The organism is Allomuricauda sp. R78024, from assembly GCF_044596045.1.
In the GTDB taxonomy this organism is placed as follows: Bacteria; Bacteroidota; Bacteroidia; order Flavobacteriales; family Flavobacteriaceae; genus Flagellimonas.
Map to the genome: position 1 here is coordinate 2,673,601 of NZ_CP138995.1, position 57,671 is coordinate 2,731,271.

The 57,671-nt window shown below is 37.0% G+C and carries 56 protein-coding genes (2 of these 56 only partly in view); 23 read left to right on the forward strand and 33 right to left on the reverse strand.

Translation table 11 applies throughout. The features are described 5' to 3' along the window. The 6 genes from SJY44_RS12005 to SJY44_RS12030 form a co-directional block, all read right to left on the reverse strand. Positions 1-2,739: the 5' portion of a glycosyl hydrolase gene (locus tag SJY44_RS12005; RefSeq protein WP_396589900.1), read on the reverse strand. The gene continues 513 nt to the left of window position 1, outside the view; the window shows 2,739 of its 3,252 coding nt (coding positions 1-2,739); it begins with the start codon at positions 2,737-2,739; the stop codon falls past the left edge of the window. A 104-nt stretch (positions 2,740-2,843) separates the two neighbouring features. Then, positions 2,844-3,257, reverse strand: coding sequence for a DUF3052 domain-containing protein (locus SJY44_RS12010; protein WP_396589901.1), 414 nt, complete (start codon positions 3,255-3,257; stop codon positions 2,844-2,846). A gap of 7 nt (positions 3,258-3,264) precedes the next feature. Beyond that, the gene (locus SJY44_RS12015) at positions 3,265-3,798 is read right to left on the reverse strand and encodes a hypothetical protein (protein ID WP_396589902.1); all 534 of its coding nucleotides are present in this window, start codon (positions 3,796-3,798) and stop codon (positions 3,265-3,267) included. Between the two features lie 72 nt (positions 3,799-3,870). Then, positions 3,871-4,950, reverse strand: coding sequence for a DUF2652 domain-containing protein (locus SJY44_RS12020; protein ID WP_396589903.1), 1,080 nt, complete (start codon positions 4,948-4,950; stop codon positions 3,871-3,873). 72 nt (positions 4,951-5,022) lie between these two features. Next, positions 5,023-6,609 (reverse strand): alpha,alpha-trehalase TreF, encoded by a 1,587-nt coding sequence (treF, locus tag SJY44_RS12025; protein WP_396589904.1) that lies wholly within the window; start codon positions 6,607-6,609, stop codon positions 5,023-5,025. Positions 6,610-6,654: 45 nt separating this feature from the next. Next, a complete protein-coding gene (locus tag SJY44_RS12030; RefSeq protein WP_396589905.1) occupies positions 6,655-7,809 on the reverse strand; it encodes a serine hydrolase domain-containing protein in 1,155 nt (384 codons plus the stop codon). A 103-nt stretch (positions 7,810-7,912) separates the two neighbouring features. Between SJY44_RS12030 and SJY44_RS12035 the strand changes: the two genes are divergently transcribed. The 3 genes from SJY44_RS12035 to SJY44_RS12045 all read left to right on the forward strand — a co-directional run bounded on the left by SJY44_RS12035 (position 7,913) and on the right by SJY44_RS12045 (position 9,872). Beyond that, positions 7,913-8,524 carry a GntR family transcriptional regulator gene (locus SJY44_RS12035; protein ID WP_298926610.1) on the forward strand — a complete coding sequence of 204 codons (612 nt, stop codon included), beginning with the start codon at positions 7,913-7,915 and terminating at the stop codon, positions 8,522-8,524. 64 nt (positions 8,525-8,588) lie between these two features. Continuing rightward, positions 8,589-8,720, forward strand: a complete 132-nt coding sequence (locus tag SJY44_RS12040; protein WP_298926613.1) for a hypothetical protein — start codon at positions 8,589-8,591, stop codon at positions 8,718-8,720. 684 nt (positions 8,721-9,404) lie between these two features. Further along, positions 9,405-9,872, forward strand: coding sequence for a helix-turn-helix domain-containing protein (locus SJY44_RS12045; protein WP_396589906.1), 468 nt, complete (start codon positions 9,405-9,407; stop codon positions 9,870-9,872). Here SJY44_RS12045 and SJY44_RS12050 read toward each other — a convergent pair. From SJY44_RS12050 to SJY44_RS12105, 12 genes are all read right to left on the reverse strand, one after another. Beyond that, positions 9,867-10,379 (reverse strand): hypothetical protein, encoded by a 513-nt coding sequence (locus tag SJY44_RS12050; protein ID WP_396589907.1) that lies wholly within the window; start codon positions 10,377-10,379, stop codon positions 9,867-9,869. The two genes, SJY44_RS12045 and SJY44_RS12050, sit on opposite strands and share 6 nt — an antisense overlap. 76 nt (positions 10,380-10,455) lie before the next feature. Next, positions 10,456-11,535: an amidohydrolase family protein gene (locus SJY44_RS12055; RefSeq protein WP_396589908.1), complete on the reverse strand. Its 1,080-nt coding sequence runs from the start codon at positions 11,533-11,535 to the stop codon at positions 10,456-10,458. A 2-nt stretch (positions 11,536-11,537) separates the two neighbouring features. Beyond that, complete coding sequence (locus tag SJY44_RS12060; protein ID WP_396589909.1) at positions 11,538-12,137, reverse strand: NTP transferase domain-containing protein; 600 nt, start codon at positions 12,135-12,137, stop codon at positions 11,538-11,540. 3 nt (positions 12,138-12,140) lie between these two features. Continuing rightward, positions 12,141-13,151: an XdhC family protein gene (locus tag SJY44_RS12065; protein ID WP_396589910.1), complete on the reverse strand. Its 1,011-nt coding sequence runs from the start codon at positions 13,149-13,151 to the stop codon at positions 12,141-12,143. Between the two features lies 1 nt (position 13,152). After that, positions 13,153-14,352: a molybdopterin molybdotransferase MoeA gene (locus SJY44_RS12070; protein ID WP_396589911.1), complete on the reverse strand. Its 1,200-nt coding sequence runs from the start codon at positions 14,350-14,352 to the stop codon at positions 13,153-13,155. After that, a complete protein-coding gene (locus tag SJY44_RS12075) occupies positions 14,349-15,131 on the reverse strand; it encodes a sulfite exporter TauE/SafE family protein (protein ID WP_396589912.1) in 783 nt (260 codons plus the stop codon). Before SJY44_RS12075 ends, SJY44_RS12070 begins: the two co-directional genes overlap by 4 nt. Then, entirely contained in the window at positions 15,122-16,189 is a 1,068-nt protein-coding gene (locus SJY44_RS12080; protein ID WP_396589913.1) for a ThiF family adenylyltransferase, read from the reverse strand. Before SJY44_RS12080 ends, SJY44_RS12075 begins: the two co-directional genes overlap by 10 nt. Then, positions 16,179-16,781 carry an NTP transferase domain-containing protein gene (locus tag SJY44_RS12085; protein ID WP_299167547.1) on the reverse strand — a complete coding sequence of 201 codons (603 nt, stop codon included), beginning with the start codon at positions 16,779-16,781 and terminating at the stop codon, positions 16,179-16,181. The genes SJY44_RS12080 and SJY44_RS12085 overlap by 11 nt, the downstream gene beginning before the upstream one ends. Positions 16,782-16,805: 24 nt before the next feature. Next, positions 16,806-17,792 carry a GTP 3',8-cyclase MoaA gene (gene moaA, locus SJY44_RS12090; RefSeq protein WP_298926641.1) on the reverse strand — a complete coding sequence of 329 codons (987 nt, stop codon included), beginning with the start codon at positions 17,790-17,792 and terminating at the stop codon, positions 16,806-16,808. A 44-nt stretch (positions 17,793-17,836) separates the two neighbouring features. Continuing rightward, positions 17,837-18,091, reverse strand: coding sequence for a MoaD/ThiS family protein (locus tag SJY44_RS12095; protein WP_298926643.1), 255 nt, complete (start codon positions 18,089-18,091; stop codon positions 17,837-17,839). A 4-nt stretch (positions 18,092-18,095) separates the two neighbouring features. Beyond that, positions 18,096-20,324, reverse strand: a complete 2,229-nt coding sequence (locus SJY44_RS12100; RefSeq protein WP_396589914.1) for a molybdopterin cofactor-binding domain-containing protein — start codon at positions 20,322-20,324, stop codon at positions 18,096-18,098. Positions 20,325-20,359: 35 nt separating this feature from the next. Next, complete coding sequence (locus tag SJY44_RS12105) at positions 20,360-20,821, reverse strand: (2Fe-2S)-binding protein (RefSeq protein WP_298926648.1); 462 nt, start codon at positions 20,819-20,821, stop codon at positions 20,360-20,362. 182 nt (positions 20,822-21,003) lie between these two features. On the opposite strand from SJY44_RS12105, the gene SJY44_RS12110 reads away from it, so the two are divergent. Continuing rightward, positions 21,004-22,092 carry a VWA domain-containing protein gene (locus tag SJY44_RS12110; RefSeq protein WP_396589915.1) on the forward strand — a complete coding sequence of 363 codons (1,089 nt, stop codon included), beginning with the start codon at positions 21,004-21,006 and terminating at the stop codon, positions 22,090-22,092. Between the two features lie 97 nt (positions 22,093-22,189). After that, on the forward strand, positions 22,190-23,143 hold the full coding sequence (locus tag SJY44_RS12115) for a DUF1080 domain-containing protein (protein WP_396589916.1): 954 nt from the start codon (positions 22,190-22,192) through the stop codon (positions 23,141-23,143). Between the two features lie 14 nt (positions 23,144-23,157). Here SJY44_RS12115 and SJY44_RS12120 read toward each other — a convergent pair whose 3' ends face one another. After that, the gene (locus tag SJY44_RS12120) at positions 23,158-23,760 is read right to left on the reverse strand and encodes a DUF1080 domain-containing protein (protein WP_396589917.1); all 603 of its coding nucleotides are present in this window, start codon (positions 23,758-23,760) and stop codon (positions 23,158-23,160) included. Between the two features lie 148 nt (positions 23,761-23,908). On the opposite strand from SJY44_RS12120, the gene SJY44_RS12125 reads away from it, so the two are divergent. Then, positions 23,909-24,076, forward strand: a complete 168-nt coding sequence (locus SJY44_RS12125) for a hypothetical protein (RefSeq protein WP_298926661.1) — start codon at positions 23,909-23,911, stop codon at positions 24,074-24,076. Here SJY44_RS12125 and SJY44_RS12130 read toward each other — a convergent pair. The 4 genes from SJY44_RS12130 to SJY44_RS12145 are packed head-to-tail and all read right to left on the reverse strand — an operon-like array spanning position 24,073 to position 27,551. Then, positions 24,073-25,539 carry a M14 family zinc carboxypeptidase gene (locus SJY44_RS12130; RefSeq protein WP_396589918.1) on the reverse strand — a complete coding sequence of 489 codons (1,467 nt, stop codon included), beginning with the start codon at positions 25,537-25,539 and terminating at the stop codon, positions 24,073-24,075. The two genes, SJY44_RS12125 and SJY44_RS12130, sit on opposite strands and share 4 nt — an antisense overlap. 4 nt (positions 25,540-25,543) lie before the next feature. After that, positions 25,544-26,203, reverse strand: coding sequence for a peptidoglycan recognition family protein (locus SJY44_RS12135; protein ID WP_396589919.1), 660 nt, complete (start codon positions 26,201-26,203; stop codon positions 25,544-25,546). A gap of 6 nt (positions 26,204-26,209) precedes the next feature. Further along, positions 26,210-26,632: a hypothetical protein gene (locus SJY44_RS12140; RefSeq protein ID WP_298926669.1), complete on the reverse strand. Its 423-nt coding sequence runs from the start codon at positions 26,630-26,632 to the stop codon at positions 26,210-26,212. A 46-nt stretch (positions 26,633-26,678) separates the two neighbouring features. Further along, positions 26,679-27,551, reverse strand: coding sequence for a pirin family protein (locus tag SJY44_RS12145; RefSeq protein WP_396589920.1), 873 nt, complete (start codon positions 27,549-27,551; stop codon positions 26,679-26,681). Between the two features lie 50 nt (positions 27,552-27,601). On the opposite strand from SJY44_RS12145, the gene SJY44_RS12150 reads away from it, so the two are divergent. After that, the gene (locus SJY44_RS12150; protein WP_396589921.1) at positions 27,602-28,936 is read left to right on the forward strand and encodes a serine hydrolase domain-containing protein; all 1,335 of its coding nucleotides are present in this window, start codon (positions 27,602-27,604) and stop codon (positions 28,934-28,936) included. A gap of 290 nt (positions 28,937-29,226) precedes the next feature. Here the strand turns inward: SJY44_RS12150 and SJY44_RS12155 are convergent, their stop codons facing one another. Further along, positions 29,227-30,072 carry a 1,4-dihydroxy-2-naphthoyl-CoA synthase gene (locus tag SJY44_RS12155; RefSeq protein WP_396589922.1) on the reverse strand — a complete coding sequence of 282 codons (846 nt, stop codon included), beginning with the start codon at positions 30,070-30,072 and terminating at the stop codon, positions 29,227-29,229. A gap of 150 nt (positions 30,073-30,222) precedes the next feature. On the opposite strand from SJY44_RS12155, the gene SJY44_RS12160 reads away from it, so the two are divergent. The 8 genes from SJY44_RS12160 (at position 30,223) to SJY44_RS12195 (ending at position 39,734) form a co-directional block, all read left to right on the forward strand. Next, complete coding sequence (locus tag SJY44_RS12160) at positions 30,223-31,680, forward strand: hypothetical protein (RefSeq protein WP_396589923.1); 1,458 nt, start codon at positions 30,223-30,225, stop codon at positions 31,678-31,680. 103 nt (positions 31,681-31,783) lie between these two features. Next, complete coding sequence (locus SJY44_RS12165) at positions 31,784-32,884, forward strand: hypothetical protein (protein ID WP_396589924.1); 1,101 nt, start codon at positions 31,784-31,786, stop codon at positions 32,882-32,884. A 248-nt stretch (positions 32,885-33,132) separates the two neighbouring features. Beyond that, the gene (locus SJY44_RS12170; RefSeq protein ID WP_396589925.1) at positions 33,133-33,837 is read left to right on the forward strand and encodes a hypothetical protein; all 705 of its coding nucleotides are present in this window, start codon (positions 33,133-33,135) and stop codon (positions 33,835-33,837) included. A gap of 341 nt (positions 33,838-34,178) precedes the next feature. Then, entirely contained in the window at positions 34,179-35,006 is an 828-nt protein-coding gene (locus SJY44_RS12175; RefSeq protein ID WP_396589926.1) for a LytR/AlgR family response regulator transcription factor, read from the forward strand. Positions 35,007-35,122: 116 nt separating this feature from the next. Next, positions 35,123-35,773, forward strand: a complete 651-nt coding sequence (locus SJY44_RS12180) for a CPBP family intramembrane glutamic endopeptidase (protein WP_396589927.1) — start codon at positions 35,123-35,125, stop codon at positions 35,771-35,773. Positions 35,774-36,586: 813 nt separating this feature from the next. Beyond that, positions 36,587-37,582, forward strand: a complete 996-nt coding sequence (gene lpxD / locus SJY44_RS12185) for a UDP-3-O-(3-hydroxymyristoyl)glucosamine N-acyltransferase (protein ID WP_396589928.1) — start codon at positions 36,587-36,589, stop codon at positions 37,580-37,582. Between the two features lie 96 nt (positions 37,583-37,678). Next, positions 37,679-38,233 (forward strand): RidA family protein, encoded by a 555-nt coding sequence (locus tag SJY44_RS12190; RefSeq protein WP_396589929.1) that lies wholly within the window; start codon positions 37,679-37,681, stop codon positions 38,231-38,233. A gap of 76 nt (positions 38,234-38,309) precedes the next feature. Beyond that, the gene (locus tag SJY44_RS12195; RefSeq protein WP_396589930.1) at positions 38,310-39,734 is read left to right on the forward strand and encodes an amidohydrolase; all 1,425 of its coding nucleotides are present in this window, start codon (positions 38,310-38,312) and stop codon (positions 39,732-39,734) included. Between the two features lie 16 nt (positions 39,735-39,750). Here SJY44_RS12195 and SJY44_RS12200 read toward each other — a convergent pair whose 3' ends face one another. Further along, on the reverse strand, positions 39,751-42,753 hold the full coding sequence (locus SJY44_RS12200) for a carboxypeptidase-like regulatory domain-containing protein (RefSeq protein WP_396589931.1): 3,003 nt from the start codon (positions 42,751-42,753) through the stop codon (positions 39,751-39,753). Between the two features lie 200 nt (positions 42,754-42,953). Between SJY44_RS12200 and SJY44_RS12205 the strand changes: the two genes are divergently transcribed. Both SJY44_RS12205 and SJY44_RS12210 read left to right on the forward strand, forming a co-directional pair. Then, positions 42,954-44,060, forward strand: a complete 1,107-nt coding sequence (locus SJY44_RS12205; RefSeq protein WP_396589932.1) for a serine hydrolase domain-containing protein — start codon at positions 42,954-42,956, stop codon at positions 44,058-44,060. Between the two features lie 176 nt (positions 44,061-44,236). Continuing rightward, positions 44,237-44,785, forward strand: a complete 549-nt coding sequence (locus tag SJY44_RS12210) for an NIF family HAD-type phosphatase (RefSeq protein ID WP_396589933.1) — start codon at positions 44,237-44,239, stop codon at positions 44,783-44,785. 199 nt (positions 44,786-44,984) lie between these two features. Here SJY44_RS12210 and SJY44_RS12215 read toward each other — a convergent pair whose 3' ends face one another. Beyond that, complete coding sequence (locus tag SJY44_RS12215) at positions 44,985-46,220, reverse strand: glycosyltransferase (protein ID WP_396589934.1); 1,236 nt, start codon at positions 46,218-46,220, stop codon at positions 44,985-44,987. 5 nt (positions 46,221-46,225) lie between these two features. After that, a complete protein-coding gene (locus SJY44_RS12220; protein WP_396589935.1) occupies positions 46,226-47,737 on the reverse strand; it encodes a DEAD/DEAH box helicase in 1,512 nt (503 codons plus the stop codon). A gap of 242 nt (positions 47,738-47,979) precedes the next feature. Between SJY44_RS12220 and SJY44_RS12225 the strand changes: the two genes are divergently transcribed. Beyond that, complete coding sequence (locus SJY44_RS12225; protein WP_298926713.1) at positions 47,980-48,843, forward strand: RNA polymerase sigma factor RpoD/SigA; 864 nt, start codon at positions 47,980-47,982, stop codon at positions 48,841-48,843. A 447-nt stretch (positions 48,844-49,290) separates the two neighbouring features. Here the strand turns inward: SJY44_RS12225 and SJY44_RS12230 are convergent, their stop codons facing one another. Further along, positions 49,291-49,662 (reverse strand): hypothetical protein, encoded by a 372-nt coding sequence (locus tag SJY44_RS12230; RefSeq protein ID WP_396589936.1) that lies wholly within the window; start codon positions 49,660-49,662, stop codon positions 49,291-49,293. Between the two features lie 17 nt (positions 49,663-49,679). Then, positions 49,680-50,495, reverse strand: a complete 816-nt coding sequence (locus SJY44_RS12235) for a hypothetical protein (protein WP_298926717.1) — start codon at positions 50,493-50,495, stop codon at positions 49,680-49,682. Between the two features lie 129 nt (positions 50,496-50,624). Between SJY44_RS12235 and SJY44_RS12240 the strand changes: the two genes are divergently transcribed. Then, positions 50,625-51,908 (forward strand): dipeptidase, encoded by a 1,284-nt coding sequence (locus SJY44_RS12240; protein ID WP_396589937.1) that lies wholly within the window; start codon positions 50,625-50,627, stop codon positions 51,906-51,908. Here the strand turns inward: SJY44_RS12240 and SJY44_RS12245 are convergent. After that, positions 51,905-52,312, reverse strand: a complete 408-nt coding sequence (locus tag SJY44_RS12245) for a hotdog domain-containing protein (RefSeq protein WP_298926723.1) — start codon at positions 52,310-52,312, stop codon at positions 51,905-51,907. The genes SJY44_RS12240 and SJY44_RS12245 overlap by 4 nt on opposite strands. Positions 52,313-52,508: 196 nt before the next feature. Here SJY44_RS12245 and SJY44_RS12250 point away from each other — a divergent pair, with 196 nt between their 5' ends. Next, positions 52,509-53,360 carry a phosphatidylserine decarboxylase gene (locus tag SJY44_RS12250; RefSeq protein WP_396589938.1) on the forward strand — a complete coding sequence of 284 codons (852 nt, stop codon included), beginning with the start codon at positions 52,509-52,511 and terminating at the stop codon, positions 53,358-53,360. On the opposite strand, the gene SJY44_RS12255 is transcribed toward SJY44_RS12250, so the two are convergent. Beyond that, positions 53,357-54,256 (reverse strand): DUF72 domain-containing protein, encoded by a 900-nt coding sequence (locus SJY44_RS12255; RefSeq protein ID WP_396589939.1) that lies wholly within the window; start codon positions 54,254-54,256, stop codon positions 53,357-53,359. The two genes, SJY44_RS12250 and SJY44_RS12255, sit on opposite strands and share 4 nt — an antisense overlap. A 129-nt stretch (positions 54,257-54,385) precedes the next feature. On the opposite strand from SJY44_RS12255, the gene SJY44_RS12260 reads away from it, so the two are divergent. After that, positions 54,386-54,793, forward strand: a complete 408-nt coding sequence (locus SJY44_RS12260) for a glyoxalase (protein ID WP_396589940.1) — start codon at positions 54,386-54,388, stop codon at positions 54,791-54,793. On the opposite strand, the gene SJY44_RS12265 is transcribed toward SJY44_RS12260, so the two are convergent. Continuing rightward, complete coding sequence (locus SJY44_RS12265; RefSeq protein WP_396589941.1) at positions 54,785-55,465, reverse strand: DUF2461 domain-containing protein; 681 nt, start codon at positions 55,463-55,465, stop codon at positions 54,785-54,787. The genes SJY44_RS12260 and SJY44_RS12265 overlap by 9 nt on opposite strands. A 94-nt stretch (positions 55,466-55,559) precedes the next feature. Between SJY44_RS12265 and epsC the strand changes: the two genes are divergently transcribed. Then, positions 55,560-56,351 carry a serine O-acetyltransferase EpsC gene (gene epsC, locus SJY44_RS12270; protein WP_298926737.1) on the forward strand — a complete coding sequence of 264 codons (792 nt, stop codon included), beginning with the start codon at positions 55,560-55,562 and terminating at the stop codon, positions 56,349-56,351. Continuing rightward, positions 56,344-57,228, forward strand: coding sequence for a cysteine synthase CysM (gene cysM / locus SJY44_RS12275; protein WP_396589942.1), 885 nt, complete (start codon positions 56,344-56,346; stop codon positions 57,226-57,228). The genes epsC and cysM overlap by 8 nt, the downstream gene beginning before the upstream one ends. A 2-nt stretch (positions 57,229-57,230) precedes the next feature. Here cysM and SJY44_RS12280 read toward each other — a convergent pair whose 3' ends face one another. Beyond that, positions 57,231-57,671, reverse strand: the 3' portion of a protein-coding gene (locus SJY44_RS12280; protein WP_396589943.1) for an alpha/beta hydrolase. 357 nt of this gene lie beyond the right edge of the window; only the last 441 of its 798 coding nucleotides appear in the window; the start codon falls outside the window, past its right edge; it ends in the stop codon at positions 57,231-57,233.

Sequence of the window (57,671 nt, forward strand, 5' to 3'; positions counted from 1 at the left end):
TTGAGCACTTGACAGTTGTTTTAGCTCTCCATCTACACGTTGATATAATTCAACCGAATAGGTTCCCGGAGTTGCTAAAAATGGTGAACCGAAAAAATCGTCGTCATCACTTTTTGGATTCTTTAGCTTTATTCCAGTTCTATCTGCATAGGTAAGGTCCCAGGAAACACGATTGAATCCTTTCTTATTTGTCCCACTTACGGTATTGACAACTTTTCCATTGCTATCTTTTACAAGAAGCAGTACTGCAGATTTCTCCTGATTTTTTTCATTCTCCAAAGCTTCCCAACCAGGAAATGAAACATTACTTTTTTGCTTGTTGAGCTCTTTTTCCTTTTCTGTTCTTGTATCCTTTAATGTTTTTAGTTTCTCAGGCAAGAAATAAGTAAATGTTGCTCCATAAGCAGGGTTCTTTGCGGTATATTCAGAATTCCCTTGACCATAAACTTCATCTTTTTCAATATACCAATAAGCAGGCTTTACTTTAAAAAGTGTTGTTTCGCCCATTTTAGAAGTATCAAAATCACGTAATGGCGAAATATCGTCTAAAACGTAAAAACCTCTACCAAAAGAAGCCCCTATTAAATCATCTTCCCTTCTTTGGATGGTAATGTCTCTAAAAGATATGGTAGGCAGGCCACCTTCAAGTCGCAACCAACTGCTTCCGCCATTACTGGTAAAATAGATGCCGTACTCTGTAGCGACAAACATAAGGCCTCTCTTTTTATGGTCTTGAACAACTCTCCATGTAATCAACTTTTTAGGTAGATTTCCATTTATAAATGTCCAGCTATTTCCTTTGTCAGTACTTTTTAAAAGATATGGTTTGTAATCTCCAGCTTTATGATTGTCCAGTACCAAATAAACAGTGTTGGCATCGTATAAATCAGCGCGAACATCATTTACAAAAGCTCTGTTTGGAACTCCTTTAATATTTCCTAACATTATTTTCTTCCAAGTCTCTCCCCCATTTTCAGTCACCTGAAGAATGCCATCATCGGTTCCTGCGTAGATAAGACCTTCTTGCAAAGGTGATTCAGCCAAAGACGTGATAGTGTTGTAATTGGACATTGCACCTACATCCCATGGATTGTCCCAACTTTGTTGTCTTCCTAAAATAGGCAAAGTCAATCGTTCTTCATTTCTGGTTAAATCTTGGGAAATTGAAGTCCAATCATCCCCTCTATTTTCAGATTTCCAAACACGATAAGACGCAAAATATAATCTTTGTGGGTTATGAGGGCTCACCAAAATTGGCGCATCCCAATTAAAACGTTCATGTGGTTCTCCTGCGGAAGGTTGTGGTTGAATAAAAACAGTCTCACCAGTCGTTTGGTCAATTCTCCATAACCAACCTTGTTGAAATTCACCATAAGTAATATCGGGATTACCTGGCTCTGTAGCGGATTGATGACCATCTGCTCCTAAAGTAATCCACCAATCTGAATTCAATATCCCTGCTTTGCTCCTTGTTCTAGAAGGGCCTCCATGAGAACCATTATCTTGTGTTCCTCCATAAATGTTATAAAAAGGTGCCGAATCATCTACAGCAACCTTATAATATTGTGTAAGGGGAAGGTTTCCAAAAAACCTCCATGTTTTTGTTAAATCATAAGATTCGTATAACCCACCATCAGTACCAAAAAGCACATAATCGGGGTTTGATTTTTTAAAGGCCATAGCATGACTATCCACATGCTTTTTTTCCTCATTCATAAACTCAAAATGCTTCCCGTGATCATTGGAGATTTGAACGGTATTACTCATTAAATATAACTTACCTTCTTGATGGGGCGAAGCATATAGCTCTTGATAGTAATGAGGTCCTGTTCCGCCAGAAACAGCATCCGATTGTTTTGTCCATGAAGCTCCTTGATTGTTTGTAATGAACAATCCTCCTTTTTTGCGATCTAATTCAATCGCAGCATATATGGTTTCATTATCAAATGGCGAAATTGCCAATCCAATTTTACCTAAGTTCGATTTTGGAATTCCATTGGTCAATGCTGTCCAAGTTTCTCCTCCATCAGTACTTTTATGTAAACCTGAACCAGGGCCACCGCCCATATAAGCGGCAACGGTTCTATGTCTATCCCATGTAGCAGCATACAAAACATCTGGATTGGTTTGATCCATTACAATGTCCGTAACTCCTGTCCATTCACTATTACCAAGTGTTCTTTTCCAGGTTTTTCCACCATCAATGGATTTGTAAAAACCACGCTCTCCGCCTTTACTCCAAAGAGGTCCTTGTGAGGCAACCCAAATGATATTGGAATTATCAGGATGAACTATAATTTTTGAAAGATGCTCAGAAGTTTTGAGTCCCATGTTTTTCCATGTCTTTCCTTCATCATGGCTAACATAAATACCATCGCCAAAGCCTACATGTCTTCCACCTACATTTTCTCCAGAACCCACCCAAATAGTACTTGGATTGTTTGGATCTATGGTAACGCATCCAATAGAATAAATGGATTGCTTATCAAAAATAGGCTTCCAAGTAGTTCCAGCATTAGTGGTTTTCCAAACCCCTCCAGAACCTACAGCAACATACCATACGCTTTCATTTGTTGGATGTATCGCTATGTCCGCTATACGACCAGATGTTAGAGCAGGTCCAATACTTCTAAATTCTAATCCATCAAAAGTGGTAGAATCTGGCGTTTGTGCTGATAATTGAAAAGTAAAAAAGATAAATAAGAGTAGTTTGAAGCAAATTTTTGAGCTGTGTTTCATGTATAGATTTTTTGGTTGAATTAGCACGGTAAGATAACCAAAAGCTACATGCTTATTTCTAAAAGAAATGTGAAAATAAATCCTTCTTTTCAAAAAGATATAGCCTACTTTCTATCTTTTAATCTATAAACAAATTTTAACCCGCTCCAATCCTCATCAATAGCAGCTACCTTCACGTCTACAAGCCCTATAGATAAAAGATGTTCACGTATGGGCTCGCGTTTTAAGTCTGTTTGGATGTTGGAGGTGCCTTTGGGCCAACTAACCCATAATGCCCCGTTTTTTTTGAGACTATGTTTACAACTGCTTGCAACGGCGGCGAGTTCATTAAAAGAAGTACAGAAAAGATGAACAAAATCTGCAGATTCTGCTTCTTGGTTTTTAAGCATAATTATGTTTTCAGGAAAATCTGCAAATAGCTTAAAATAATGCTTAGGTACATTTATCAAAAGAATTGAAAACCCTTCTTTAATGCCTAGTTTTTTTGAAAGTGGTGTTCCTGAATATCCGCCAGGCATAGAATTGTTAGTTTAGTTTCTCTGGAATTTCTTTTTTTGAAGTAATGCGCCATTTATCATCATAAATGGAACGATATCTTATTTCAAAATCAAAATCATTGGAATACAGTTCTTCCAAAACTTGAAAAAAAGCATCATAATCTTCTTTATTTCCTCCTATTTGTAAAATATTTCTAACGCCATCTGCAGGAATTGCCAAACCACGATTTATGCTAGCGTTGTTTAAAATAGGAATGCTGTCCATAGATTTAATATTGGCTCTAAGAAAATCCTTGAATTCTAGATTATAAGTTTTTCCTTTGTAGAACAGAATTGTGCTATCAATTATTGCTGGGCCCACTCCATGATTGACCAACTGAAAAGAATAGATGTTTTTTGAACCAATTTCTGAGGTTTCAATCATCAAATAAGGCATTGCGGATAGGCGACTTTGTTTTTCCATGATATTGGTCTGTTTCACAAATATGATCAAAGTAATCACACTAATGAACATTGCCACAAGCCCGAAAAGCTTATCAGAGGTCCAGAATTTTTTCTTCATTTAGTAATTTTATTACATACTCAAATATAAGAAAGCACTGGATTCTTTTTTGGAATCATAGCAAGATTAAACTCAAGCCTTGCTTTCCACAAAGGTTAACAAACCCATTAATGCTTTTTCAATGTTCTTCCTGAATATCTTTTTACCGAAAAGGGTCATTATTAGTTTTTTAATTGGAGACTTGGCCTTCCAAAACAGCTCAATTTCCAGTTCGCAACTATTTTCAGAAATAGGGGTGAAAATATAGAATTGATAAAACTCATCCACAGGCGGTGGACTTGTTGTAAACTCGCCATAAATTAGGCTTCCTGGTTTCACCTCTTTTGTGGCGGTAGTAAAGTTTAAATGCTTTCCATTTACCACGCAAATATGCTCAGAGCCGGTTCGTGTCACTTCGTTTTCATTATACTCTAAACGATCTATTCCCTCTGTCCAATTATGCCGATATGAATAGTTTGTAATGTATTCCATAAGTTCCTCTGCAGCCAGAGGAAATTCTTTCTTTATTTTTATTTGGGGCGGTTTATCAAAATAAACATTATTGGGTTTATCAAATGGGCGTAGTTTAAGCTCACTTGGGTCAATTATGGAATAGATGTAATCAATCTCCCTGCTGTCATATGAATCCGATCCTTGCCTGAATCTAAAAATTTTACTGGAATAGTAAGGGGATAGCATGATGTCCAGGGCCAGCGTTCTACTGATAAGGGCATAATTATCACTATCAACAGAGTTTTTCAATAACCTATGGGCCTCAATCACCTGCTCTCCAAAAGGCTTTCTGGTTCCTTGTACCTCGATATGCTGAAGATTACCACTATGGGCAACTATCTTTAACTGAAGATTTGGTGCTGTAGCACAAGCATTACAAGGACAAATCCTATTTTTCTCCAACATCTTAAGATGACTGTAGAAAGCGGTGAACATGGATTCAATCTGTGCTAAAAGATTCTCTTGGGACGGAATATCATTTTCTTTATAGAAGAAAAGGGCGTCCCCTTCAATCTCGGCTAATTTTAAATCTTGTGTATTCGCATTGAGAAGAACTTCCAAAAGCTCCGATATTACATGTTGACTATGCTCTACCTCGGTAGTCTGGATAAATTTGGTATACCCAGATATATCTGGGATAAACAGTAAAGATTTTGACATTTTTTTTGATGATGATTTGTGTTCAATTGGTCTGAACACTATTAAAAAACTTACGAAAACATGAAATAGAGGTTATGGTTTTTGTACCTCCATTTCGTCAAGAATCTTTTTGAAACCGAGCGCAACTCCATTGGTCCATCCAAAACCATCCTGAGTCTCATACTCCCCTCCTCCTGACAGTAAAGATAGATCCTCTACATTATACTTTTCCATCATTTTCCCTGTGTTTTTGTAGACTTTCTCATTTAATGCCAACCAGCGGGTCATAATCTCAACAGCTTCTTTTTTATACCCGTAATTTAAAAGTCCTTTTACAGCGATCCATTGTAAAGGTGCCCATCCGTTAGGAGCATCCCATTGTTGCCCTGAATGCTCTAGGGTGGTTACGAGGCCGCCATCTTTCAGGAATTTTGAAATGATGACATTCTTTACCTGTTCGGCCTGTTCCGCTTCGGCTACCTCAAAATAAAGAGGAAAAACCCCTGCTAGTGTAAGTTCTGAAGTAACAGCTCCTTTTTGGAAGTTATAATCATGGTACAGGCCACTCTCTGGATTCCAGAAGTATTTTTGAATGGCTTCCCTCCTTCTATTTGCCTTGTCTTTAAAACGCTTTCCATGGCTTTGATCTCCTTTAATTAAATACGCTTCTGAAATTGTGTTTTCCATAAAGTATAAGAGGCAGTTTAAATCCACAGGAAGTATTGAAATAGTTTCTGTTGTGCCAAAGACATCTTTTTCGCCAAACCATCTAGAGCTAAAATCCCACCCAGAAGCAGCTGCGGATCTTAAATTAGTATACAATTGCTTTTTAAGGGAATCCGTTTCTAATTCAGAAGCTAAATGAAGGTCTTCTTTATGTGCTTCTGGTCTTGGTGTAAATCCTTTATCCCAATAACGGTTTAAGAAAACATCCTTGCCAAGTTTGACCACATGATGATTGCTTTCACCTATTTCTGTATTTTCAACTCCATTCATCCAGAAATTATATTCTTTTAGCAATTGGGGCAAATAATTTTCAAGGGTTTTTTCGTCTTTTCTTGATATAGCGTCAACCATCAATGCAAAAAATGGAGGTTGAGACCTTGTTTTATAGTAATTACGGGTGCCGTTTGGTATAAAACCAATGGAGTCGATTAGAAAAGCGAAATTGTCCACCATGTTTTTGGCCAGATCATCCCTGTTATCGGCTAAAAGACCTTCTAATGTAAAATAACTGTCCCAATAATAAATTTCCTGGAACCTACCTCCCGGGACTACATATTTATAGGGAAGCGCTATTCTGGATGAGTGCGGTATAACGCTATCGGGCCCTCTGGTCAGGTTATCCCACATAAAGGTGATATGCTCATACATGGTTCTGGTTGTATCCGTCTCAAATACTAATGCCTTCATGGATTTATCCTCAAAATTCTTACCCACGAATTCTTTAAGACTAAAACCGTCCAAATCTTTTTCTGACAGATATTCAGTTTCAAGTATTGATGCTTCTTTTTTGGGGACTAAATCAACAAAAGCTTTTGAATCTTTGAAAATGGCAGCTAACTGAACGTCTTTAAATAATTGGGTTTCATAAAGACTTTCAATTTGTACTTTTTTATTTTTTTCACATGATACTACTAAAAGAAAAGCAAGAATGAAATAGGTGTAGTGAATTTTCATAAAACACGAGTGATCGGTTGATGTTTAATTTAGAAAAGTAAGGAATTAATTCAATTCGGTAAATACTTCTGCCAATAATTCCTCAACAAGTTCGAACCTGAGCAAAGGGCCATTTTCTGACCTACTTTGATTGTTTAGCATTGCAATACTGACACCGCTGGTAGGTTCATAAAGCATGTATGAACCATATCCGCGCATTCCTCCGGTGTGCCCCCATGTTTCCCTTCCTGCTAGATTGATCCGTCTAACACCAAGACCGTAGCCATCAAATATTGGTGTCCCGGTATCAATAAAAAGAAAGTCCAACATTTTGCTTTTAGATGTTTCTGTCAAAGCATTTCCTTCATATAATTGGTAAGCCCACATGGAAAGATCTCCTGATGTAGTAAAAACATCGGCAGCGGTAAAAAATACACTGTGATAAGCAGCCTTAAAATCTGCAGAAATATCTTCTATTTGACCATTACCATCACTATCTCTCCAGGGATTGGCCATTGGTCCTACAACGTCCTCATCTGTTCCAAAATAAGTGTTTGCTAGCCCTAATGGACCCCAAAACCTAGTCCTCATTGCTTCGCCTACGTTTTGTCCAGATACTGCCTTAATAATGAGACCCAAAATTAGATAGTTTGAATTTGAATATTCATAACGTTCTCCAGCACTAAATATAGGTTCCCCAACATATGTGACCAACTCTTCAGATGGTATTGCCGTAGCTAAGTCACCTTCAACCCTTGTCCAGATATCTGGATGCTGAAAATATCCTTTTAAACCTGTCAGATGATTGAGTAATTGAAAAATAGTAATGTCTTCGTCAATGTTTTCGGATTCCAAGGTTAGCCAATCCCCAATTGTATCATCTAGACTAAGTAATTCCTCTTCTTCCAATTTTAAAATAGTTGCCGCAACCACGGTTTTCGTAATACTTGCGATACCAAATTTCATATTGGTGGTAACTGTTTCTGTTTCGCTAGAAAATCCACCAACCAATCCCCATCGTTCTTGCCCGTTTACCCTAATAGAAACGGATACACCTTTAAGACCATCGGAAACTTTAGCGTCCACTATTGCTTGTAATCGTTCCTCCGTACTAATTTCCGCTTGTTCTTCTTCATTTTTCTCTGGTTGATTGTCATTTGAACTGCATGACAAAAAGAGAATTAGGAGTACGAAAAGGGAAAGGTTATCAAAAGGTTTCATAGACTAAAGGATAAAATTGATAGCTTAAAGTACTAAATTTTAGCTACTAAGGTCTTAAATCGTATACGATTTGTATCTTCATAGTATGTATCAAAATCAAGTTTTGCGAAATACCGTTAAGAACCATTTATTAGATCAAATACAAAAAGGCGAACTAAAAGTGGGCAAAACCATTAATCTCGCTGCCCTCTCTCGTAAAATTGGGGTTAGCGTCACACCTATTCGTGAGGCTCTAAGCCAATTAGAACAGGCCAGAATAATTAAGGCTATTCCTAATCGGGGTTTTGTAGTGTCTCAGCTTACCCGAAAAGAGGCTAAAAATCTCTATGAAACCATCGCTGAATTAGAGGTAATGGCACTTGAGAATTCTGTTTTTTCTGAAGAAGATGTTCAATCATTACGATTACACCAGTTGAAACTACAACAGTCCCACACTTTTATGACCAGATTGAAGGTCAGATTTCAATTTCACCAGCTTTTAGTACATAAATGTTCCAACACGGTTCTTTTGCAGATTTTAGACGATCTTAAAGCAAGACTTCTCTTTTATGAGCAAGGTTATGGGCAAGATGCTTCTTTTTACGAGAACGTGGACAACCAGAACGAATCCATTGTTAGGGCAATTGAAGATGATAACCTTCCAACAGCGGCGTTGATACTTAAAATGAATTGGATGGTTGTTTTAGAGTATATTGATAGACAAATGAGCGCATAAGGTTCTCAATTAAACTCAAAATAAAGAGTTAAGAATTCCGTTAACTATGTATTAAATACTTCCAATGCAGTTTTTAAACAAAGAAATTGAAGTCTTGGTAAGACGTAAGAAATCCAAATCATTGATTAAAAAACAGATTTCTTGTGGAATCTTTCAAGAATATGATACTCAAAACGAGCACTCCGAAAAGGAATGACTTTTTTCTTTTTAGTTGCATTGTTTACTTTTGAGTAAACCCTATTGACCATTGAACCAAGCTTATCCTGATTTAATCTATAATGGAGTGTTGCTCTGCATCAACATTCAACTCGTGCTTATTTCACTATTTTATTTTTATAAAAGGCAATTACGCTTAGTTATTCTTGGAGCCCTTTGTTTTTTCATAGGGGTTATATTCATCAATAATTTATATTGGAATATAATAAAGGAGAGTTTCTTTCTGAGTTTGCTAGTAGGTGCTGGTAAAAACCTCTTTTTTGGCCCACTCATCTACCTTTATGTTTCTACCACTCAAACATCAAAAAACAAATTAAAGAAGCATGTTCTGGCACATTTGGCCTTTCCTTTTTTAATCCATATTGTTTATTTGACTATTAAATTTGGATATAGGTCCTTTTATGCCCAGAACTATTATTGGGTAGTCATTTCCCTGGGGTACATTTTATTTATAATATCACTGTTTTATCTCATTCTAGGAATAATAGATTTCAAAAAAAATACCGGAAAACCATTGTCCCCAAAAGTGAAGAGAAGATATGGGTACTTTTTGTATATTTTGTTAAGCTATTATTGTGCCATCAATTTATATAATATCTTACCCTATCTCACAAACTCTCCTTTTTTTGCTGCAAATTTTTTGACTTTAAACAGGTATGTTTTTATGCCTATAGGATTACTGATCAATACCTATCTACTGCTATTTTCAATTACTGAATTCTTTAAATTCAAATCTTTTTTTGTGCCAAGTGGGTTATATCAAAAAACCATAGTTGACCCTGCAGGAATAGGTGAAATAACTATTAAATTGAGAGAGGGTTTAGTCGAAAAAAAATTATACGCTGAGCCTAACCTGACCATTTCTGATCTTGCAAATGAATTACAAATGGATAAAGCAAGGTTGAGACATTATTTTAAAGAACAGGAAACCAGTTTTAAAAAATATTTAAACACGATTAGAGTCTCTGAGTTTAAAACACTCTTGTTGAACAAAGAATTTCAAAATTACAACCTAACTGGACTATCTACAATGGTTGGGTTTCAGTCCGAAGCCACTTTTTTTAGGGTTTTTAAAGAGATAGAAGGAGTTACCCCAAGTGAATTTCAACAAAAGAATAATCTAAGCTTATAGTTCACTGACTTTTGTAACTGTGAATACGGCGGGGGTATTTGCAACGTTGCAATCATCAACGTTCATTTGGGCAACTATCCTGTTGGCATTCCCACTTGTATCCAAAGTGCCGGCACCTGTATATGTACCTGTGCATGGGTTTCCCGGATCAATATTAAAATCTACCCGTATTATAAAATTGGTCAATGACATTGTTTCAGGGTTGTAATCAAAATTGAACGTGCCATCTTGCGGATTACTGCTACAACAAGGGGAAAAACTATTAGTTTCAAAAAAATCTCCTTCAAACTTATTTGTAGAGGCCATATTCACTATCAATGACATAGGGACGGTAATGTCATTTCCATCAATAGTAATTTCAATAGAACCGGTGTAAAAACCTTCAACAGTAGCAATTGTATCCTCAGCTTCTTTCTCACCACTATCATCACTGTTAGAGCATGATATTAGTACTAGTGCAAAAGCAAGTAAGATGAGTATATTTTTAAAAAATTTTGAATTAGCCATTGATATTTTTTATCAATGTTATGCATTAATCAAATTCTAGTTCAAAAAAAACACTCTCAAAACGTTTTATTGATACCTATTTAAACAAAGAGGTGTCCAGACCAGGAAGTAAATTCATAGCATTTTTATAGTAGACCTTCTCTAGTACTTCATCTGGTAAATCCAACCCGTACATGGCCCAAAAAGCATGGTATTTTTTATAGTACGGAAAGTATTCGTCAGCACTCTCCAAAACCCTGAAGTAGGTAGGGAATTCTTCTGGTTTCCAACTATCCTTGCCAAACAAAATCCTGTCTTGATATTTAATGAAGAATTGCTTGGCTCTTCGGGGTTGTCGCCCTAATTCAGCAATTATGGCGCCAATGCCTACGGACATATTGGGTATTTCTTCCATTAGCTCCCCTAGCCTATCCAAATTATTGGCGTACCAGCCCATGTGAGCGTTAATGAATTTGGTTTTAGGATGTTTTTTAAACATTCTATGTTGCTCATCAATAATTTGTTGCCAAGGGGCAGGATCAGTGGCAGAGCGCTTTCTCCTTGGCCTGGTCTTTAGTTCTAGCCATCTTTCATTATCCTTGTTCATAGGGTCCCAAAATGATTTTGGGTCTGCAGCATGTATTAATACTGGAATTCCTAGTTCTCCACATTTTTTCCAAACAGGGTCTAACCTTGGGTCATCTATAGCAATTCTGTTTCCATCAATGTCTTTATTTCGTAATCCTAAGCTTTTATAAATTTTTAGCCCTTTGGCACCACTCTTTACATCCAATTCCAATTGGGCGGCAGCTTGCTCTCCCCAATTTGAATTCCCAACCCCATTGAAATCAACATTGGCAAAAACCACAAACCGATTGGGATAATTGTCGTTAACATTTTTGAGCATTGCACGTAATCCTTCCCCTGAGCCTCCACTTAGGTTCACCATTACTCCCATGTTCATTTTATCCATATCCCTGATTAAGCTGGATAAATCTTGGGTGGCCATTCTAAATTGATGGCTATGGATATCTATAAATGGAAATTTAGCTTTGCTCACAGGGTTTTCTGGAACAACCAAAGTAGATTTTGGATTGTATTCTTCAAAACCCATTTCTTGAGCATTTGAAAAATGAAAACAGAACAAAGTTATTAAAGTAATAGTGTAGATTTTCATATCTAAATATTCATTTTATCAATTAGTTGAATATAATTTTTTGGAGTATCGATATCCAATTCTTTTCCATTAGGAAACACTGCTTTTATATCTGTATGATATTTTTTAATGATATGTCTTGCACCATATTCCTCATTCAAATTCACTAGTTCTGGAATAATGGATTGATGAAAAACTGCCGGAACTCCTAATCTATTTTCGTAAGATGTCGCAACAATTTTAAAATTACCTTGATCAAATTCTTTTTTTAATTCATTCAAATAGGAAGTATCTATCAACGGTTGGTCAGCAAGCATAATCAAAAGTCCTTTTTGGTCCAGATTTAGTTTCAAAATATTTTGAACGCCTATGGAGATTGAACTCCCTATGCCTGATTGCCAGTTTGGATTATAAATCGTCTCTACATCCAGTACTATAGCTTTTTTTATCTCCTCTTTGTTTGCCCCCAAAACAACAAAGACTGAATCTGCCACCTGTTTTGCAGTATCTACAGCGTTTTCTATAAGTGTAGAAGTTCCCCAAGGCAATAACTGCTTAACCTTCTCTCCCATTCTTGTGGAAGCTCCTGCGGCCAATATTAGAATTGAAATTCCTTCTGACATCACTTAAACATGGATCTTTCCGACCTTATCCTTTAAAAGAGAGGGTTCTTTTTTATTGACAACAGCTAAAATCTCTGACAATACGGATATAGCAATTTCTTGTGGTGTTTCGGCACCAATATCAATTCCCGCTGGCCCATGAATTTGTTCTAAATACTCTTCGGAAAGATCGGGACACCTTTCCAAGAGGTCATCAAATAGTTTTTCGCGCCTTCTTAATGGACCTAAAAGCCCCATGTAGGCTCCTTTTTCTTCTTTAAGTGCTATTAAGAACTGTAAATCTTTTACAAAACTATGTGTCATAATGATTACCGCTGTCTGCTCATCCATTTTTAGTTGGAAAGTTTCGGGCTCTACCATAATGAGCTTGTTGATTCCGGGGAAATCATTTTCAGTCTTTTCTTCCTTTGGATTTGCCACAATAGTGACCTCCCAGCCCGTTAAAGCAGCATATTTACATAATTGAACGGCATCATGCTCAGCACCAATGATTACCAACTTGAAGCACGGATGCATTTCTTGTTTAAACCTTGGAAGTTCGTCTGATAGGTTTTCCGCTGTTGGGTTTACAAAAAACGATGTATCATCAAAATGGAAAACGGTGTGATAGTTTTTGCTTTCACCTTGCTCCTTTTTGTAAAATGAGTTTATAAAAAATGGCGATCTTTTATTTATAGTGTCCCAAAATTGAGTTAGGAAAGGTTTATTTGGTTTAAAAATTTCCAAAAGAATGTAAAGAATCCCTTCACAACCTAAACGATACCTGCCATCGTATACCATTACTTTTGACACTTTACTGGAGAAAACGGATTGTGCTTGTCGCAATACCTCTTTCTCAACGCAACCTCCACTCACAGCACCAACCATGTCTCCATTCTCGAAAATCAACATACGAACACCAGGCCTACGGTAAGAAGATCCATCCAAAGCAACAACAGTAGCTAATACTGATGCCTCACCCGATTGCTGTCTTTTCTCGTATTGTTGAATTATAGTCTTTAACTCGTGTGTCATGTTACATTATTCTTCTTGTAGCTATCAACGGAACTAACTTTTTGCCTTGGTCTAGTACCTGTTTTGGACTTAGCTGAATAAAACCATCAACTTTTGAAAGACCTATAAGGTCACCTGAACCTGTGGTTGTCAATGTTTTTGCAAACAGCTCACCATTATTAATACTGACATTGACTCCAATAAAAAGGGTTAAATCTGTTTTGTTTGTTATTGGCTCATTTAAAAATACAGCAAATTCTGGAGTGGTTAATCCCAAAGTTTTGTTAAGCCAAGGTTTAAAATAAACATGGTAGTTGACAAATGTGGAAACAGGATTTCCGGGGAATGAAAATATCGTAGTATTCTGAGACTTGAGTTTTCCAAACCAAAATGGTTTTCCGGGACGCTGCAGTACTTTATGAAATATTTTTTCTACTCCCAAAGCATCAAAGGTTTCGGGTAAAAAATCAAATTTCCCTTTAGAGACGCCACCACTCAAAAGTAAAACATCATAATTTTTTAGTAAGACTTCCAGCTTTTCTTTTAAAATATCAGGTTCGTCAACCATATGATATAGGTCTGCAGAAATACCTTCTTTGGCCAACAATCCTTGCAGGGTAAATGAATTCGATTTCCTAATTTGATATGGAAGAGGTTTTTTATCTATTTCTACCAACTCATTACCAGTAGCTATTACCGCAATTTTTGGAAGTTTTTTAACTAAAACCTCAGACTTTCCAACAGATGCTAAAACGCCTATTTCAGCCGCCGTTATTTGAAGGCCAGGCATAAGCAGTTCTTCACTTTTAGCAACATCACTCCCTTTGTAGTGAATATTTTGACCTTTGGTGACGGGTTTTAATAGCGAAAAAGCTCCATTCTCCAATAAGATATGCTCATACATGACAACGGTATCTGCATTTTCTGGAACCATAGCACCGGTCATTACCTCTATGCATTCAGCATTGTTTTGCAAAGTTTGTTGCGGACTACCTGCTTGAGCAATTCCTGAGATTTTAAAGGTTTGGTTTGGTGATAAAACGCCATTAAAATTGATGGCAATTCCATCTTTAGTAGCTCTATCAAACGGAGGGAAGTCCCTGTCCGCAAAAATGGTCTCAGCAAGAACCCGATCAGTAGATTGCATAAGGGAAACGTGTTCGTTCCCATAATCGAGGGTGTTGTTCAGAACCTTTTGTAATGCAGCTTTAAAAGAAATCATGAAAATATTGTTAGTTGCAATCCATTTTTTAATAATACCCGTATCCCAACAAATAAAACCAGAAACGCAGTAAGCAGTTTGATTCTATTTGAAGACAGCTTTCCAATACTTAGCCTAACGCCCAACTGACCGCCCAATATTACGGCAAACAATAGTCCAATAATTCCTGGCCAAAACACTTCAAATGAATTACTCACAAACAAACCGCCAATGCCAGAGATAGAATTGACAAGGATAAAGAAGCTTGCTAAAGCAGCTATGACAATGGGTTTGTCCCATTTCATATGATTAAGTATAGGTGCTAAGAAAATACCACCGCCAATACCAACAAGACCCGACAGCAACCCTATACAACCACCGAGTATATAAGAAACATAGTTTGGGTACTTTTTAATAGTAGTGTTTGGTTTGAGTTTTAATGTTTGATAGGTAAGCGCAATGGCTGAAATAATTAAGGAAATGCCTAAAAGAATAAAGAAAACATGTTCTTTTAACCGAAAAGATGCTCCAAGAAATGCGAAGGGAATACTTGTAACTATAAAAGGAAGAAACCTTTTAATGTGCAAGTTCCCGCTTTTATAAAACAAAAAACAACTTCCCACAACGACCGTTAAATTGCATAAAAGCGCTGTACTTCTTATGGCGAAGAAGCTGGTCAACACCAACGTCAAAATAGCCAAATAGCTTGATCCACCGCCAAAACCAACTGCAGAATACAAGGTTGCAACAATGAAAAAAGAAAGAAGCAATAAAATAAAATCGCCAGAGGCTAAGGACATACGGTCATCATTTTATTCATACCTCCTAAAATATGATAAAAAGTCAAGTCTGGATGGACCGTTCGGAGTTGTTTTAATGCCAATTCACTTCTTTTTCCTGATTGACAGATGATGTAAACCTCTTTGTTAGAGTCGATGTGTTTTTCAATTGCGTCTAGACTGTTTAGAGGAATGTTAATTGCTTCATCCAAATGATTCTCTTTGAACTCTTCGTTTGTTCTTACATCTATTAACGTGAATACTTTGTTTGATTCTCGAATTGACTGAAAAGTCTTTGCACTTACTGAAGGAACTATATCACAATCTACTGGTTCGTAAAAATCTTGAAGCTGGGTTATTTTCTTGTTCGTTGAATTTGTTTTAAAATTGATTTTGCTAAGCTGTTGGTTTAGTCCATCGTACAAAAGAAGTTTACCAGAAAGCACTTCCCCTATTCCAGTCAAAACCTTTACCGCCTCTAAAGCCTGTAAGGTTCCTATAATTCCTGGAATAACGCCCAGAACCCCATTTTCATTACAATTGGGTATTTCCTCTGCATTTGGCATTTCTGGGTATAAGCAGCGATATGTAGGCCCGCCTTGATGATTAAAAACACTTACATGCCCTTCAAAACTGTGTAAAGCACCATAAATAAAGGGTTTGTTTAGAATAACACATGAGTCGTTAATTAGATACCGCGTCGGAAAATTGTCTGTGGCATCAACAACAAGGTCATATTCTTTAATGACTCCAAGTGCATTTTCTTTGGTCAAAAAAGTATCATACACTTTGAAAACGGTTTGTGAGTTTTGCGCCTTTAACTTTTCATGAACCACATCCAATTTTAACCTGCCCAAGTCTTTTTCAGTATACAAGACCTGTCTTTGCAAGTTGTGCAGTTCAACAACATCTTGATCCATTAAGCCCAAAGTACCAACCCCCATAGCATTAAGATATTGAAGCACTGGCAGACCCAACCCGCCAAGACCTACTACCAAAACTTTGGCTTCAAAAAGCTTTGATTGCCCATCAGGGCCAAAATCCTTCAGACTGGTTTGCCTTATATATCTAGAACTCATTGGTCGTTTCAAGTTTAGATTTTATGAACTCATAGTCAGAGATGGAATTGGCGTTATACAACACTTCATCATGCTTCGGGTTAACCAATTCAACATCTGAATTGATTAAAAACTTTCTTGGACATGTGCTTTCCGAGGTTTGCAGGTATGCAATGGCCTTTCTTAGTCCTTCCGGTTCCCAAATGGTGATTAAAGGTTCTGGTAAATTGGTCTTCTTTGTAGCATATGACGTCGCTAATTTCTTTTGATTTCTACTGTCAGCCAAGTTTTTTAAAGCTTCCAAATCAATCAACGGTAAATCGCACGCCAACACTAACCACGCTACATCTGGATAGGATTTATGAGCACTTAAGATTCCATTAAAGGGTCCTCGATATTCGTTTTGATCTACAATAATGCTGAAGTGATTGTCCATAATTGATTGCTGTTCTTCACGTACACTTAGAAAAACATTGTCACAAGTATGCTCCAAGAGTTTATATAAGTGCTCTTGTTGTGGAACGGAATGATATTTAATCAACCCTTTATCCGAACCCATCCGAGTGCTCTTCCCTCCTGCCAATACCAAACCATATAACTTGGTTTTTTTCATCCTGTAATGTTACTAATGATAAAATCACCCCCCTATAGAGGTCATGGAGCTGTCAAAAATGGTAGTCGCGTGTTCATTTTGCGCTTCAAAACCTGTTTTTGCCCTGCTCCCAACAGCTTCTAAAATAGCATCCTTTATGTTTTCTTCTGGCGAATGCGTGCGGACAATATCTCTAAGGTTTGTTTTGGGTTTTCCATACAGACATGTAATTACATCACCTGTAGCCGTAACTCTCAGTCTATTGCAACTTCCGCAAAAAGTTCTACTGAATGACGGAATAATGCCAAATGTACCCTTATGCCCTTTTATTTTGTAATTAACAGAAGTGGATGTTGCAGGTGACACCAACTTTTCAAAATCTGAATATTGTTTGCTGATGTGATCCAGAATTGCTTTATGATTCCATTTAATAGTGGCAAAATTTTTAGAACCTCCATTAAATGGCATTTCTTCAAGAAACCGAATAGAAACATTGTAATGCTTCATCACTTCTAAAATTGGAAGAATGTCCTGCTCATTTTGACCATCCAAAACAATAAAATTAATACGGACGTTAAACCCTTCGGTAATCAACCTAATTAAATTGTTGTGAACAGTATCAAACTGTTTTCTCCGAGTGATTCTTTCAAAAGTTTCCCTGTTTATTGAATCTAGACTTACATTGATATTTTTAATGCCCAATTCTTTTAGTTCATCAATGTGCGGACCAATTAAAGTAGCGTTCGTGGTGACCGAAATATCATTGAGCCCTTTCATTTTACTCAATTCTCTTAGCAAAACCATCAAATCCTTTCGTACAAATGGTTCTCCGCCAGTTATCCTGATTTTATCTATTCCCTGATCAACTAAAACTTGGCTTATTTGCATGAGCTCCTTTATAGATAGAAGCTTATCATTTTTTACAAAATCGATACCTTCTGAAGGCATACAATAATTACATCGCAAATTGCACCTATCTGTAACTGCGAGCCTTAAATAATTTATTTGTCTATTGTGATTGTCTATCAGCATAATTTATCCTCCATAGCTATCGAAAGATACTGTTTATGCGCTTATTATCCTCCACTTACTGGAGGAATAAGCGCTATTTCGTCATAAGAATTAATGGTTTCATTGTCCTCGGCATATGTGTTATTAACTGCAACAGCCAAAGAGGATAACTTATTGAGTTCTGGATACGTTTCTCCCAGAAACTGCTTTAATTCTTTTACAGTTTTCGGAATTTTTCTACCTGTAACACTTGATGTAGGGACGGATAATGTGGGACTCCCCACAATATCTTTAGTAATCCCAAACAATAATATCGTCATAAAATCAACCTATAATTTCCTTACTCGGTACTTTTAAAAGTTCTGGTGTTTTGGTGAATGGCTGTTTATAGAGTCTATTGCCGGTAGCCGCCTTGAACGCATTTGCTACAGCACCGCCTGCCGGAGGTAAAGTTGGCTCGCCCAATCCAGTAGGAGAAAACTCATTTTTAATAAAGTGTGTTTCTACCAATGGTGCCTCCTTCATTCTAATCATTCGGTACTTATCAAAATTACTGGCAGTTGGTCTTCCATTTTCAAATTGCAATTCGCCATACATGGAATGTCCTACACCGTCAATGACCCCACCTTCAATTTGGTTTAGGGCTCCCATAGGGTTGACCACGATTCCACAGTCCACAACACAGGTTATTTTCTTTACTACTGGCTCTCCATTTTCAACTTCAACATCTGCAACTTCAGCTACATGGGTATTATGACAGTAATAACTAACAAATCCCTGATGTATATTCTTTGGTTTGGTTCCCCATCCAGATTTCTCAACGGCAACTTTAATCACCTCTTTCATGCGGTCCGGTGAATACTGAATTCGCTCATCCTCTTCTGGTTTGACTTTGTCAAGCAGGTCCAATCTCATTTGAATTTTATCCGCTTCCATGAGCTCAGCGAGTTCATCAAAGAAACTCTGCTCAGCATAGGCCAAGAAATTGGTATATGGCGCTCTCCAAGCACCAGTGGTAATGTTACTTTTATAATTAGCAGTATCCACTTGATAATTTTCTATGGCTCCTGCTGGAAAGAAATTAGGAATCAATCCATACATATTGTCATTTATGGCTGCTTCTTTTAAATGGTAAGCTGTTATTTTCCCATCCTTTACTCCTGCTTTGATCCTGTATTTGATGGCCATTCTATAAATACCATCTTCCATATCATCTTCTCGAGAATAAACCACTTTGACGGGCTTTTTGATGACGCTGGAAATTTCTGCAGCTTCAAGTACAAAATCCCCATACAATCTTCTACCAAAACCACCACCCATTCTGGTCATTTCCAAGTAAATGTCACTTTCTTCCCGTCCAAACATTTTGGCTACAAGGCCCGCTTTCCATGCTGGAGTTTGAATTGGACCTGCCAAGTGCACTCTCTCTTCAGTAACATTGGCAAAGAAATTCATAGGTTCCATACAATTATGAGGCAAAAAAGGAGACTCATAAGTACGTTCCAAAATCTCATCGGCTTCAGCAAAAGCCTTTTTTATGTTACCATCTGAACGTTCCATTTTAAAGGTACTTCCATCTAATAAATCTGTAAGTATTTTATCATGCTCTTCAGTACTTTCCATGGAAGTGTCCTCTTCCCATTCCGCCTTTATAGCTTCTTTTGCTTTCATCGCCTGCCATGTAGACTCAGCAACAACCACAACCTTATCACTTGAAGATATTTTACTTGAAAAACTAGGGTCTTCCGCAAGCAGTCCCCTAACTTTTTCACCAATTTTTATAACATTCAACACACCCGGCATTGCTTTTGCCGCTGTATCATCATAGGAAACCAATTTGTGACCAAACGCTGGTGGACGTACCACAGCAGCATAGACCATTCCGTCAACTTTATAGTCCAATCCAAATAAAGGTTTGCCCGTAGCAATCTTATGGATATCCACATTGGGAGCATCCTTGCCAATAATTTTATAATCTTTTGGTTCTTTTAATGCCACATCTTCCGGAACTTCCAACATGGATGCATCTTTTACCACATCTCCAAAGCCCAAGGTTTCACCTGCAGCATTGGTAATAATACCGTCGCTAACTGTGCATTCTGAAGCGTCTACTCCCCAACGAGCTGCCGCGGCATTGATCAACATTTGTTTTGCCGTAGCACCAGTTTGTCTAAGGGCATCCCATCCATGACGAATGGATTGACTGCCTCCTGCTACTTGTCTAGTATAGTTTTCAGTATCTAGGATACCTTGTTCTACATAGACATCTTTCCATGCCACATCAAGCTCTTCAGCAATAATCATTGGCATGGAGGTTTTTACCCCTTGACCTATTTCTGGATTAGGAGAAAAAATGGTCACTGCCCCATTGTCTGCAATTTTGATAAAAGCGTTGAAGTCATTGTAATTTAACTGGGAAAGATCTATTGGTGGTGCGGCCTTTGGCTTGCACGCCTGGAATAAGTTGAAACCAATCAGCATACCGCCTCCTGCGAGCGACGAAGTTCGCATAAAAGCTCTTCTACTGAATGTTAATGCTGTATTTGTTGACATTTTTGTTGTTTTTGATGTAAAAAGTTGGCGTTAAATTAATCCATGTTTTCAGCTGCAATCATTACAGCTTTTCGGATTCTGGAGTAGGATGCACATCTGCAAATGTTTCCATGCATTGCATTTTTAACGTCATCCTCTGAAGGATTGGGATTGCTTTCTAAAAAAGCTGAAGCCGTCATAATTTGTCCAGCCTGGCAATAACCGCATTGTGGAACATCTACTTCTTTCCACGCTTCTTGTATTGGGTGAGTTCCGTCTTCAGATAATCCTTCTATAGTGGTAATAGCTTTACCGTCTAGTTGGGCCAATGTCATGGAACAACTTCTCATAGCTGTACCATCTACATGAATGGTGCATGCACCACATTGTCCAATTCCACATCCATACTTGGTGCCGACCAAATCTAAATGATCTCTTAGCACCCATAAAACTGGAGTGTCCTCAGAAACATCTACTGTTTTGGATTCTCCATTGACTTTAATTTGATACGTTGGCATAGTTTCTTGAATTGATTGAATTTCAATTAGATTTCTTGTTGAAGTTACCAAAATTTGGTTTGATTGGTTTTTTTTTAACAAGACAAGACTTTTTTTAACTTTTCTTTAAATCTATTGTTGGTTTGTAAGGTAATTTTCAAACAAAATGAGCGTTTTGCAAACAGAACCTCAACTATTATAAAATGAAAAATGTATTGCAATACCTCCTTATTTCAATTTTTACCTTCGCTCTTTTCTCATGTGGAAATGCGGATGATGACGTGAATTTTGATATCAATCAAGGCGAATTAGGACAAGGGAAAGACCCGGACAATTGCCTCGGTTTTGAAGATAACGAATTACTGTTGTCCATTCAGGAGCAGTTTACGACATTGCCTGGTAAAGTTTCCATTCTGTTCAAAGTTTCTGATCTTCAAGGAAACCCCATTTCTGGTTTAACAGCAAACCAATTTACCATATATGAGCAAGGTAGAAATGATGATTGTTTTAACACCATTTCATCCTCAGAGTCTCAAGCCAGAATTTCTTCAAACTCCCAAGTTTTTAGCAATAACACTTTATTGATTCTGGATTTGAGCAATAGTGTGTTAGAAAGCAGTCTAGAAGAACTAAAGACAGCTTCAACGAGTTTTGTTACCAATGTGATTCCATCACCTGAAACAGACTCTTTTAAAATGGCGATTTATTGGTTCGATGGAGAAAATGAATTACACCTTCTTAACCCATTAACATCTTCTGCAACAGAACTTACTGCTGCCATTGATGGTATTACAGCTGACATTAGCAATGATCCTTCAACTGACTTGTATGGTGCAGTTATTAAATCAACGAACATTGCAGAAGATCTAATTCAAGAAAACAATCAGGCTTCGGTAATAGGTGCTGCTTCTATTGTTTTATTTACCGATGGTACAGACCAAGCATCCCGTTTTACAGAAGAAGCTGCTCTAAAAGCTGTCAATGATGCAAATCGTAATATTTCCTTTTTCACCATTGGTCTTGGTGCTGAAATTGATACCGATGTGTTAACCGAAATTGGAAAAACAGCTAGCGTTTTTGCTGGAAACAAAGAAGAGTTGGAAACCACATTTACACAGATTTCCCAGCGTGTTTCTGAACAGGCAAATAGTTTTTACCTGTTTGAATATTGTACTCCTAAACGGGATGGCAGTGGAAACAACAACTTGGTGATCCAATTAAGTAACGGAGGTCTTCAAGGAGCTGTACAAACAAAGTTCAGCGCTGATGGGTTTACAGGAGGATGCGAATAATCTTCTCATAAACAACCATTTGAAACACTATAACAAAATCGTTTGTATGTGTCTTTTATAAAGTATTATCTTGGCACAAAACGAAAATACCTTTGTTATGATTTCTACTAAAAAATTTCACTTCATCTTCATTTTCACCTTTGTTGTTCTTTGCTCTTTCAATGTAAACAGTCAAGAAGCAAATCCTTTGGAAGGTAGATGGGATATTGAGATGGAATTTGAAGGAAAGACAGTTCCTTCCTGGTTAGAAATTAGACATTCAGGGCATGCTACCCTGGTTGGTCGCTTTGTTTTTGCTTTTGGAAGCGCAAGGCCTGTTGCAGAAATAAAAACTCAAAATAATACATTCAGTTTTAGTATTCCACGCCAATGGGAACCCGAAGGAGAAGACATGAGGTTTGAAGGGACTTTGGAGGGTAATACTTTAAAGGGAACAATGCAATATACCAATAGAACCACATGGAATTGGAAAGGGGTTAAATCTCCAAAACTGGATCACAACGAAAACCCGGAATGGGATAAGCCCTTAGTTCTTTTTAATGGCAAGGATTTATCTGGTTGGAATACGGATGGTTATAGTCAGTGGGTGGTTAAGGATGGGATATTGACCAGTCCTAAATCTGGAGTAAATCTGATTAGTGATGAAAAATTCATGGATTTTAAATTACATACGGAGTTTCGATACCCAGAAGGCAGTAATAGCGGTATCTATCTTCGTGGGCGTTATGAAGTCCAAATAGCGGATAATATAGGTCTTGAGCCTTCTGACATTTATTTTGGAGGTATCTACGGATTTTTAGAACCCAATGAAAATGCAGCTAAAGCTGCAAATGAATGGCAAACTTATGATATTACCCTTATCGGAAGAAGAGTCACCATTGTAGCTAATGGTAAAACGATAATCAACGACCAAACTATACCAGGAATTACAGGAGGAGCTTTGGACAGCAGAGAATGGCAACCTGGTTCTTTCATGATTCAAGGAGATCATGGCCCGGTTGAATTTAAAAGCTTTGTGGTGACACCAATTAAATTGCCTTCTTACGAATAGATTTCTATTGAATTTTAGTTGATACGTTTAAGCTGGATATTACGCCACCTTACCTTGATTCCTCCCCCATCATGAATTTGCAGTGCAATGGCACCTTCTCCCTTGCCTATTTTTTCATCAGTAAGTTTAACCATTTCTACACCGTTTAACCACGTTGTAATATTTGGTCCAACCGCTAGAATTTTCATGGTATTCCACTCCCCCATTTTTAATGCCTTATCTTTTTCAAGTTCTGGTTTTATTAACCAACCACGACCATAAGACTCATAGATGCCCCCAGAACTATGTTCTGGGGGGGCAACTTCTACTTGCCATCCTGTTACCTTGGTTCCTTCAAAAGTTGATCTAATAAAAACACCACTATTGCCATTGTTTTCTTGTTTAAACTCAACAGTGAGTTCAAAGTTTTTATAAAAATCTTTGGTGCTTAAATACCCGTAATCGGCATCAGGGCCACTCTCGCAAACGAGTTCCCCATTTTCAACATACCATTTTTCAGTACCATGATTGACCCAACCTTCCAGGTCCTCCCCATTAAACAAATTGATTGTGGTTTCTTGTGCATTGCCTGCCTGAAATAGCAATACGATTAAAAGTGTAAAAAGACTGTTTTTCATGTTCAAAAAATGCTTGATTAGATATTCAAGGTACTGATTCTTTGAACTTATTAGTAGGGTTTTTAGACCAATAGTTGTTTTAAACATATAGACAACAACTAATTACATCCCAATAAACTATTCAAAAGTTTAACTCAAAAAAAATGCTATGGATGTAGTAAAAGAAATTATTAAAAACAGTGCTATAGGTCCTCTTTCCAATTGGTATAAAGGCTTGGTACTTTCCTTGTTCTCCTCAATTGTAGGTGTATTATTGATTATGCTGGTACTATTATTGAAATATGGTCCAGAGATTAATATTCAATATGGGTACTAACGGTAAATCAAACCATTCCCAAAGTTTTGTGTTTCTATGGGTTTTGATAAATCTATCAAGAAACCATTAATAACAGCATGGGTCAATTCTCCTCCTTTTTCTAAAAAGAAAGTCGGGTTTACACCGGGTTGAAGTTTGAAATCCTGTATTTTATAAGATTCCGATACAAAATGGCCGGGCAATTCTGTATAAGGAATGGGTGATAAAAAGTCAGATTTAAAATACCCATACCCAGATTTGAAAGGGCTATTTTCAGCATTCCATGTATTTCTGGTATTGGTATTTATCGCTCTGGGATAAAGTTTTGCGGGCACTATTTTGTATCCTGTTGCATCAAATGTTTCATAGCCATAAAACGTGGATAGATCGCCCTGATCAACAACAATACTTTTATAATAAAAAGATTCATGCTTTTCATCGTCTACTTCTTGGCGGTGTATGCCCAAGTCCAATATGTATTCCTTTCCTAAAAGCTCGTAAGTCACATGTTCCAGTTTTAAATCGAAGAGTTTACGATCATTATGGGGTATTTTTTCGTAATCCTCAATTGGAATATCTTGATAGCTATTTTTTGCTATGGTATATAGCGCAGAAAGGATGGAAACATAGTTTAGCTTTCGTATTTCCTGCTTTTCTGTATCATTGGCATATCCACCAGATTCAATTAAAATAAGGCTTGTCCCCCATTTAGCAATATTATCTCCAAAAGCCCGAGGTTCAAAATCATCATTGTATCTCCCTACCTGTCCTGGAGCATATTTCTGAATGATATTGTTCATATAGACAATGACCTTCATTGCATTTGAGCGCACATCATTAATATCCTTTTCATAATTAAAAGCGGTCGCCAAATAGGAAATGGTAGCAGGTTTATTGGTTAATTCAGCATTGTAATAGGTGCTTTGATCATGAAGATTAAAACCAAACTTTGCATCTAAACTATCACGAAGTCTTTTTAATGTTCTCCCTTCCGGTGACTGCAATCTTAAAGCATCTCTGTTGATATCAATTCCTAAAGCATTTCTTCTTTGATATACCTCTGCCCCATCCGGATTGAGCATCGGCAAAAAATGAAGTTTGAGTTTTGAAAGAATTTCATCTTTTTCCTCCTTAAAAACTGGTGCATCTAAAAAGTTGAGAATATCAAAAATGGCCTGAGTGGCGGTTGGTTCATCTCCATGCATTTGGGACCACAAAAAAATGTTGGTTTCCCCAGACCCAATGCTAATCAAGCTTAAATCTCGGCCTTCTATGGATTTCCCAACTTTTTGTACTTCAAATTTAGGATTTGCCTCAAACCTTTCAATTAATGGCTGTATCTGTTGATGTTTTATTCTCCTTTTATCCAAAGAGGGTTCTTTAAACTCCTCATAGGTCTCATATAATCTAGATGTTATGGTTTCTTGGGAATACGTTGTTAAACTAAAACACCCTATAAGGAATAATACTATTTTTTTCTGCATGCTCTTATTTTGATGGAACAGGTTTAAAATTAAATCTTTTTGTCGCTTTTCGCACTTTTTTCATGAAATCCATTCCTGGATCAGTCTTTTCGGTTCGGTATCCATCATCTACTTCCAGCCATAATGGATGTCCTTCAAACTGGGTATATTCTTGATGCCCAATTACATACTCAATATTATATTTCGTTGCCAAATGTTCTACCAAGAAAATATTGGCTTTTAATTGTTTTCTGGTCAGCGGTGTTTCCTTGGTTCCTCCAACGTTTTCAACGCCTATTGCACAATGATTTAACCCAATTACATGTCTGGCCATTGTGGTTTCTGGCATTAACCGATAAATGGTGCCGTCTTGGTCCACTAGAAAATGGGAAGAAACATTCAAACCACTCACACTTTCAATATCTGGCCTCCAATTTGGCAAGGTTGATTTTTCAAAAGCTTCAAAAGATTTTTTAAGGGTTGGAATGGCCGTCCAATGTAATACGACTATTTTGGGAACAATCTCCGCAGTTTCTTGTTCTAAGTTATATCGTTGTGATAGATATTCCTTTGTTAGTACAATACGTTCTTCATCAAACACAATGGGTCTGTCTACAATCGTCTTTTGAACATTACATGACCATATTACACTTATTATAAATACAATTAATCCAATTCTTCTCACGTATGTCTATTTAGATGATGTAATAGTATCAATAGGAATGGCATAGCAAATACTTAGTTTTCGTTTTCCCCATTCCCTTGCTTTTTTAATATCCTTCCCCATATAAATATCGATTCTGTTTTTCCACCTTCTATTCATTTTATCCTTCACATAAAAGGTGTCCGGAAAAGTATCGATCATTACCATAGTGTTGTGCCTTAACCCTTGATATAACAAATCTCTAGATACCGCAATACAGTTCATTCCAGGTCTTAGGGTATCTCCCCATGCTGCAATATCTGGATTGGTACTCGTGGTTTGCCATGCCACCGAATTGTAAGCAGAAGCAGTAACTTCAATAGTCTTCCAATCCCAATTACTTTTCTTAATGGGTTCAGATTTCTCTTTACAAGCAGTTAGCATCAACAAACAAAGGATTAACTTCTTCAATAAATTTTATTAGGGTTGGCATTTAAAGATATAAAATCTACCTGCATTATTTTGGAAGCGGCACATAAGAACCGTCATGGTCCATCATGGGGAAAGTTTTGTTCTCCCAGTTCTTTTTTGCCAAATCAATTTTCTCCTTACTTGACGAAACAAAATTCCAATAGATATGGCGTTCTTCTTCAAACGGCTCACCACCAAATAAAAGCAAATGAGAGTTGGGCTTCAGTGTAATTTTGCAAGTATCCTCAACTTTTGATACCAGTATATTTCCTTTTCCTATATCCTCTTCGCAAGCCAGTATCCCTCCTTCCACAATACAAATCCCTATTTCCCCTTTAAGATTTCCATGAACATTAAGTTCATAGGTTGATGAATTTTTTACTTCAACCATAAAAAGTGACGAATACGTTGGGACTGGAGACTTTTTTCCATAACCTCCGCCAGCTACCAAAGTGAACTCCGCATCACCATCATTCCATTTTGGCAAATCTGCTCCATCAATATGGTGAAATTCTGGTTCCATATCTTCCAACTCCTTTGGGAGTGCAATCCAGATTTGATAGCCATGGGCAGAAAACACTTTGCCGTTACGCATATCCTTTGGGGTTCTTTCTGAATGGGAAACTCCCTTACCGGCAGTCATCCAATTCACAGAACCTGGACTTATGCGCTGTTGGGTTCCAATGCTATCTTGATGCATTATTTCTCCTTCCAGCATGAAGGTCAAAGTTGATAACCCAATATGCGGATGTTGATCTACATCCATGTATTTTGATGGCCCAAGCGTTGTCGGCCCCATATGATCTATAAAAATAAAAGGGCCTATCATCCTTTTCTTTCTGAAAGGAATCAGTCTACCCACTAGAAAATCACCAATATCTCGGCTTCTTTCTTCTATAATCATTCCTAGATTGGACATGAAGTAAATGTTTATATTTAGTCCCTGAAAGTTACAACAAATCTTATGCTATGAAACTACTTAAACGTGTACTAATCCTCTTGCTTATTACTATTGGTGTTCTAGTATACTTAAACTACACCAAACTGAACATCATCTCTGGGTATGCCGCTAAAAATATGGCTTCTAGCGTTTTTGTCGCTGAAAGGTCTGCTGAATCCATTACCCAATACGACAACAATGTCCCGCTCATCAAATTGGCCGAAACTGAAGTTGATAATGCAAATAAATTGGCATCTTCGTCTGTTTATGGGTTCATGCAACGTCAATCCGTCTATAGAGAAGGGTTGGGAACTGTACTCATAAACGATGATTACGATTCAAGTGAGTTTACGTTAAAACCAAATCGAAATAGAGCTTCTGATACCATTCCTTACCCATACGGTCAACTTAATCCAAAAGACACGGTCTTTCCAAAAATTGATATGGCCCAGTTGAACAAAGCAGTGGCAACCGCCTTTTCTAATGCTGATGTACAAAAAACCAGAACGCTTCTAGTTTTATATAAAGGACATCTAGTAACTGAAAAATATATAGATGGATTTACCAAAGACACGCCTGTTTTAGGATGGTCCATGGCCAAAAGTGTGTTGGCAACCTGTTATGGAATCTTAGAACATCAAGGAAAATTGGGAATGGATTGGCCTGCCCCCATTGCGGAGTGGAAACAGGATGAACGAAAGGATATCACCTTAAATCATTTATTACGCATGCAGAGCGGCCTAGAATGGGAAGAAGATTACACCAAAATCTCCGATGTTACAAAAATGCTGTTTTTGGATAGTGATATGACCAAAGCCCAAAAAGAAAAAAAGGCAATCGCCAAGCCGACAGAAATTTGGAACTATTCTTCTGGTACCACAAATCTGCTTTCTGGAATCTTGAGACAGCAATTCAGGTCGCATCAAGAATATTTGGATTTTCCTTATTCAGCCTTAATTGACAAAATAGGAATGTATTCCATGGTTATGGAAGCGGATATAGCTGGAAACTATGTTGGATCTTCTTACGCCTGGGCAAGCACAAGGGACTGGGCACGTTTTGGACAATTATATTTGGATAAGGGTTTATGGAATGGAGAACAACTTTTTAATACCGCTTGGGTAGATTACATTACAGAACCGACACCTCATTCTGATGGTACATACGGCGCACATTTCTGGCTGAATGTAAATGGCAGGTATCCAGATGCTCCAAAAGATTTGTTTTCATGCAATGGTCATGAAGGGCAATATGTGTTTGTAATTCCGTCCAAAGATTTGGTCATTGTACGCACAGGATTGGCGCAAGATCCTCTTTTTGATGTAAATACATTCTTGTCAGAGGTCGTTAAATCTGTACAGTAAATCGATATTTTATATTAAAATTTAGCGTAAACCACAATAAAACGGCCCTTCACAACAATAATTTCATTTGCGGGAACACTGGTGCTACATTTACATCGTAATAATAACAAAAAATAAATTTTTTCATTTTCATATAGTGTTCTCGTAAAAGAGTCTTGTCCTTAACGGCAAGGCTCTTTTTAGTTTGACCCATAGGGTCTTTTGTTATTTACACTATTTATGAAATGATTGAACTGATTATACTGAGCCTGTCATACTGAGCCTGTCGAAGTATTGACAGTGAACGGGTATTAAGGCAACCATTTATCTTCTCCAAAATCAGGTTTGCGTTTTTCCAAGAATGCATTTCTACCTTCTTTGGCCTCATCGGTCATATAGGCCAGACGTGTAGCTTCGCCAGCAAATACCTGTTGCCCTACCATTCCATCATCCGTTAGGTTCATGGCAAACTTGAGCATTTTAATAGAGGTAGGCGATTTTTCCAATACCTCCTGCGCCCATTGATAGGCAGTAGCCTCCAATTCATCATGTGGAATTACAGCATTGACCATTCCCATTTCAAAGGCTTCTTGTGCCGAATAATTTCTTCCCAAAAAGAAAATTTCCCTTGCTTTCTTCTGCCCTACCATTTTTGCAAGGTAAGCGGAGCCATAACCCCCGTCAAAACTGGTAACATCAGCATCCGTCTGCTTAAAAATGGCATGTTCTTTACTGGCAAGGGTCATATCACACACTACATGTAGGCTGTGTCCGCCACCCACGGCCCAGCCAGGTACCACAGCAATGACCACTTTGGGCATAAAACGAATCATTCGCTGTACTTCTAAAATATTCAATCGGTGTTGACCGTCTTGGCCAACATAACCCTGGTGTCCCCTAGCCTTTTGATCACCACCACTACAAAATGACCAAATGCCATCTTTGGTAGATGGTCCTTCAGCAGAAAGTAGCACTACTCCAATAGAAGTATCTTCCTGCGCATCATAAAAAGCTTTAATTAATTCACTGGTGGTATGAGGTCTAAAAGCGTTACGCACATTGGGCCTATTAAAGGCAATACGGGCAACACCTTCGCATTTTTTATAGGTGATATCTTCAAATTCTATGGCGGTCTGCCATTTGGGTGTCTTTGTCATTCAAAAAGTATTTGCTCAAAGATAAATAGATTGCTTGATTCTAAAGTGTCTCCTAAATTTGCATTGGTTTTTTGTAAATAATAATGTTGGTAGCCTTTTGATTGTAACAAAATATTAAATCTATCAACATATTACTGTAGACCAATTGATATGGCAATACCAAGAAATTTTTTAAAAGAATCACCCAATCTAATCCAAAAATCAAATTTTACATTTTTTTCTGGGATTATAGTAGGTACTTGCTATGCGGTTACTTTTTATTTTCTGCTATACATGTCCAGGGAAATTCTTCGAGTCTTTCATATATCCGATTTTTTTGATATCTGGATATTATCTGAAGAAGAGGTGAATTTTTACAACCTTTTTTATGCATTTCTATCGACTATCTTGGGGCAATCTATTTGCTTTTCCATTTGGTTTGAAAGACCTAAAAGAATTTATGAGAAAAACTATAGACATAGAATGCAAATTGTCACAGACCACAAGGTTTTAAATTGGTTTTTTCTTGCTTGGTTCTCAAAACTGGCTGTAATGTATGCAGTTCTGTTCAGCACTTCATATACCAGTGCCGATTTTTATGTTTTTAGTTTTTACCCCAAGTACAATTACTTATTCGTATTGATTATTGTTGTGTTGTTTCTTCAAACCTGGGTTGGGTTTTTACGGAAATACAAATTCATTGGGTTCAAGTGGATGTTGGGTTCGGCACTTATTATTTCATTAATGTCTTTTGGACTATCTAGAATCAATATTGTAGACTATAAGTCACTCAATGAATATGTCTTGAGCAAAAATATTTATCATCAGCATAATTTGGAATTGCCTGAATCAGACTATTTTGAAATACAGAATAACCAAGAAAGAATAGAACGGATTTATATGATTGATATTCATGACAGTTTAAACTCTGAGCCCTTACTTATAATGGACAGCGAATATTTTTCTTTTGAAACATTACCTGACAAAATACTTGAAGAAAAAAATAGACGATGGTCAGGAATACGTAACAGTGTGCAATTTCAGTTAAATATCTCTCCATCAATAAAAATGGACTATTTACAGCTTTTAAAAAAAGAACTAGCTAACCTTAATATCTCATATTTAAGCTATGGGGTGGTTCCCAAGGATTTTGAGTTGGACCGGAAATATTATAAAAATTATATGTTTTCAATGGTCAATCAATACCATTCTAAAAATTTCCATGGAAGTGAAAAAGGTCACTTTGAGATTTTAGTGGAGCTTATTCATTCAAATGTATACTTGTTGAATAATAAACAAATTTCCGCCTCAGAATTTCGGGAGCATATAAAAGACTTGATTAAAAAGCATCCTGACTATGTAATCACTATTTCTTTCAACAAGGATACAATTTTTAAAGACTATTTCTTTGTAGTTCAAAACTCCTTTGCGGCGGTACTTGATTTACGCAATGCTCAAAGTATAGAAGTATTCGGAGAATCGTATGATGAATTATATTACGAAAAACAAAAAGAACTTATTCAAGAATACCCTTTACGAATAATAGAGGTCAAGAAAGGGGCTTTCCCCATTTTCGAAAGGCATGAAGGTTTAACACCACAACTTCTGGATATAGATGTTCTTAAATAATCTTAAATATGCTATGCAATACTCAGTTGCACTTTATCGAGATCCCTACTCCATTTAAAATATGTTTTGTTGCCATGCGTTCAACTTATTAAACAAGAACACTATGCATAGCCTCAAATCTTATATTCATCTATTTACATTTCTTTTTCTCTCCGTCTTAATTCTTTCTTGTAGCAAGGAAGAAGACGGTATTGATGAATCAGCACAAGACATGCCTGATTCCGATGAAGAGGTGGTTGATAATCCCGACAATACAGATACTCCCGATACCCTAACTCTTGAAACTGGTTTCACTATAGATGAGGAACAGATGTTCACTAATCTTATACTTTCTGAAAGTGAGTACAACAAATTCATTACGGACGAGGGGGATATGCAAATGGTCTCAAATAAAGTATATGAGTATTTTAATGATGATTATGATTTTATCATCATTCTCAATGTAGAAGACTCACAACCAGCTGGTCTGTACTTTGGGTTGTCCACCCCGGCAAAAAATGATATACAGGGTCTTGGAAGAAGTGTTTGGAACAATACTGCTGCGTTTGGTTCCGCCGGAAAACTTAAAACGGTCATCCATATGCCAAGGGTAGAGTATATAAGAAATGGCCCATTTTTGCATGAGATACTACATTACTGGAGTAATCATGGCCTTATCCCTACCACTGCTGGCGGTCATTGGGGTTACTCAAGTGTTGGCGGACAATTGGGTGGTTTTGACGAAATTGAAGATTTAGGAAGTAACACATACCGAGGCTTGGTAGATGGTGAAGTTGGGTTTGGCTTGGTAGCAAATGGCGGAAATTCAGTGCCTTATTCAAATTTGGAGCTTTACGCCATGGGACTCATCAATGCCAGTGAGCTTGAAGCAGTAACCGTAGCGGAGAACCCAAGTTCAACCTCGGAATTTGGTGTATTTACAGCTGATGCCATTACTATTTTAACTCCAGAAGATATTATTGCCGAAAACGGCGCTCGTGTCCCCTCTTCTGAAAACGCCCAGACGGAGTTTAATGCGCTGGTGGTTGTGGTTTCTACCGATAATCTCTCTCAAGATAAAATAGATACGCTAAATTCCAATCTTGAAAATTTTGCATTAAAAAGCGACCCCAATGACTCATGGGGAAGTCTCTTTAATTTTTGGAAAGCGACATTGGGTAAAGCTTCTTTTAACTTTGATATAGCAAATGAACACTTAAAATAGACTCTATTTGAGTTTGTTTAAGCCCTAATGTGTCTTCTTCTGATTATTTTCCCGAAAGCATAGTGATTGAGAAAATTAAATTCTTCTCTGGTATTGCATTGGGTCTTATATCACATGAGATAAGCTGTTGAAAAATATGGGATAACCTAGGGTATAACCGCTTGATTCTGTGAGAAAAATCAATGAACTTCGTTATCGGTTGATATAGCTCATTAAAACGAGACCATATCTTAAACGTTACCCAACATTTGAAGACAGCAACTTACAAATTAAATTCAAAGTCTATATTGAGATTAATAAGAACAAATCTTATTATTCTATTTCTGTTGTATGTTTTGAACTATTTCTTTTTTAAAGTTTATAATCCGACTGTAATTCTAATTACAATTGGACAATTTTTCATTCTGTTTAACGGACCAGCAATTTATCTTTTAATAAACTATTATAAGAACAATAAAAAAACGGAATTTTCTATTGACAAGAATTCCAATAAAATTTCAATTATTGAAAACGGAATAACTAAAGAATATTCACTGAATGAAGTTAAACATTCAATTTACAATCTTGGAAAATATTGGCAAAATGCAATTGACAAAAACTATCGAATTCCAACAATTTTCTCTGATTTTGGATATTGGGACTTGACCTTTGATAATGGAGACCGATATTATCTTACGACTTTACTTCAGGACTTTTTATTAGAAGAAGATAAAGTTAAAGACACAAAGTACAGATTTAGACTTATTCCATATATTGACAAATCAGAAACGGAACAAGGAATTGAATTAAAACCAATAGAATACAAGCCGAAAAGTAGAACCGAAAAACTGAAAGAAAGTTATAAGGTAAAAACTAAAGAGGAACTAAAATATATTGTTGAAAATAAAAGTAAATATCAAAAGGAAGCAATTAAAGTAGCAGAACAAATTCTGAAAGAAAAAAACGTTGGGTAACACCGTATATAATTTATTGCTAGTTCTAGCCTACTTACGAAAATCCTTTCGGATTTCCTATTCGGTTTTTATTTGCTAAATTACGTGCTTAACCACGCAACAAACCATATCGAAACCACCTTCCTGCCTCCTATTTTTCTTCTATTTATATGATTTTGACAACTAGAATAAAATAGTTGCTTAGCTGTTAAGAACGCTTGGGACTAGAACATTACATTTTTTGAGTTTATAGGGAAAATCAACGAACTTCGTTGTTGGTTGATATTGTTCCCTAAAACGAGAACATATCTTAAACCTTATGCATAAACTTAAAAGAACAAGACTATAGATTAAAATTTTTAATGAAAACCATAATAAATTCTTTTAAAAAGCATATTCGTTTTTCAAATTTTTGGGTGAGAAATGGCTTTATAATTATAATGCTATCTATTTTAGTCAATCATCTTACGGAGCCAGAAAATTTCCCGTTTCATAGAGATTATAAATTTCCTTTATTGCCTATTCTTGTTTCAATTATTGCAGGAAGTGTAGTATTTCTTATCGCTAGCTTTAATTTCAAATATTATAAAAACAAATACTTCGCTAAAAAAACGAACACGCAACTACTATTACGTTTCCTGTTTTCAACGTTAGGCTATATTACCATACTATATATCTCTTTGTATTTTGGTTTAAATGGTTTCATTAATGGAACTGAATCATACAATATTTATTATCTACTAACAGGGCTATTGGTTACCTTACTACTGAACACGCTCCTAATTGCCATTTTATTTGCACCTGATATTTATAAACTCCACAAGCTTATCTCCATAAAAGGCACACTTAAAGTTCAACAAGGTGGTAAACTAACCTTAGTTAAGTATCCTGAAATTGCCTTTATATACAGTGAAAACAAAATAGTATACGTAATAAAAACTGATGGAAGTTCCATTATTACTGATTTCACTTTAAATGAAGTTGAAAGTAAAATCAGCGAACAAAGTTTTTTTAGAGCAAATAGACAAATAATCCTTCACCCCCGCTCTGTTAAACAAGTACAGTCCATAGAAAATGGAAAACTATCTGTGCTACTCAAACCTACTATTGCCAGCAAAAAACCTTTTCAGATAAACATTAGTAGGTATAAAAAACAAGAATTTATGAACTGGTTAGAGGGTAAGCTATAAAATACAATGATTATTCAGCTATTGTTTTGCTACCATTCAGTAAAAATGGTCTGTATATCACTGTTTATCTTGCTTTATCGTTTTTACTTCGTTTAAAATTAAAAACGATAAAAAAAATGAATAAGACCTTTTTAACTACAAAACTAATACCTGTAATCGCCGTTATTCTTTGCTGTATTCTATACCTATCAAGATATGATCAAATAATCATAGCAGCATTAATATTATTATTGGCAAGTGCTATAGAGTATAAAAAAGATTGTTTTAAGTCTTTAGGCTTTCAACGTAAAAGAATAAATGCAAAAAGTCTATTAGTAACAGCGCCACTATTTGGTACAACTCTTTTTCTGTTTTATTACTACATAATGGTGCCAGGTGTGACGCATCTTACAGGACAACCCATGGACTTTTCTGCCTTTGAAACTTATACGGGGAACTTGCCTGCCACAATGATTTTACTTGTTTTTATTTGGATATCAGCAGCATTTGGTGAAGAAATTGTCTTTAGAGGATATTTAATGAGACAGTTTACCAAGTTCTTTGGTTCTAGCAAAATAAGTCTTGTAGTTAATATTCTAATCTTTGGGTTTATTTTTGGGTGGATTCACGCGTATCAAGGAATAAGTGGTCAAATACTAACAGGAATTCTGGGTATGCTATATGCCATCATTTTTCATATCCGTAAAGACGACTTGTGGTTCAATATTGCTGCTCATGGTTTTTTTGATACCACTGCTTTGGTATTTATATATTATGGTTGGAGTTAAGAATGCTTGGATCTAGGGCATTACATTTTTTGAGCTTATAGCGAAAATCAACGAACTTCGTTGTCGCATATTGCAACACATTAAACGAGACCATATCTTAATGGATGCCAAACATGTTAGCATAAGTAGAACACAAAAACTACTAACTTATTAATACGGACAATCGTTATAGCATTAAACACTGTCTTTGCCCAAGAAAATATTGAAAAAGCTTCTAGCTTTCCACCCTTAGAAAATTCTCTCCTTGGCCAAAAACCGCCAGGTATAATTCCTGAAGTTTTTCCTATGGATAGCTCACCCCTTCATTGCACCAGATGAAAGTTATTTAATTTGGGATAGTGAACGAGAAGGTAGGTACGGTGATTCGGATTTGTATATCAGTTTTCGCCAAGAAAATGATTCGTGGGGACCTGTTATTAATATGGGAGAAGACATAAACACCTAACTTGAGGATATATATGGTAGTGTAATGCCAGACGGGGAATACTTATTCTTTCACACGTAATTAGCTGAAGGAAAAGCCATTATTTTTTGGGTGGTCACCCAGGTTATTGAGAACCTTAGGGACAAATAATAAACCACATCGAAGCAAGCAAAAGGCCTCTTGAGAATTTCTTCAGTCAGGCATGTAATCGTGCATCTTACAGTTTCTTATTTTAGGTAAAATCGTTATTAAACGGGATAAATTCAAATGAAATTTGGGGTTTTTAAATGTGAATAAATGACCTGTTAAAATACTTGCATTGAAAAATAATCTTGATTTCACTTTTTTCCCGTTAGATTTACAAACAACTAACCAACACCAAAACTATAATGACATCGTACTCCGTAAGTGAAATCAACAACATTTTAAAGGGCGAGCTAATAGGCGATACCACCCAAAAAATTGAAGGCCCTGAGGAATTGCAAAAAGCAAGCTGTAATCAAATCACATTTATTGGAAGTAAAAAATATGAGCGGTTTTGGGCAGATTCAAAAGCCAGCGTTGCCCTTGTAAGCTGTAATGAAAACATTGAACCTGGCGAAAATCGTGCTTTCCTTAAAGTAAAAAATGTCGATTTGGCCATGGCAGAAATATTGGAGCTTTTTAATCCTTCAACACCTGTTTTTGATACAGATATACACCCAACTGCCGTGATACATGAAACCGCAAAAATTGGTGATGGCTGTAAGATTGGTGCAAATTGTTATGTAGGTAAAGATGTAGAATTGGGCAGCGGAGTAATTTTATACCCAAATGTTTGTGTGTTTGATGAAACCGCTATCGGTGATAATACTGTTGTTTGGTCCGGAACCGTCATTCGTGAGCGTTGTATTATTGGCAGTCATTGCATTTTTCATGCTAATGTGAGCATTGGGGCTGATGGATTTGGATATAGACCAAGCGAGGATGGCAGAGGACTGGTTAAGATACCGCAGATAGGGAATGTCATCATTGGGCATTATGTTGAAATTGGTGCCAATTCGTGTGTGGATAGAGCAAAATTCAGCTCCACTATTGTTGGTGACGGTTGTAAAATTGATAACCAGGTGCAAATAGCTCACAACAGCGTTATGGGACGTTCTTGTATTATGGCAGGACATAGTGGACTTGCAGGTTCTGTTACTTTAGGTGATGGTGTTATTATTGGTGGAAGCGCCTCTATTAAAGACCACACCATCATACATTCAGGTGCCACCGTTGGTGCTGGCTCTGGAGTTATGAATGATGTGGAAGCGGGAAAAACGGTTTTAGGTTACCCGGCACAAGATGCCAGAGATATGTTAAAACAATGGGTCGCTGTAAGACGCCTTACTAAAAACCAATAGCACAACTTCTTGATTATGAATTAAAATTCATCGAAATTCGTTTTAAACCGTTGATGCTTATCTCATCTATTCAGCAGCACTATTTAAAACAACACTATGAAATATTTATACTTCTCACTTCTTATTCTATTCACAAGTTGCATATCACAAGTAAAAGAAGAAAAAAAAGAAACTCCGCTATATGACTATGATGTAGAAGAAAAAATAGCTGAGTTAGGCATTGAACTGCATACTCCAAAAATTCCGCCAGGCCTAAAAATTAAATTGGCCAACAGAAGCAACAACCTAATCTATTTATCTGGAAATGGCCCAATATCCCATGACGGGGAACGTACCATAGGGAAAGTAGGAACAGATTTAACCGTTGAACAAGGGTATGAAGCAGCTCGGTTGACTGCAATCAACCATTTATCAGTATTGAAAGAAGAGATTGGGGATTTGAACAAGGTGGTGAGAATTGTAAAAGTATTGGGAATGGTAAATTGCGATGCTTCCTTTGAAAACCATCCGCAGGTGATCAATGGGTATTCTGATGTATTGATTGAGGTTTTCGGAGAAAGAGGTAGACATGCAAGATCCGCTGTTGGGATGGGTTCTTTGCCCTGGAACCTGGCATGTGAAGTAGAGACTATTGTTGAAGTAAGCGATTGAAGTTGTTTACCATAGAACTTATATCCTCTTGATTTTAAGGGAAAATTCATCGAACTTCGTTCAAAATCACCATAAAATGAAAAAACGTATTCTACTTACATCCCTAGTCGTTCTTGTTTCTTCTTTTGCCCTTGCACAAAAAGACAAGAAAAAGATAATCGATGCTATGGAGTCTAAATATGACCATTATGCTGGCATTGCAAACGAATTATGGGAAAATCCTGAGTTAGGGTATCTAGAGGAGAATAGTTCTGCCCTTTTGCAAGAGGAACTCAGTAAAGAAGGGTTCACCATAGAAAAGGGAGTTGCAGGCATCCCTACTGCGTTCACTGCCACATATGGCTCTGGAACACCGGTGATAGGAATTTTAGGTGAGTTTGATGCACTCCCGGGCATGTCTCAAGCGGCAGAACCAGTTTTTAAAGCAAGAGTTGATGGAGCGCCAGGACAAGCTTGTGGACATCATCTATTTGGCACAGGTTCAATGGCTGCAGCTATTGCAGCAAAAGATTGGCTCAAACAATCAGGAAAATCTGGAACAATTAGGTTTTATGGCACTCCAGCCGAAGAAGGAGGCTCTGGAAAAGTATATATGGTACGTGCAGGACTTTTTGATGATATAGATGCGATTGTTTCATGGCACCCGTGGGATGCCAATAATTCTAACCCAGGGACCAATCTTGCAACGATTTCAGGAAAATTTAGATTTCAGGGGAATTCCTCTCATGCCGCCGCAGCTCCGCAGTTAGGGCGTTCCGCACTTGATGGCGTTGAAGGAATGAACGATTTGGTAAATATGTTGAGAGAGCACACTACAGAGTCTACCCGTATCCATTACGTTATTACAAAAGGTGGTGATGCCCCTAATATTGTTCCAGCGGAAGCAGAGGTCTACTATGTAGTTCGCCATGCCAACAGAGAAGAAGTAAAAGCTGTTTGGGATAGAGTTGTTAAAGCTGCTGAAGGCGCCGCGATTGGAACAGAAACTACGATGACCTTTGAAATTATCGGCGGAACTTATGAAAGATTACCCAATGAAGCCTTAGCTACACTAATGCATACAAATTTATCCATCGTTGGGGGTGTTAATTATACCCAACAAGACATTGATTTTGCGAAGGAATTGCAAGAGAGCTTGGGAGCAGCGAAACCATTGTCCAATGCGAGTGCCATTGCACCAATGGTTTTTACTTATGGTAAAGCCTCTGCAGATACAGGCGATGTTAGCTGGAATGCACCTACTGCTGCAATTAGAACAGCAACCTGGGTACCCGGAACACCACCACATAGCTGGCAGGCGGTTGCTGCGGGAGGTACATCAATTGGTTTTAAGGGGATGATGGTAGCTGCAAAAACAATGGCGCTTACCGCAATTGATATTTATAAATCACCTAAATTATTGAACGAAGTGAAAGCTGAGTTCAATGAGAGAAGGGGTGCTGATTTTAAGTATGAAGCACTATTGGGAGATAGAAAACCCGCTCTGGACTACCGGAAATAAAACATGTGACAAATCTCTAATACGGAAGCATCCCGTTATTGGACAAGTTCATGACTTTATATTTTACATTTCGCTGTCGTAACGTAATCATTTTTACATCTTCCTCATTGGTTTGGTTGTTCCTAAGCGTAAACTTTAAGTAAGTAGGCAAATTAACTTGATTGCCTAAATAAGTCATATTAATCAACCATTGTCCTTGCTGCATATCATCAATGTCAAAACTTTCAGATAGCGCACCTTGCAACCGTTTTTCATTAGCAATTTCTGTCGCATTGTTCCAATTATAATACTGGCCTTGAGGATTTACAAATTGAAGCTCAAATTGGGTATTGGGGTCATTCCATTCAACCAATAAGCTAAAATTACTTTGTTCCCCAAACGTGAATTTGGATTTGTCTACCCCAATTTCCTCGCTATGGCTTTGCAACAGATTTAGCATCTCTTCTTTAACAATTTGGTCCAAGCCATTGTTTTCAAGTATGTTCTGTATAGCAATGTAACTCTTGTACATATTCCATGCCTTTTTATACTCCCCTACTTCAACAAGCATTTTTGCTAAATCCCGTTTTGCCTGTGGAGTCTCTTTAATGGCATGAATTTGTTTATAAATGGAAAGGGCTTCTTGCTTTTGCTGTTCTTCCTCATGGGCATAAGCAAGAATTTTGAGTGCATCTATTTGCTCGGGAAATTGCTCCAATAGATTTGACTTAATACTGTTTGCTTTTCTTGGATCGTTCCAATGATCATCAAAGATTTTGCTGGCTTCAAAATAAAAACTGGGGGTGTGCCCATAGTTTTTTCTATCACTAACATATTGTGTGTAGGCCTTATCCACTGTAGGCGAATTTGCTATTCTTTGTGTATAAAGTGGCTTGCTTGCTAAACCATTGGCCAGCTCAATAGCATCATTGGAGTATGTGTTTTGTGATTTGTTTTTAGAATCTTCAGTGACTTCTATATCATCAAATGTATTGCTTATGGTACGCACAATGATGATTCCACCAGGAGCCAAACTACCATACCTGGCAGCTGACCAAGCAGCTGGCATTAACGTAATGTCTTTTATATTTTGAAGGCTAATGTGTAATGGAGGATTATCAGCAGGATATACATGCCCGTCTACGTCCCAAGACATTGGCTTTCTCCTGTACATTACTATTTCATAATCTTCTGGATATTTTCTTACCACGTCAATACCTGCAAATTTGCCTTCTAGAGCATCCATTAGTGTCTGTGCTGCTATACTAATTTCCGAACCTTCCATTTGCTTAACACTAAAACCAACTTTATTCATGTCCAGAACACCATAACGTGTATTGATATTTTTGTTTATGGGTTTGTGAAGTTCCTTTAATCTCGCATTTTCCTCCAATACCACTTCATCCAAGGCCGTTACACCTACGGGCATAATGATCTTCAGCATTCGTGCCGATGTATTTACCACTGTTGAAGTAGCCTCTCTTCCTGGGTATGAAAAATCCAAAACCTCCCCATTAAGTGCTTCAATGGAAAAATTACCTCTAGAATTTGTCCTGGTTTGTCTATCACTATCTCGCACCTTAACCAGCACATTTTGTAAGGGGGTATCCAAATCACCTACACTACCCGTAACCTCAGAAAACTTCTGAGCCGTTCGGTTTGTGTATTCCAAATTGTCCACCATATAGCGCTCCGTAAATTGAACCGCCAGCGCCATATTATCCAGTTTTTCCAGATTGATGTAGTTGCCTCCATGGTCTTCTGCAATTTCTTTAAGTAGAGTGTGATTGGCAGTATTATCACCGCTTATGGTAAACAGCGTTCCGTACCAGTCTTTGGTAGCATCCACGGAAAAGTTTTTCCCATCGGTAAAGAACAAGGTTTGTTGAGAGGTTTTTATTTTTTGCCAAAGCCTGTGATCAATGGCCCCATCATAAGTAGTGGATTCAATGGCCTTTTTTAGCGTATCCCAATTACCGTTACTAATGTTATGAGACGTTCTTTCCCCAAGATGATAGCCCATCGGTTGAAAAGTTACCTGTACATCCCCCCAGTTTTTAAAGTAGTTGTCCAGAAAACGGAATTCTTTATCCAAATCTCTATCCTCCATGGATAGCGAAGTGTCCCAAAGTAGCATTATGTTGTTGGATTTATCTCTAAGCTTGGCTTTTGTTTCAACAATCTTTTCTTCTTTCTCTACAGCTGAGGTGTTTAGGTTGAAAGCAATGGTAAATCCTTTTCGCATGCGTTTCCACCGATCTTGACTCAATAACCTGGTATATGACCTAGACCCATCATCAAAGGCGGAAATTCCAATACCTACCCTACTCCCGTAAATTTTCAAAAGTTCTAAGCTTATAACAAAATGGGAATCCACTACTATATTATAGGGGGAAAGGTCTATTGCAATAGTACCTTGACGTTGTCTTATGGTGTGCAAAATATTCCCATTGGAGATATTTTTACCGGGAAGCCCATTTTCAAACTCATACACGTTTACACGTACCAACAAACTGTCCGAGATATTGGCGATGATATTAAAGGAAACATCTTCCAGTTTCAAAGGTCCACGTCGCAACAATATTTTAGAAGCATGCTCTCCGCCCAGGGCCAGACTATCATTCCAAAATCCGAAGAGCCGTTTGGAACTGCTTTGATACCCAACTCGTCTTTTGTCAGCATCACTACTTTTAACAGTAACCCCTTCAAGCTGATAAGGTACCGGTTCCAGTGCAATGGTTGGATTGATTTTTAGAATATCGAGAAACGCTTGGGTAGAAAATTTGAGTGTTTTATAGCCTATTCTAGATATTTGAAGGGTGTCTTTTTGATTGATTTCATTTTCATCCAACTCGAATTTAAAAGTGCCATCAAAATCTGAAACGGTTCCTTTGGCCCTATCTATAACTCCAATATTGGCAAAATCTACAGGTTTACCTGAATCAAATTCAATAATAGTGCCTTTAACAGAGATTTGACCATTTAATTGGTTGTAAAACACAAAAATAAATACCAGAAAAACTACCCTTAAACCACTCATAGAAGAATTTATTTCCCCTAAGCTAATAAAATGGTTAAATATTCCTTCGTCAATTAATCAATATTATTTTCATTTCGAAATGACAAGTTTCTAAAGGATTAAAAATAGTTGCCCCCCCATGTTTTAAAATTCATTAGAAAAAAACAATGAATAGTGTAACTATTTTCTTTTCCTTAAGTATATCTGTTATAAAAAAAACAATGAAACTCAAATTAGCATTAATATCCATTTTGACAATTTCTGGCATAATAAGTAGTCAAAATGAGCAGAACGATTATAAAATGATTCAGTCAGAATGTGATTCCTTATTACTTAACCAAGAAATACAAGCAATTTCGTTAGGAGTTATTACAAATGGAAAAGTGTATAAATTTCATGTAGGTAAATTATCTACAGGGGAAACACCAAATGATAATACTTTGTATGAAATAGCTTCTTTGACTAAAACGTTTACTGGAACCTTGCTGGCACAAGCCATTTTGGAAAAGAAAGCAACTATTGATGATGATATTAGAAAGCATTTATCCGAGAATTTCGCAAACTTAGAATTCAATCAAAAACCTATTACGTTTTGTCATTTGGTTACTCATACCAATGGCTTACCAAGAATTTTTCCTGATAGCCCTGGACTCTTTGAAAATCCGGATTGGGATAATCTTCCTTATGAAATCAATAAACTACAGGTTGGATTTAGTAAATTTCAATTTTTTGAGGAACTACATAAAGTAGCATTGGACACGGTTCCTGGATTCAAATTCAGTTATTCAAATGTCGGAGCCAATTTGCTAGGCTATTGCTTGGAAAACATGTATGATAAACCATTTGAGGAATTGTTATCCGAACATATCCTTAAACCGCTTCAAATGACGAAAACTCGTATTACCGTTCCTTCCGGGGAAGATAAAAAACTGTTGGCCTTGGGGCTCAACCCTAATGGTTTGGTGATGCCCTCAAGAGCTGAAAAAGAAATGAAGGCAGAAGGTGGGCTATTTTCTACACTGGATGATATGATAAAGTATATGGAATTTCAGCTAAACGAAGAAAATGAGGTAGTGAAAATTTCCCATCAAGAATTATTGAATGGAAAATATGGGGATTTCGAAAATGGTTTGTTCTGGCAAATCTTTAAGAATGGAGGAAATCCCACTAAAATCTTTCAAAATGGCGGAGCCTATGGGACTTCTAGTTGGCTAACCATAATTCCCGAATCTAAAGTTGGAGTTATTATTCTAACCAATGTCTCTGGTCCCACCATACATCAAAAGTTGAATGCTACAGCAAATAAAATTATTGAACTGTTAGAGTAAAGGTTTAATTCCTGTACTTCTGTCTAAAAAAACAATATGTTAGTTGTTGAAAAACAGATGACAATCTACCACAGCACCTCTTGATTCTGAGAGAAAATTCAACGAACTTCGTTATCGCTCGCTAAGCAGGAATTAAAACTCCTCTTAGCTAATACTTTCTAAGCCATTACCGAAATTTGGAAATTGAAAATAAAATATTATTAGTATTGGATTTAGATGAAACTCTAATTCACGCAACTGAGCGAAAACTCGAAATTGACTTTGACTTTCAATATGCCGATTATTTCATTTATAGAAGACCAAATCTTAAATGGTTTCTGGAATCTATGAGTGCTGATTTTAAATTAGCTGTTTGGTCTTCCGCTGACGATAAATACGTTGAGGAAATAGTTGAAAAAATTAAACCTGCAAATATTGAATTCGAGTTTGTTTGGGGAAGAACTCGTTGTACAACAAAAAGAGATTATGAACTTGATGAATATGTTCACGAAAAAAGACTTAAAAAAGTAAAAAAGAAAGGCTTCTCAATTGAACGGATATTAATGATTGATGATTCTCCTGAAAAAACAAAAGACAATTACGGAAATGCAGTTTATGTGAGTGCATTTGAAGGAGACCAAAATGACTCTGAATTGAAAACTCTTGCGGAATATCTGAAATCCATAAAAAGTAGCTCCAATGTGCGGAGTTTTGAAAAGAGAGGATGGAAAAACAAAACGGCTTAGAACACTATATATAGCAAATTGGGCGATTAGTGTTTAATCGAAAAGTTTGTGTCTATTTACAAAGTCGCCAAATCTTTTGATTTGTTATTAAAAGAGAAAAATTAAAACAAAATACAAAACATTTGGCTTGTGGCTAAACCGAAAATAATTGTCTGTTTTCTGCCCAACTTGCCATATATTTAACGATAACGAAACTCCCCTATCCCCTATTCTTTTCTTCAATCCATTTGGCCATATACTTGGTGCTTGCCAAGGTTTGGTGCTGTAGCAGTCGTCCCATAAAATTGTTATTTCGGTGCTCTTCCAAATGCTGTTGTAGCTGCTTCAATTGTTTTTGCAGCCTTTCTAGTAGTATTTCTTTGCTATATAGGGTATTAATCAGGGTAACACCTTGCACTTGCGCTACCTCCCACTTTTCTTTGTTTTGGTAATGTTCTACAGCGACTATTGCAAAAGCATCCCAATCATTGCATACGGCTCCATTCCAAGGTAAATCTCCATGCATACCTTCAGCCCCAATGGCTGTGGTAATGCTTGGGGTTCCGTTTTGCATGGCAGTAATCAATTTTCCCTTTATCCCAGCACCAAATTGTAGAGGAGCCAAACTTACTTTGGCATTTTGGAATACAGTTTCCAAATCCTCTGCCCAACCCATTACATGAAACCCTATTGCCGGGCTCTGCATTTCCAAAACCTGCTTGGGTAGATAAGCTCCATAAATATGTAACTCGGCGTTTGGCAATGCCTTTCTAATTAAAGGCCAAATAGTCTTTTTTAGGGTGATAATGGAATCTACATTAGGCGCATGCTTGCCGTTGCCCACGCAAACAAAATCCTTTCGTTCTTCAAACGTAGGCCATTCCCCTATCTCCTCTTTTGTGAGTTTTCTTAGCATAAAAGGGAGATAAATGAGCATGTCTTTGGGGATATCCAATTCATTTTGAAGCAATTCCATCTCATAAGAAGAAATCATCAAAGAAACATCTGAGCGGTAAATGCTCGCCACCTCTCGGAGTGTCATTTCATGTTGCTTCCATTTTTGGGGAGTAAAAGCTTCATTCTTTTTATGGCATTCTTCCCGTGCTTTTCGTAGCGAATGTAAATCCTCTGTATTTAAAACTCTAAGTGCTTGCGGAGCAAACTGGACAACACGCCATCCATACTGCTCTTCCGTCATAAATCGGTCAAAGACAACAATGTCTGGCTCAAGCTCCTTAACATAATCATCAAAACTGGAGTGATTTAATTGTAGGGTCACGGTTTCTACCTCCAATGCTTCTAAATCCAAGCTATATATTGTCTTAGAAGCCGCCGAACCAAAAGCGATATAATACCCCAAATCATTAAAAGCTTGTAGTAATTGCTGCATACGATGACCTGCCGCTGTAGTTGCTGGCTCTGGCCACACATAACCAATAAAGAATACTTTTTTCATCTTGGCTACATTAGTGCCGCGAACTTTTTAGAGATACTGGAGCGTAGCTTGCGTTCATAATCCTCCTCTAACCATTCCTTGTAATTCTTGGTGTTGTTCATGATGCAGTAGGAATATTGACGCACGCGGTATGCAATTTCTTCTTTTAGCTCCTTGGCCAAAATACGGGCATCAAAAACATCCTCGCTATTCTCCAAGCAGATTTGAGCGTGTTGTTCAATACTCATCTCCAACACCAGTTTGGATTTTCCTCCTTTGGCAAATACTTTTTTGTACTCTTGCTTAATATCAAAAGTGATGTTTTCAGATTTGCTGAACTTTGCTTTTAGCTCATCTGGCATTTCGTAAACGAACTCCCGTTCTATATCCTCATCATTTTTAATGTTTTCCAAGTAGAAATCAGGGAAATGGAAGATTTCTTGCCAGTCCAGAGGTGAGTCCCAAGGACCAAAACGGGCCAGATTGTTCCCCATGTCTATTACGGAAAACTCATTTTTGTTGGGCAGAATTCGTGATCCCCTACCAATCATTTGAAAGTACAAGGTGAGTGAACGCGTAGCTCTGTTTAGGATAATGGTTTGTACAGTAGGCTCATCAAAACCAGTGGTTAAAATACTTACGGATGTTAGAATTGCTCCCGGGGTATTGGCAAACCATTCCAATATTTCTTTTCGTTCAGATGCCGTATTCTTATTATCTAGGTGCCTAATGTTATATCCAGCCTTTTTAAAGGTTTCAAACACATAAAGCGAAGTGTTTATACCATTGTTGAAAATAAGTGTCTTGGTGCCCTTGGCAATTTCTTCATATGCAGAGACCAACTTACCAAGCATACTATGGTTACCATAAAACTCATCTGAAGACTTTACGGTATAATCACCGTGTATTCCCAGTTTTAAGGTTTTTAGGCTAACATCATAATTATAAAGGTTGGCCTTGGCCAAAAATTCCTTTTCTATTAAAGATTTAATGGATTCCCCTATGATCAAATGTTTGTAATGATCCTTCATGGGAAGTTTTATATTGGAACTTAAGGGTGTGGCGGTAACGCCCAATATGGTAGAACCTTCAAAATATTTGAACAGCTTTCTAAAAGAATTGTAATGTGCCTCATCTATAATTACAAGACCTATATTGTTGATGGTGACCTTTTCTTCTTGTAGCCTATTGTTCAAAGTTTCCACCATGGCCACAAAACACATATAATCGTCTTGGTCCTGCAGTTCTTTTACCTCGCTATTGATGATTTTATTCGCTACTCCAAAACCGTGAAGCATTTTAGAGGTTTGTCTGCTCAGCTCTATCCTGTGGGTGAGCACCATGACCTTTTTGCCCGTATCCTGAATGTATTTTCTGGTGATTTCAGAAAAAACTACCGTTTTCCCGCCACCTGTGGGCAGCTGGTACAAAATATTGGTGCCATCCGGCAACTCATCAATATGCTTGAAAATCTTTTTTAGATCTTCTTGCTGGTAATCGTATAATGTTTTTCTGCTTATTGCTCTTTCTATCTCCAAAGGAAAAATGGATTAAATGTTCCAAAATATCAAACCTTACAAAATTAGGAGTTTTTTGAACCACTGCTAAGCTTTATTTCAGCATTTCTATTAAGATACTATCAACAATTGTTTTGATAGTGATTTTTGCCCGTGTTTTGGTGAAACTCATAACATTTTGATAACAATAACAAATGTAGTTTGGAAAATCCCCTTTTATGATGTATCATGTAAGTTATAATCACTAGAAACTAAATACACATATGAGGCAGCTAAAAATCATAAAGCAGGTTACTAATAGAGAATCTAAATCCTTAGATAAATACCTTCAAGATATTAGCAAAATTGATTTAATCACTGCCCAAGAAGAAGTTGAACTGGCTCAACGTATTAGAGAGGGCGATCAGGCTGCTTTGGAGAAACTGACCAATGCCAACCTTAGGTTTGTGGTATCGGTGGCCAAACAATACCAAAATCAAGGATTAAAATTACCAGATCTTATTAATGAAGGTAATGTGGGTTTGGTAAAAGCTGCTAAACGTTTTGATGAGACCAGGGGTTTTAAATTTATCTCTTATGCGGTATGGTGGATTAGACAGTCCATTCTTCAGGCTTTGGCGGAACAATCTAGAGTTGTACGTCTTCCGTTGAACAAAATTGGTTCGATCAATAAAATCAAAAAAACATTTTCTTACTTGGAACAGGCCCATGAAAGGCCACCTTCTCCTGAAGAGATTGCAAAGGAACTGGATATGACGGTTACAGAAGTAAAGCAATCGCTTAAAAATTCTGGAAGACACGTTTCTATGGATGCGCCTTTAAAGGAAGGAGAAACTTCAAGTTTGTATGATGTATTGAATTCTTCTGAATCACCAAATCCTGATAAAGATTTAATGCACCAATCGCTAAATACTGAAATTAACAGAGCTCTGGAGACGCTTTCTCCAAGAGAAGCTGATGTTGTTCGGTTGTATTATGGTATTGGAGATCAACAGTCCATGACTTTAGAAGAGATTGGAAGCACTTTTGATCTTACTCGGGAACGGGTTAGGCAAATACGAGAAAAGGCGATTAGAAAGCTTAGACATACTTCTAAAAGCAAAATTTTAAAATCCTATCTAGGTTAGGATTTACAGCAATAAAAAAGGGGATGTTATAATTAACATCCCCTTTTTCATGATATACACTTTAAACTATCACGGACGGCTCAACTGACTAATATTAAAGTCAGTAAGCATTTCATTTAAATCTTGAATAAAATTCAAGTAAGCTGTATTTTCTTGATTTTGATTTTTCATAAGATAAAGTTTGGGGCTGTTACTATAAATAATCCAACTCTGCCAGTTCGTTTATGCTTAAAATTTCATTAAGCTCCTGAAGGAACGCCAAGTATTCTTCTCCGTAGGTGTCGTATAACATAGTATTAGGTGTTTAATCTTTGGGTTGTTGTTATAACGTAAACCTATTAGAAAGATTATTCTGGAGCAATAAATTGTGGTGAAATTCTTAGTATAAGTTGTGAAATCGCAAAAAATATACTTTATAAGAAAAATAGTACTTTTCTGAAGTTTGCTTTAAGATTGTTTCTCTTTCTCTGATTCAAAAATGTCCAGAGAAACCTCAAAATCCATATTTAGCCCCTTTACTTTCGCTGGCTTAATATCAAATTCATCATATATAAAACAGAGGTCCATGGGTAATCGCGATCGCTCATTAGAGATCGGGCGCCCCAATTTGTTCAAAAGCGCACATTTAACCTCAAATGCTTTATTGCTGAGTGCGAGGTTTTCGCTGTTTTCAAGTTCTTCAAGAAGCGGAAGCTCTTTGGCATCCCCTATCTCTAAAATTTGATTTAAAAGAATAAGTTTACAGTCTAGATCAGTAGCGTGTTCAAACAACTGATGAAAGATACTTTGAAAATGTTCAGGTAGGTTACTATCTTTCATGATGTTGGGTTTGGTTTTTACATATCTCTCAGCACATCAATTTCAAAATCAACCAACTCTTCAACTTTTGGGTATTCCACTAAGAACTGATTGTATAGAAAGTTAAGGTACTTTATATCGTTATCTGTTTTGCAAACGGTACTCATTTGATTGGTAATTTCTAACAAGCTTACCGTTTTCATCATCCTAAGGCATGGTTGTATTTTTTGACAAGCAAAATCCACTCCTCTAAAATTCTTGGTTTGTAAGTGTACTTTTAGACCACCTATAAACTCCAATATATTTTGTTTGTAAAGCCTGATCAGCTCCTCCAAAAGCTCCATTTGGCCCATACATTCCGTTAAAACAGGTTTTAAGTTTACTTTTTGGGTGGAAAAGACTGATTCTAAATTTTCTTCTACAATTTTGGTGCTTGGGATTGTGCTTCCTATATGTTCCATATGCTCAGGGTTCTCTCTATCATTATTGCTCAAATGTTTGCTAACCGTTTTAAGGGCCTTTGCTATGCGCTCTTGCTTTTTGGTCAAATTGGTTGTTTCCAATAATTGAATCAAGGAAAAAAGCAATTCGGTATTTGATGGGGTCTCTTGTATATTCTCAGAAGGTGATTCAGGTAGGGTTTTCTCTGCCCCTTTAATTCCTATCTGTTCATAAATCACCTCCAACTGGTTCATTTCTGGAACACCAAAAACTTTATCTTCCAAACCCGTTTTAAAACTATCAAACGACTTTTTTAACCTTCCTGCCTCTACTGTGCCCAATTCTTCATAAGAAAAGCTACTTAGTCCTATTTCCAATTTTTCCAAATACGTCAGTAATTCTCGTGTCCCCAAATCTTTTATTATTAGTGGTTTTAACTATCTCTAAAAATGTTGATTTTGGTACGGGATTACAACTTAATGTTCTATACCCTGTGCATTTTGTTGTCAAATTGCTTTATTTGTAGGTGTAAAAAAACAGACATGAGATATTCTTACCTATTGGGCGCTATTACAATTCTATTTTCATGCGCAGAAAAGAATCCTAAAAACACCGAAACCTTGGAGGAAAAAGCAAAAAAAATACATGAAAAAGTGATTACTATTGATACTCATGATGATATCAATATAAAGAACTTTACAGATAGCATCAATTACACCCAAAATTTGGATACACAGGTGAATTTGCCAAAAATGGAAGCTGGTGGCTTAGATGTAGCATGGTTGATTGTCTATACGGGTCAGGATTCTTTAAATGCTGGAGGATATGCAAAAGCTTCAGAAAATGCCATTTCTAAGTTTGATGCCATTCATAGATTGTGCGAAGTGTACGCTCCGGACAAAATGGAATTGGCACTTACTTCTGATGATGTAAGACGAATTAGCGCATCCGGTAAAAAAGTAGCGATGATTGGGGTTGAAAACGCCTATCCTATTGGTGAAGATTTGTCCAAGTTTGAAGAATATCAAAAACGCGGCGCACGTTACATTTCATTATCCCATAATGGACATAGTCAATTCTGTGATTCCAACACGGGTGAAAAGGATAGTCTATGGCTATATAATGGTTTAAGTGATTTAGGTAAAAGTGCTGTAAAAGAGATGAATAGACTTGGAATGATGATAGATATTTCTCATCCATCCAAAGAATCTATGAAACAGATGATAGTGTTATCCAAAGCACCTATTATTGCTTCCCATTCTTCCGCTAGAGCGTTGTGCAATCATAGCAGAAATTTAGATGACGAGCAGCTTTTATTATTAAAAGAAAATGGTGGCGTAGTCCAAACCGTGGCGTTTAGCTCATATTTAAATACGGAGAAGCATGAAGCAAGAGCTGCATACCTGAAAGAAATTCATAAACAACTAGCAGATTCTCTTGAAGTAAACTGGTATGAACGTTCCCAATTCTCTACCCTTACGGATCAAGAGTTGATTGAGTTTATGGAAAACCGTTTAAAAATCATAAAATTGGCCAATGCTGAAGCGGCAAAGGATAATACAGCTCCCCCTGCAGTAAATGTATCGGATTTTGTTGATCATATTGACTATATGGTCAAGCTTATTGGCATTGATCATGTTGGTATTAGCTCAGATTTTGATGGCGGAGGTGGAATTGAAGGCTGGTCAGATGCCTCTGAAACATTCAACGTTACCCTAGAGTTGGTAAAGCGTGATTATTCTGAAGAAGATATAGCAAAACTATGGGGAGGAAACTTGCTCAGAGTATTAGATGAAGTGCAGGCAATAGCCACCTCTCTAAACTAAAACTCCTCTTTTTCTTTTTTTGCCAGACGATCCTTAACGTATTCCACTTTGGTTTTTCCGTGGGGATTGGGATTCCCTTTGTCATCCAGGTTTACCATGATAATATTATCAACGGTAACAATACTTTCATGTGTCATTTTGTTTCTCACTTCGCAATTAAGTGATATTGAGGTGACCCCAAACTTTATGACTTCTATTCCAATTTCAACGATATCGCCCTTTTCCGCGGTACTCATAAAATTGATTTCTGACATATATTTAGTGACCACTTTTTTGCTTTCTAGCTGCACAATACTATAAAGTGCAGCTTCCTCATCAATCCATGCAAGGAGCTTTCCTCCAAACAGCGTTCCGTTGGCATTTAGGTCCTCTGGTTTAACCCACTTTCTTGTGTGAAATCTCATTTAGCCTATTGTTTTCATGTTCATTTAGAATAAAATTAGGCTTTTGATCACTCCAATTAATTTTCATTTGAGTTTTAACAAAAAGATTCAATTATTATAAAGTTTGTTAATCTTAAAATAAACTTTTCTTAATTAAGTCGCATAAAAACTGAAATAAAAATAAATTCATACATCAATCAAAACTAATCTAACACAAATGAATGCTACTTCGGATTATTATTCGGACCCCAGCTTTACCATTTTTAGAGTACCTACATGGCGTGCCCATTTTTACAAATTCCTGTCAGTTGATATTTGGGGAAACCTTCCAGGAAATATTCAACGTAAAATTTCTGCTTGGTATAGTTCTTTTTACAATAAACCTGCTTCTAAAAAGATTATAAAACCATACATAAGAATAAATTACTCGGATGAAAATTATCTAGATAAGTTTAAGCCGCCTTATGGAAAAAAGGATTTTGAAAGCTTTCAGGATTTTTTTATTCGTGAGTTTAAGTCGCTGCCAAAAAATGAAAGCCCTTATGTCTGGCCTTGTGAAGGGCTGTTGTGTGATGCCGATAAAGTGCATGCGTTAAATCTTGTTCAGGTAAAATCCGATACGCGTTCAATCTCTACAGTATTTGGGTTACAGAAAGGACAAATACCAAGAGAGTATACATTTACCAACGTTTTTCTACATAATAAAAACTATCACCGTATACATTCCCCCATAAATGGAACCATATTAAGAATACAGCATGTGCCCGGGGATCTTGTGGTGCTCAGGCCATGGATATATAAGGAGAATCCTTCGTTACCTGCATTTAGAAATGAGCGCTATAACATAGATATCAAAGATGAAGATGGCAGAACGTGGTACATATCCATTATTGGAGGTCCCGCAGTGGGCACCATAAAGCTTTCCAAAAACATTTGTGTTGGGAACAACATCAATAGGTTACAGGAATTGTCGTTGTTCTATTTGGGATCTACATGTTGTATGGCAGCTCCAATTCCTCCACGCCATCATATCAAAAACACCTTTGTAGAGGTAGGTATTCCCTATTAAAATAAAGTATTGGGTTTACTTTGGTGCAGCGTATTGGGAATAGTAAGATCACTGTCAAATTCTTTATTGAGTTTTTCTATAAAATAAGCAGATAATAAAGGGGATTCCAACTCCAAATTCTGATGTACAAAAAAATGAATATTCTTCAAGCCTAAATTCTTCCATATAGCTAATCTACTTATCCAATCATCCATTCTTGGATAATCGGAAGCATGATTTGCTCCCACATACCTAATGAATGCTTCGTTGTTCGTTAACCGCATGTGCATTAAATCCCTTCTACCAGCAGTGTCCACCAAGACATTGGCAATGTTGTTTTCTTGCAGCAAATGGTAAAGCTCTTGTGCTACGTTCTCATCATTAAACCAGTCCGTATGTCTAAATTCCATGGCCAACGGAAATTCTTTTGGCCAGTATTCTACAAACTGCACTACCCTATCCCAGTTTTTGGGATTAAAGTTGTTGTGCATTTGTAAAAAAATAGTCCCCAATTTATCTTTTAGAAGTGAGGTCACCTCCAGATACCGGTCTGCTATTTCATATACTTTGTCATTAAGTCTTCTCAAATGGCTCACCTCATTGGTCATTTTTGGAAAGAACTTAAAACCTTCAGGAGTTTTATCGTACCATTTTTGATATTGTTCCGCTGGAAAGATTCTATAAAAAGTAGCATTCAACTCAATACAGTTAAATTGCGAAGAATAATATACCAACTCATCCTTAGTTCCCCTTGGGTAAAAATTCTTAAGGTCTTGCCTGTTCCACTTTGCACAACCAACATAAATGTTTGTTTTTTCATTTTTCTTGCTTGTTGAAAGCACCACTTGGGTATCTGGATGGTCCTTTGGGATAGTAAAATCTACTAATTCTGGTTGCTCTACTTTTCCGAATTTCATGGATTGGAATTTGTAATAAGAAGACTAAGTTATGAATAAATGAACCCTGTTCATAACATCGTTAAAAACTATTGCCTCAGTAAATTTTGTGCGGTTTTTGATTATGTAATTTTATTAAAACTTCCAATTATGGATTCAAGATCCAAGAATCTTTTGGACATTCGTCCAGAGATTAAACAAGCTCAACTGTATGATAGTATGGGTTTAGATGAGCGATTTCAGAACCAGACTTTACGCCCAGTAATCAAACTTCAAAACTTTTTATTAGTAGAGGTTTTTAAAAACTACATTCATAAGCATAAGGATGCCTTTTATGAGTTGTCGTTGGAAAAAAGGTTGGGCTACATAGAAAGAGCAATCCAAAAAGACATCAAATTCAGAAACTCTTTAAAAGGCATGATCATTGGTCAGTTTACTGTTGAGGAATATCAAACCTATACATTGAACTCTTCTGCTTTGAACAAGAGAATGATGAATATGGTCATAGAACGATTAAAGGATCAAGTCCAGCTACTGGAAAATGAAGTGCTAGTCTAAAAGTGACTCTCCATTTAAATTGGTGGTCAAAATATCGCTCATCAGGTCAAAGTATGGTCTAATCGTTTTAAAAGATTTATCCACTTCTTCAATAAATGAGGTAGACAAAACTTCTTTGTCTTTAAAGTTTCTGACGAAAATGAATTGCTTTTTCTTGATTAAATCAATGTTTTGATGCTCTTTGTCAAACCCCTTTGGGGCAGTTTTTACACCATCGCCTTCTAGCTCTCCCCAAATATCCTTGAATGACTTTTTATTGATGACACTTCTAAACTCAGAAGCATCCATCTCTAATTCTTTTCGTATTCTGAATAGATCTTCCTTGTTGGGCTCCCAAAATCCTGTGGCCATAAAGGTTTCACCTGGTTTGATTCTCAAATAATACCCCCCTCGTAAATGTGCGCCCAATCTTGAGAACGATCCCGCGAAATGCGTTTTATAAGGTGTTTTGTCCTTGGAAAAACGAACATCCCTATAAATACGGAACATCTTCATTTTTTCAATTTCATCATGGGCGTTTAAGCGCTCTTGAACGTTTTCATAAAAAGATTTTACATCGGCTTCATGTTTTTTAAAAGTGATTTTATTGTCTAAAAACCATTCTTTGTTGTTGTTCTTTGCAAGTTCTTTTAGAAAACTGAAAGTCTCTTTTGTAATTACTGAATTATTCACAGGACTAAGATATTGTGTTATTTTTAAGCTAAAGTTAGCCATTTCCATTACCCAGTGGTAACGATTTGGCTATTTTTAAACTTTATTTTTCATCATGAATAAGGAAAAAATCATTGAAGAACTGAATAGGCATAAAAAACAACCCTATTTAGACTATAGGTTAAAAGAGGAAACCGAAAATTTCACCAACAAGCTTTTTTACACACTTTTTGATGTAAATACGCCGGTAGCCGAAAACTTAGATATTCTTGAGGCAAAGTTTAGTACGCTTGTGAACTTGGCATGTTGGGATTTAGAAAGACCCTGCACCAAGGTATGGGACAATTATGTTTCTTGTTTGCCTGAAATTTTAGAAAAACTGAATTTAGATGCCGAGGCTATTCTTAGTTGTGATCCGGCCTCGCTTTCCATTCAAGAAATATATATGGCGTATCCCGGGTTTTATGCGATTGCCATTTATAGATTGGCGCATGAGCTTTATACTCAAGGGTTCCCTCTAGTACCTAGATTGATGACGGAATACGCCCACAGACAAACAGGGGTTGACATTAACCCTGGGGCTGAGATAGGCAAATCATTTTTTATTGATCATGCTACCGGTGTGGTAATTGGAGAAACGGCCATAATACATGACAATGTAAAAATCTATCAAGGTGTCACTTTAGGAGCGCTGTATGTGGCCAAAAGTCTTCAAAAAACCAAAAGACATCCCACTATAATGTCTAATGTGACCATCTATGCTAATGCTACGATTCTTGGTGGTGAAACAGTTGTTGGTGAAAATTCTGTTATAGGAGGAAACGCTTGGCTAACTGCTTCCGTTCCTGCCAATTCAACGGTTTTTCATACACCAGAGATAAAAATAAAAACGGTTGCTAATGTCTAAAAGTGTACTTGACCTTATTGGGAACACGCCTTTGGTAGAATCCAAAGTTTTAAATACCAACCCCAATGTAAAATTGCTCTTTAAATTAGAAGGACACAACCCAGGTGGCAGTGTCAAGGACAGACCAGCACTAAACATGATTAAAAGTGGTTTGGAACGAGGTGAGATTACCAAAAATTCCAAGCTTATAGAGGCTACTAGTGGAAATACGGGTATTGCACTTGCTATGATAGCTGGAATTTATGGATTAAACATAGAGCTGGTTATGCCTGAAAACTCTACAAAGGAAAGAGTCCAGACCATGAGAGCCTATGGCGCCAAGGTAACTTTAACTTCGTCAGATGTTGGTATAGAAGGTGCTAGGGATTATGTTGAAGCGAAGGTAAAAGAAGAAGGCTATCTAATGTTGAATCAGTTTGCCAATAATGATAATTGGATGGCCCACTACAAAACTACTGGTCCAGAAATTTGGAAGGATACAGAAGGAAGCGTAACCCATTTTGTTTCTAGCATGGGTACAACCGGAACCATCATGGGTACTTCAACTTTTTTGAAAGAACAGAACCCAGCTATTCAAATAGTTGGAGTACAACCAACGGATAATTCCAGAATTCCAGGTATACGAAAATGGCCTGAAGAATACTTACCTAAGATTTTTAATCCAAAAAAAGTGGATACGGTAATGGAAGTAAGTCAAGAAGAGGCCCAAGAAATGGCTAGAAAACTGGCTATAGAAGAAGGAATCTTTTCTGGGATGAGCAGTGGCGGAGCAGCTACAGTGGCACTAAGGCTTGCTCAAAAGTTGGATAGCGGAACCATTGTTTCCATAGTATGCGATAGAGGAGATAGGTATTTATCTTCAGATTTATTTGACTAAGGTTATTCCAACTCTAGTTTTATCCCGTCTCTATAATCTTCAAATTCATTCAGGTTATTGTGATTTCCATTTTTTATCGTGTACATTTTCTTATCAGCATGTGGAATGGCATCAAAGAGTCTTTTTCCAGATTCATAAGAAACAACATTGTCTGTAGTGCCATGAAAAATACGAATGGGAGCTTTTACCTTTTGAATGTACTTAAAAGAGGTCATTTTATATTTTAAAACCTGTTTGATTGGCAAAATAGGAAAACGATCTTGTGCAACATCAAGTAAACTATAAAAAGGAGTTTCCAATATCAGTTTTGATGGTGTATGGTTTGAAGCTAAATGTGTTGCTATACTTGCCCCTAAAGAACGACCATAAACTATAATATCTTCATCGCTATAGGTTTTCAACGCATACTCATAGAACAATTGTGCATCAGCATAAAGTGCATT

Bases quoted from the DNA above. Each gene is read 5' to 3' on its own strand.
- SJY44_RS12065 (WP_396589910.1), bottom strand. From the start codon at position 13,151: ATGACACACGAGTTAAAGACTATAATTCAACAATACGAGAAAAGACAG.
- SJY44_RS12120 (WP_396589917.1), bottom strand. From the start codon at position 23,760: ATGAAAAACAGTCTTTTTACACTTTTAATCGTATTGCTATTTCAGGCA.
- SJY44_RS12095 (WP_298926643.1), bottom strand. From the start codon at position 18,091: ATGACGATATTATTGTTTGGGATTACTAAAGATATTGTGGGGAGTCCC.
- SJY44_RS12040 (WP_298926613.1), top strand. From the start codon at position 8,589: ATGCAGTTTTTAAACAAAGAAATTGAAGTCTTGGTAAGACGTAAGAAA.
- SJY44_RS12190 (WP_396589929.1), top strand. From the start codon at position 37,679: ATGAAATATTTATACTTCTCACTTCTTATTCTATTCACAAGTTGCATA.
- SJY44_RS12195 (WP_396589930.1), top strand. From the start codon at position 38,310: ATGAAAAAACGTATTCTACTTACATCCCTAGTCGTTCTTGTTTCTTCT.
- SJY44_RS12260 (WP_396589940.1), top strand. From the start codon at position 54,386: ATGGATTCAAGATCCAAGAATCTTTTGGACATTCGTCCAGAGATTAAA.
- SJY44_RS12250 (WP_396589938.1), top strand. From the start codon at position 52,509: ATGAATGCTACTTCGGATTATTATTCGGACCCCAGCTTTACCATTTTT.
- moaA (WP_298926641.1), bottom strand. From the start codon at position 17,792: ATGCTGATAGACAATCACAATAGACAAATAAATTATTTAAGGCTCGCA.
- SJY44_RS12125 (WP_298926661.1), top strand. From the start codon at position 23,909: ATGGATGTAGTAAAAGAAATTATTAAAAACAGTGCTATAGGTCCTCTT.
- SJY44_RS12225 (WP_298926713.1), top strand. From the start codon at position 47,980: ATGAGGCAGCTAAAAATCATAAAGCAGGTTACTAATAGAGAATCTAAA.
- SJY44_RS12020 (WP_396589903.1), bottom strand. From the start codon at position 4,950: ATGTCAAAATCTTTACTGTTTATCCCAGATATATCTGGGTATACCAAA.
- treF (WP_396589904.1), bottom strand. From the start codon at position 6,609: ATGAAAATTCACTACACCTATTTCATTCTTGCTTTTCTTTTAGTAGTA.
- SJY44_RS12050 (WP_396589907.1), bottom strand. From the start codon at position 10,379: ATGGCTAATTCAAAATTTTTTAAAAATATACTCATCTTACTTGCTTTT.
- SJY44_RS12085 (WP_299167547.1), bottom strand. From the start codon at position 16,781: ATGAAAAAAACCAAGTTATATGGTTTGGTATTGGCAGGAGGGAAGAGC.
- SJY44_RS12055 (WP_396589908.1), bottom strand. From the start codon at position 11,535: ATGAAAATCTACACTATTACTTTAATAACTTTGTTCTGTTTTCATTTT.
- SJY44_RS12200 (WP_396589931.1), bottom strand. From the start codon at position 42,753: ATGAGTGGTTTAAGGGTAGTTTTTCTGGTATTTATTTTTGTGTTTTAC.
- SJY44_RS12240 (WP_396589937.1), top strand. From the start codon at position 50,625: ATGAGATATTCTTACCTATTGGGCGCTATTACAATTCTATTTTCATGC.
- SJY44_RS12150 (WP_396589921.1), top strand. From the start codon at position 27,602: ATGAAACTACTTAAACGTGTACTAATCCTCTTGCTTATTACTATTGGT.
- SJY44_RS12180 (WP_396589927.1), top strand. From the start codon at position 35,123: ATGAATAAGACCTTTTTAACTACAAAACTAATACCTGTAATCGCCGTT.
- SJY44_RS12030 (WP_396589905.1), bottom strand. From the start codon at position 7,809: ATGAAACCTTTTGATAACCTTTCCCTTTTCGTACTCCTAATTCTCTTT.
- SJY44_RS12045 (WP_396589906.1), top strand. From the start codon at position 9,405: ATGCCTATAGGATTACTGATCAATACCTATCTACTGCTATTTTCAATT.
- SJY44_RS12175 (WP_396589926.1), top strand. From the start codon at position 34,179: ATGAAAACCATAATAAATTCTTTTAAAAAGCATATTCGTTTTTCAAAT.
- SJY44_RS12165 (WP_396589924.1), top strand. From the start codon at position 31,784: ATGCATAGCCTCAAATCTTATATTCATCTATTTACATTTCTTTTTCTC.
- SJY44_RS12115 (WP_396589916.1), top strand. From the start codon at position 22,190: ATGATTTCTACTAAAAAATTTCACTTCATCTTCATTTTCACCTTTGTT.
- SJY44_RS12245 (WP_298926723.1), bottom strand. From the start codon at position 52,312: ATGAGATTTCACACAAGAAAGTGGGTTAAACCAGAGGACCTAAATGCC.
- SJY44_RS12060 (WP_396589909.1), bottom strand. From the start codon at position 12,137: ATGTCAGAAGGAATTTCAATTCTAATATTGGCCGCAGGAGCTTCCACA.
- SJY44_RS12015 (WP_396589902.1), bottom strand. From the start codon at position 3,798: ATGAAGAAAAAATTCTGGACCTCTGATAAGCTTTTCGGGCTTGTGGCA.
- SJY44_RS12155 (WP_396589922.1), bottom strand. From the start codon at position 30,072: ATGACAAAGACACCCAAATGGCAGACCGCCATAGAATTTGAAGATATC.
- SJY44_RS12130 (WP_396589918.1), bottom strand. From the start codon at position 25,539: ATGCAGAAAAAAATAGTATTATTCCTTATAGGGTGTTTTAGTTTAACA.
- SJY44_RS12110 (WP_396589915.1), top strand. From the start codon at position 21,004: ATGAAAAATGTATTGCAATACCTCCTTATTTCAATTTTTACCTTCGCT.
- SJY44_RS12215 (WP_396589934.1), bottom strand. From the start codon at position 46,220: ATGAAAAAAGTATTCTTTATTGGTTATGTGTGGCCAGAGCCAGCAACT.
- SJY44_RS12105 (WP_298926648.1), bottom strand. From the start codon at position 20,821: ATGCCAACGTATCAAATTAAAGTCAATGGAGAATCCAAAACAGTAGAT.
- SJY44_RS12255 (WP_396589939.1), bottom strand. From the start codon at position 54,256: ATGAAATTCGGAAAAGTAGAGCAACCAGAATTAGTAGATTTTACTATC.
- SJY44_RS12070 (WP_396589911.1), bottom strand. From the start codon at position 14,352: ATGATTTCTTTTAAAGCTGCATTACAAAAGGTTCTGAACAACACCCTC.
- SJY44_RS12080 (WP_396589913.1), bottom strand. From the start codon at position 16,189: ATGAGTTCTAGATATATAAGGCAAACCAGTCTGAAGGATTTTGGCCCT.
- SJY44_RS12145 (WP_396589920.1), bottom strand. From the start codon at position 27,551: ATGTCCAATCTAGGAATGATTATAGAAGAAAGAAGCCGAGATATTGGT.
- SJY44_RS12100 (WP_396589914.1), bottom strand. From the start codon at position 20,324: ATGTCAACAAATACAGCATTAACATTCAGTAGAAGAGCTTTTATGCGA.
- SJY44_RS12075 (WP_396589912.1), bottom strand. From the start codon at position 15,131: ATGTCCTTAGCCTCTGGCGATTTTATTTTATTGCTTCTTTCTTTTTTC.
- SJY44_RS12010 (WP_396589901.1), bottom strand. From the start codon at position 3,257: ATGCCTGGCGGATATTCAGGAACACCACTTTCAAAAAAACTAGGCATT.
- lpxD (WP_396589928.1), top strand. From the start codon at position 36,587: ATGACATCGTACTCCGTAAGTGAAATCAACAACATTTTAAAGGGCGAG.
- SJY44_RS12205 (WP_396589932.1), top strand. From the start codon at position 42,954: ATGAAACTCAAATTAGCATTAATATCCATTTTGACAATTTCTGGCATA.
- cysM (WP_396589942.1), top strand. From the start codon at position 56,344: ATGTCTAAAAGTGTACTTGACCTTATTGGGAACACGCCTTTGGTAGAA.
- epsC (WP_298926737.1), top strand. From the start codon at position 55,560: ATGAATAAGGAAAAAATCATTGAAGAACTGAATAGGCATAAAAAACAA.
- SJY44_RS12230 (WP_396589936.1), bottom strand. From the start codon at position 49,662: ATGAAAGATAGTAACCTACCTGAACATTTTCAAAGTATCTTTCATCAG.
- SJY44_RS12160 (WP_396589923.1), top strand. From the start codon at position 30,223: ATGGCAATACCAAGAAATTTTTTAAAAGAATCACCCAATCTAATCCAA.